Raw genomic sequence first — 56275 nt, 5'->3', positions numbered from 1 at the left:
TAAAAGAAGAGGAAGGTGCTTCATCGCTATTCCTGTTTATTATACGTGAGACATTCAATTGTCATTGTTTTTTGGCGCTCTATTATGCCATAGCAATTGGACAAGGTAATAGCAAGCTGTATAAATTTTGGTTACTTTCAGGTTAGGGTAAAGCGCACAGGTGGGTGAAGGTGTGAAAGGCATATTTTACGATATGCCCCAGAAAACCTGATCGTTTGCTCAGTTTGCGCTAACCAGATCCATGTTGGGGTAAGCAAGTCACTCTGCAGGCACACTCACCCGACACTGATTCGCCTGTTCATAACAACGCTGAATACACCGCGCCTGAAGCGGATCGGCACTGACGTAGTTGTCCTGGCAGCGCTGCACACAGGTGCGCTCGGTATGCTCGCACGTAAGGACGATGCCACCCGCATGTGTACTGAGCTGGCCCTGACAGCCAGCCAGTAACCCCAATATTCCAACTAACACTAGTCCTTTAGTCACCACGACTTACTCCTGCTTAATTTTGCTCAGCGCGTAAAAACACCGGTTCACTGGCTTTTTGCGTGGCTTCTTCGCTGTAGTAATAACCTGCCACATCAAACGCTTTTAAGGCCTCCGGCGACTCTACCTGATTATCCAGAATGTAGCGCGCCATCATGCCGCGGGCTTTTTTGGCATAGAAACTGATGACCTTGAACTGACCATTTTTACAGTCTTTGAATACCGGCGAGATGATCTCGGCCTTCAGTGCCTTTTTGTCTACTGCTTTAAAGTATTCATTTGATGCCAGGTTGATCAGCACCTGACTATCCGCCGCGTCAAGCGCTTCGTTGAGCTTGTCGGCAATGATACGGCCCCAGAATTCATAGAGGTTTTTACCACGCGGGTTATCCAGCTTAGTGCCCATTTCCAGGCGATATGCCTGCATCAGATCAAGTGGTTTCAGTACCCCATAGAGGCCAGATAAAATACGCAAATGCTGCTGTGCATAGTCCAGTGTTGCGTCATCCATACTTGCTGCATCCAGGCCGGTGTAGACATCACCATTAAACGCCAGCACAGCCTGCTTGGCATTATCGGGGGTAAAAGGTTGCGACCAGTCAGCAAAGCGCGCCGCATTCAGACCCGCCAGTTTGTCGCTGATCTTCATCAGCGAGCCTATCTGTTGCGGCGATAAGTCACGACACACGTGGATCAGTTCTTCACTGTGAGTGAGCAGTTCGGGCTGGGTAAAACGCGCGGTGTGCGCCGGGGTGTCATAATCGAGATTTTTTGCCGGGGAAACGAGAGTGATCATGGCCTGCCTATTGACTTAACTATTGATAAATGTCAATTTCAACACTATCCCCCGATGAGCGCAAGCGCAATATTCTTCGGGGGTCCGACACTGCTTGCCCTGTTGCTGGCAGACCAGCCTGTTTGCAGTTCGTCACGCAGACCTCCGACTGACGAAGTGCGCCCGCATCCAGCATTCGGGTTTTCTCGCGATGCGACCTCGCAAATACGGACATATGACCTATTCACACAGGTCACGGTAATGCAACATAGGAAAAGTAGACTTTTTGACACGCTGCTATGAATTGGAATGAGGACAGCATGACTTCAGCATTAGATAGGCTAAAACAGCATTCATCTATCGTCGCCGACACCGGAGATATCGAGGCAATCCGAAAACACCAACCGGAAGATGCCACCACTAACCCCTCACTGCTTCTAAAAGCAGCTGAGATGCCCGCTTATCAGGATTACCTGAAAGCGGCCTGGGATTACGCAAAAAGCCAGCATAACGATGCGGCACAACAACTGGAACTGGCTTGTGATTACTTTGCCGTACTCATTGGTAAAGAGATAGCAAACATTGTACCTGGCTATATTTCAACTGAGGTTGATGCACGTTTATCGTTCGATACCGAAGCAACCATTGCCAAAGCACAGCAGCTGCTGGCGCTGTATGAGCAGCTGGGTGTCAGCAAAGACAAGATTTTAATTAAGATTGCCTCTACCTGGGAAGGCATCAAAGCCGCAGAAGTACTAGAAAAGCAAGGCGTAAAATGTAACCTGACTCTGCTTTTCAGCCAGGCTCAGGCCCGCGCATGTGCCGACGCCAACGTGTTCCTGATCTCGCCATTTGTTGGCCGTATTCTCGACTGGCACGTGGCCAATGGTCTGGAAAAGCCGACTGATCCGCTACAAGATCCAGGCGTACAGTCTGTACGCAACATTTACGAATTCTACAAACGCCATGGTTACAACACGGTTGTGATGGGTGCCAGCTTCCGCAATACGGGCGAAATAGTTGCCCTTACGGGTTGTGACAAGCTGACTATCAGTCCGGCACTGCTAGAGGAGCTGGGTGAGTTACCAGCCACTGAAGATTACCTGCTGGATAACAACTACGACCCAGTCGCTAAACCAGCCCCACTGAGCGAAAGCGAATTCCGCTGGTTACACAACCAGGATGCCATGGCCACTGAAAAGCTGGCAGAAGGGATCCGTGCCTTTGCAGCAGCTCAGGAAACCCTGGAAGCACGCTTCAAAGCGCTATAAGCTCAAAAAGCATATAATGCGAAAAACGCCACCTTGTGTGGCGTTTTTTTATTCCCGACGATTTATTGCTCCGCTTTACGACTCCCTGCCCGCCAGCGCTTTATTTTCCTGACTTTCGCATAACTTGAAGCAAATTTGAGCTTCATCAAACTGTCACCTGCTTTTAACCTGCCAGACACATTTTTATTTTACTTTTCTCTTGTCTGTGGTATACCAGCATTACTTGAAGTGTGTTTTTCATTCAAATTGGGTAATGCGTAAACACAAATCTTTGAGGTTAGTACATCAATAGGAGAAATTCATGGATAGCCTAGACGATTTTATTTCAACACTAGAAAGTCCTGCACCAAAGAGAAGAACCTCAGCAAAAGGCAAAAAAAGAAAGTGGCGTGAAATTGAAGCGCTGAAAGACAAACAACGCCTGCGTAAGGAATTGGAAGAACTGGATATCTTCGCAGACAGCATTGACCTGGACGAACTTGACTTTATTTAACAAAAAAGGCGCATGTTGCGCCTTTTTTGTTGGCTAAGTTTAAGCTCAGACTTGCCAGTTGATGGGCGTTTTGCCCATGCTTTGCAATAGCGTATTAGTTTGCGAGAAGTGCTGACAGCCAAAAAAACCGCGATGCGCTGACAGCGGAGACGGGTGAGGTGCGTGCAACACGTGATGACGTTGCTGGTCAATTGCCTTGCCTTTCTTTTGCGCATGCGCGCCCCACAGCAAGAAGATAACCCCTTCGCTGTGTTGGTTAAGCTGTGCAATCACGGCGTCGGTAAAGCGCTCCCAGCCGAGATGCTTGTGTGAGTGTGCCTGTCCCTGCTCCACCGTCAGTACAGTGTTGAGCAGCAGTACGCCCTGCTCTGCCCAGGGCAGCAAATAACCGTGGTCAGGGATCTGAAAGCCCGCGATGTCTTGTGCCAGTTCTTTGTACATATTGGCCAGTGATGGCGGCGCCTTGACGCCTGGCAACACAGAGAAACACAGTCCGTGAGCCTGATTTGGTCCGTGGTAAGGATCCTGTCCCAGGATCACGACTTTGACTTGATCAAAAGGGGTCGCCTTGAATGCCTCAAACACCTGCTCCTGAGGTGGGTAAACGGTCACGCCCTGTGCCCGACGCTCGGCAACATAGTTTAGGGTGTCCTGAAAATACGCTTGTTGTTTTTCGTGCCCGAGCACGTCACTCCAGGTTGTCATGATTATTTTCCAGCGGTTGTGAGTTTCTGATAGTAAGTTCGCGAAGCATCAAGTTTATCACATAATCCGCTCAGCCCTTCAAGCACCCGACTGGTATATCGGTGTAACAGGTCGGCATTCACTTCAATGTATTGCTGATGCTTGGCAGCCGGGATTTCTGGCCACTTATACCAGTCAATTTTTGGCTGCGCTTTTTTGGATTTTTCATGGGGGATCACGATCACCTGAGGGCCTGTGTGAAGGACATTTTCGATACTGATCTGTGGATACGCCGTGGCAGCATCGGCAAACACGTTACTGGCTCCACACACCTCCAGCGTCTGGTGGATCCAGGTGGTGCCATTAACCGTCATCATAGGCGCAGGCCATAGCTGGTAAAATACAGACACAGGCGCGGCTGAGCGATAACGAGCCTGCAATTTTGCCAGGCCTTGCTCAAAGTGCAGAGCTACCTGCTCCGCGTGCTCTTCCCGCCCGGTCAACCGGCCCAGCCAGCGCAAAGATTGAGGGATCTGTTGCAACTCTTTGGTTTCGCTGTACACCACCTTCAGGCCCAGCTGTTCAAGCTTCTCCAGGTCACCTTGTTGATTGCCGCCCTGCCAGGCGATCACCAGGTCGGGCGACAAAGCCAGCAACTTCTCCAGTGCAATACCATGGAAACCACCAATACGTGGGATCTGATTGGCTTCAGCCGGAAAGTCCGCGTACTCCACGGTGCCGACGATGCGCTCCCCTGCCCCAATGGCATATAAGTTCTCGACTATATGCGGCGCTAAAGCCACAATCCGTTTGACAGGTGGCGCAGGGTTATCATCTGCGCTCGCTGATATCGCAGTCAAAAAGAAAACCAGGCTCAGCCAGATGATGAGGACCTTGTTCATCAGAAATCGAATCCTTTTTGAGCTTTGATCCCGGCTTCGAAAGCATGTTTCACATTGCGCATCTCACTGACGGTGTCGGCCAGTTCAGTCAGGCGACGATGTGCACCACGGCCGGTAATGATCACCGATTGCATTGCCGGGCGATTTTCCAGCGCCGTAATCACGTCATCCAGATCAAGATAATCGTAGCTGACCATATAAGTGAGTTCATCCAGCAGCACCAGATCGATACTGTCATCCTGCAACCACTGTTTTGCCTGTTGCCAGGTGGCCTGCGCGGCTTTGGTATCTGTCTCGCGGTTTTGTGTCTCCCAGGTAAAGCCAGTCTTCATCACAGCAAACGGGACTCCCGCACGCTCCAGCAAGTTACGCTCGCCGCACTCCCACATGCCTTTAATAAACTGCACAACCGCAGCATTCATGCCATGGCCCACACACCTGGCAACGGTGCCAAAGCCTGAGGTTGATTTGCCTTTGCCATTGCCGGTGATCACCTGCAGAATGCCTTTTTCTTCCTGTGCCTGCTCGATTTTGGCATCGACCTGCTCTTTCACTTTTTGCTGTCTTGCCTTATGTTTATCCTGATTGTGTTCGCTCATGTTGTCCTCTGTTCACTGATTGCCAGAATTTTATCTATGTCTAAATGGGTTTCGCACACATCTGCCAGCCGCTCAAGTTGCAGCTCCCGGTGCTCAGCCAGGTTAAATCCGTCGCCACTGTAGCGACCTTCGCTTGCCCAGTGCAGTACACAGGTTAACCCTTCGGGACTATCAAATAACCCGTGCAGATAGGTGCCTGCCAGCTGGTTGTCCTCGCTGATAAAGCCGTCGGTTTGCCACCCCGATGGGTGTGCAACAAACTGTAAAAATGGCTGCGCCAGTGCCGGGCCCTGACTGATCCCGCAATGGATCTCATAGCCATTCAATGGCGTTTGTTGTGCGTTTAAAAGGCAGTTTGCCTGCACCTGAGTCAGGGTTTTATTGCTCGTTAGCTCAGTGTCAAAATTCGCCAGCCCCAGGCCTTTAATAGTGCCGAGCGTCGATTCAACCTGCTCCGGATCGCAAATGCTATTGCCCAGCATTTCAAATCCGCCACAGATCCCCAGCACCTTGCCGCCGTAACGCACATGGCGTTGCAGCTCAAGGTCCCACCCTTCTGTGCGCAAAAAGGCCAGGTCATTAAGGACATTTTTACTGCCGGGAATGATCACCAAGTCGGCAGCGCCTATGGTTTCGGTGTGGCGCACATAACGCAAGTCCACTTTGGGGTCTAATCGCAGGGTATCAAAGTCGGTGTGATTACTAATATGTGGCAGTAGCAATACAGCCACTTTGACCTCCGGGCTGTCGATGCGATTGGCAATAGTCACGGCATCTTCGGCATCCAGTGCCAGATCATGCAGGTAAGGCAGCACGCCTAATACGGGTTTACTGGTATACTGCTCCAGCCAGTCCAGGCCGCCTTGCAGTAAGGCAATATCGCCCCTAAAACGATTGATCACGAACCCCTTCACTAAAGACTGTTCGTATTCACTCAGCAGCGCCAGAGTGCCAACCAGATGGGCAAAGACACCGCCCTTGTCGATGTCCGCAATGATGATCACCGGACAATCAACCTCACAGGCAAACCCCATATTGGCGATGTCATTTTCTCGCAGATTGATTTCCGCCGGGCTCCCGGCCCCTTCTACCACACACAGTGCATACTGTTCACTGAGCCTTTGGTGTGAGGTCAGTACCGCCTGCATCGCAACTTTTTTGTAATCATGATAACCCGCGGCTTCCATGTTGCTCAGTGCTCTGCCATGCACAATGACCTGGGCACCGGTATCTGAATTCGGTTTGAGTAAGATGGGATTGAGGTCGGTACTGAGCGGTACTTTAGCAGCCATGGCCTGCAGTGCCTGAGCCCGGCCAATTTCGCCACCATCTGGCGTAACCGCACTGTTAAGCGCCATATTTTGTGGTTTAAACGGGACTATCTCTATGCCACGGCGCTGTAATGCCCGGCACAAGCCCGCGACCAGCGTACTCTTACCAGCATCTGAGGTGGTGCCCTGCACCATTAACGTATTCATAGATCCCCTCCTTTAAGCGTCAGCGGCAGACCCGCCATTACAAAGTCGACTTTATCCGCCAGTGCGGCAATGTCCTGATGCAGCCAGCCAGCTTCATCGACAAAACGACGACTTAATTCACCAAGCGGCACGATGCCGTGTCCCACTTCATTGCCGATCAGAATAACCCGAGCACCGGTGGCGCGCAGCGCGCCCAGCAACTCAGCACGCTTATGTTGAAATGCCGAATCGCTGTAGTCGCACAGCGCAGTGGTCAGCCATAACGTCAGGCAATCAATCAATACGCCATCATCGGGGCCAAGCGTGCTCAGAACCTGATCCAATGCCCATGGCTCCTCGATTAGCCGCCAGTTCGCTGCGCGTGTTGCCTGATGATGGGCTATCCGCGCGGCCATTTCTTCATCCCCGGGCCGCGCCGTGGCCACATAACTTAGTCGGGCCACTTTGCCGCCTCTAAGCCAGCGCTCGGCCCTTTGCTCACCTAATCTGCTTTTTCCTGAGCGGGCTCCGCCAAGGATCAATTCCACCCGTCCTGTCATAACCAGACGCCCAGACAAAATAGATACACAGCGACCTCACCCAGTTGCTGCGTCGCCCCCAGGCAGTCTCCGGTATACCCACCGAGCTGACGCTTAAACCAGTAAATACAGATAGCGCGGCATAGCCAGAGTACACCAAGCAGCGCGATGCTTTGCCATAACGTAAACAGCCCGGCTAACCAGCTCACTATCAGCAAAGCAAAACCACAAACGTAGAGTAACTGTTTACTTTCATAGGCAAGAGACTGGGCAACCGGTTTCACTTTACTTCGCGTATCCGCCTGCACATAGCCCAGTTTTCCAATCAGGCTGGTGGCCATGACACGGCTCAGGCCATGAGCAAGGATGAGCGCACTGCAGACATAGATGGTCCGCTCACTCAGTACCAGCAAAGCCTGATACTTGGTAAGCAATAAGATGACCAGTGCGGCCGCACCATAAGTGCCAAGACGGCTGTCTTTCATAATGGTCAGCTTGTCGGCCACACTCCAGCCGCCCCCAAAGCCATCCCAGACATCGGCAAAGCCATCTTCATGGAATGCGCCGGTGATCAGCAATCCGCCGCCAAGCGTGAGCAATACCGCAATACCTTCGGGCAAGAAGTAGCTCAGTACACTATAGATAAGTGCCAGCAGGACACCCAGTAAGACCCCCACCCAGGCAAAGTAGCCACTGGCCTGGTTAATATCCTGACTGCTGACCTCACCCGCCACTTTAACGGGAATGCGGGTCAGAAAAATCACCGCCAGCTTAAATTGTCTAAGCGCATTCATGAGGTTTCGACCACCTGAGTGACGGCAGCCGCCTCGAAGCTGGCCATCTGATAATAAAATGCCAGCGCACTTTGACACAAAGGTAAGGCCAGTGCAGCACCCGTGCCCTCTCCGAGTCGCATGTTCAGGTTCAACAGCGGCTCGACATTGAGCCAGTTCAGCATCGCCTGATGTCCCTGCTCGCCCGAACAGTGTGCAAAGACCATATAGTCTTTACATGCCGGGTCAAGGCGGTAAGCCAGCATGGCCGCTGCTGTCGCAATAAAGCCATCAACCAGGATGATCTTCTGAGCGCGGGCAATCTCCAGCATGGCACCGACCATCTGACAGATCTCAAACCCGCCAAGGCGGCGCAATATCTCTCCAGGTTCATGCAATGCCTCACGATGCAATAGTAAAGCCTGATCGATAAGTTGTTGCTTTTTCTCTACCACCTCTTCGCTGACGCCGGTGCCTCGCCCGACCGTTTCGGCACTTGGCAGTTCGCTCAGGGCAGAAAAAATCGCCGCAGCGGCAGTGGTATTACCGATCCCCATTTCGCCCAAGGCAAATAAGTTAGTGCCTGAGCTCAGTGCTGGCTTTACTGCTTCTTGACCCAATGCCAGGCCCTGCTCCAGCTGCGCTTCACTCAGTGCCGGCTCAAGGTGCAAAGGCCGGGTGATATGGCCGAGACGCTGTGACACCACATTCAGCTCAGGCGCTGGTGGCGTCAAAATACCGCAGTCAATCACACTCAGTTGCCAGCCAAGCTGAGCGCACAAGACATTGATGGCCGCACCACCGGTGGCAAAGTTAGCCACCATCTGTGCGGTCACTTCGCTAGGTGCAATGGAAACACCTTCAGCAGCAATGCCATGATCACCGGCAAAGATCAGCATCTGAGGCCGCTCGATGTCTGGCTTCTTGCTTTCAAGCTGGCTGCGATCCATCCCCTGGCTCAAAATCGTGACCAGTTGATGCGCCAGTGTTTCGAGTTTGCCCAAAGCACCCTGAGGCTTAGTCTTCATGTTTATGGTGTGCTGTATATGCGCGTCATGCTGGCGGTCGAGAATTGGGATCATAAAGTCTCCTGTCGGATCAGATGCTGGCAGCGCGCTTTTTAGCGATTAACAGCGATAAGAAAAACACGCTGCCAATCGCGGAGGTGATCACCCCAATTGGCAGCTCCTGATTGTCTATCAGGGTACGGGCGAGTACATCAACCCACAGCATCATGAGCCCGCCTGATAAGGCAGTCGCTAACATACCCACAGTGCGAACCTGAGAGATAAAAAAGCGCACGATATGGGGGATCATCAGACCTACAAAGCCGACGCCACCACAGGCGGCGACAATTACGGCCGTCAACATCGACGCTAAAACCAGCATGCCCAGCCTGAGCCGGTGGACGTTCACTCCCAATGTCACCGCACTCTCGTCTCCAACCAGCAGGGCATTCAGGCTGCGGCGCATCAGTAACATCAAGACACACCCTACCGAGACAACCAAAGCAGGTAACCACAGCCACTGCCAGTCTGCACGGCTGAAACTGCCCAGACTCCAGAATATAATCGCACTGATGGCCTGCGGATCGCTCCAGTACAGCAGCAAGCTGGTAAAGGCAGAGAATAAAAAAGTCAAAGCGACCCCCGACAACAGCATGTTTTCAACCAGTGCGGTGCCTTTGTGAAAGGCAATCAGCAGCAACAGACTCATTGCCACGGCGCTGCCAGCAAAGGCAGCACCGGACAACGCCAGTGCACTCTGCACACCGAAGAGTGCAACCAGCAATACCACACCAAATGAGGCGCCAGAGGAAATACCAAATAAGTAGGGGTCGGCCAGCGGGTTTCGCGTCACGGTTTGCAAAATGAGTCCGGCGATGGCCAGCCCCGCACCAGCAAAAAAAGCCAGTATAGTGCGTGGCAATCGCAGTTCAACGACAATTTTTTGGTTCAGTACGCCGCTGTCATAGCTGCTTAGTGCCTGCCAGACTTCATACCAGCTCAGTGACACGGCCCCGACGGATAACGCACTGAACAGGCTGATCATGCAGGCAAAGATAAGGCCTGATATAAGCAAAACTTTCATCGCTGATACCCATAGTGATAACGAATATGGGGCACACCCGGTGCACCGCTTTCAAGTCCGGGCACCGTCTCAACCTCTGCACAAACCCCAAAAATATCGCTGAGTAAATCAGGGGTGATGATATCCAGAGGCGCGCCCTGAGCAACCAGTTCACCTTGCGCCAGCACCAACAACTCATCACAGAGTGCAGCAGCCAGGTTGAGGTCATGAAATGAGGCGATCACGGTCACCCCCATGGCTTTAGCCAGCTCCATGATCTGGATCTGGTATTTCACATCGAGATGGCTGGTTGGCTCGTCCATTATTAAAAGCTCAGGTTGCTGAACCATAGCCCGCGCTATCATCGCCCGTTGCTTTTCGCCACCGGACAGGGAGTCAAACTGCTGCTGCGCCTTGTGGCTCAGGCCCACACGCTCAATGGCTTCTAAAATACGCTGTTTATCGTCGGTATTGACTGTGCTAAAGAGGGTTTTATGTGGTGTGACGCCCATCGCCACCACCTCAAACAGCGCCAGGTTAAACTGGCTGGGGATCTCCTGTAAAACAACCGCAACCTGACGCGCATAAGCCCGGCGGGGGTAGTCAGACACAGGTTTACCCGCATAGTGAATTTCGCCCTCAGTCTGATCCCAGTAGCGATACAGGCAGCGTAATAAGCTGGATTTTCCCGCCCCGTTTGGCCCAATCAGACCAATAAACTGACCGCGTGCAATGGCAAAATTTAATCCGCTCAGCACAGGCTTATTGCCAAGCTTCAGGCTCAGGTTATGTACGGAGATTTGTGATGAAGTCATACCGCCTCAAATGCAGGCAGCAGCACAGAGCAGGCCTGTCTCGACTGGCCTGCTGTACTGACTTAAGTGCGCCCGCTTAAGTGTAGGTATTGGCCTTGGTATCTGGCTTCAGACTAATACCAATTTAACTTAATACCTGTTCAATTTGACGGAGCAAATATGACGCTAACGGCGTTAAAAATTTTTCATTTAGAACAACTAAATAGCAAAATTTTTGCCTCGCCTATATGGACATAGGTGCCTCAGCGATAGCAGGACGCGTGAGCGGTGTTATCGACCCTATTTTCTCGCCTCAAAATAGAACACTTAATTAAGCAAATTGGTATAAAAGTCCATTACAGTTGCGGGGACAGCTGAGGGTTTGCACCTCATTCCCAATGACTGCCAATACAATACGATTCTAGATTTAGTGCCTATTATGAAGTCCAGACGTCTAAAACACAACTTTCGGCCAGGCACGACCGGTCTCATCAAAAAAGACAGTTACTTTAATCACTTTGGCATAGCCTATCTCCAGACGAGATAAATGCATATCAAAGCCCTCCGGTAAGCCTAACCAGATCGCCAGCAACTGTTTAATCACCCCCGCATGGGTAACAATGGCGATGTTCTGGGATGAGGGCGTTGTTGTGAACTGCTGCCACCAGTCACTTAAGCGTAAGTGAAATGCTGACATCGGCTCACCATTTGGTGGCGTATGCTGCCACGGGCTCTGCCAGAAATCTCCAATACCGGGCGACTGTGTTGACTGCCAAAGTGCCTCATAGCTTTGTCCGTCCCAGTCGCCAAAGTCCATTTCACTGAGCCTGGGGTCAATCTGTAATGGCAAACCGGCTGATTCACAAAACGCGCGCGCCACTGTCTGACACCGCTGCAACGGAGAGCTAATCACCTGAACTATCGGATCACACACTTGAAGACAGGCAAAGACCTGTTCATTACCCGACGCGCTTGCGGGCATATCAGTACTTCCGAGCAAACGACCGGCTTCAAGTGGCTCACCATGGCGAATAAAGTACAGGGTTTGTTGCATTGGGTTAGGGCTCAGTTATTCGGGGCCTGAAACGCAAAAACGCAAGCCTGAGCTTGCGTTTTTAATGATATCAGCGGGTTAAAGAATTTGATTCTCTTTCCACATTTGCTCTTTCGCGAGACGCTTTTTGCGCTTGTCACACGGGTCATCACAGTCACAGATCTTGTCGATACCCATAGAGCCCAGACCGCCACAACTGCTGGCCATTGATTTCTTCTGTACAATGACCCCCACAGCCATCGCAACGGCGATCAATAACAGCAATCCGAAGGTAAGTAAAAATAGTGACATCTCAGGCCCCTTTGCATAGTCATCCACAGGTAGCGGACGTGTGACGGTTAATTGTGCTCATTATATAACTAAACGCGCTTAAGTTAAAACGTTCGCGATGCAGTTCCCACTATAAATAAGGTTTGAATGCACTGCTGGCATAGACTTTCAAGCCTTCATCGCTTTTGCTGATCAAATAGACCGGTAAGTCATGTAACTCGGCATACGCTCTGGCACGTTCCGTCCCCATCACGGTTAGCGCAGTGGCCAGCCCATCAGCCGTCATTGCAGAGGGGTGCAATACCGTGACAGACACCAAATCGTGTTTAACGGGTTTGCCCGTACCTGGGTCGATCAGGTGGGTAAAAGTCTCGCCATCCATTTCATAGAAAATGCGATAGTCGCCTGACGTTGCTACACTGTTTTTCCCCGGCTCGATCACTTTGTGAATTTGTCTTTGTCCAACCGGCGCATCCGGCTTTTCAATGGCAATACGCCAGGGTTCTTCGCCTGGTTTAGTGCCCGACAGTCTCAGCTCACCACCAATTTCCACCATATAGTTGGTGATACCATGGGACTCAATGAGCTCTGCCACTTTATCTATGCCGTAGCCTTTGGCCGTGGCAGAGAAAGACAGCTCCAGATGATCCAGAGTTTTTGCCAGGCCGGCGTCAGTGAGAATGAGCTTATCAAGCCCTATTTCCTCACGCATTTGCGCCAACTGCTGCTCAGAAGGTCGATTAGTCGGACGTTTGTCCGGGCCAAATCCCCATAAATCAATGAGCGGTCCCATGGTCACATCCAGTGTTTCAGTAGACAGGCCCAGGCGGATGGATTCCGCGACAACCTTTCGGAAATCATCACTGATCGGCATTACCTGGTTGGCTGGTAAACGATTAAAATGGCTGATTTCCGAATCTGCAATATATGTCGACATAGACTGATTCACCGCTTTCAGTACGGCTTCTATTTCTGTATGTAACTGCGCTTCGGTCAGTGTGCTGTTGTCTGCAAAAGCTTTGACGTTGTAGGTTGTGCCCATTGTACTACCTTGTAGCACAATGGGCTCTGCTGGTTTATTTGCCTGGCCGCATGCCACAAGCAGCATGCTCAATAAAAAAACTAAACAAAACTGGCTCTGTCTTAGCATCAGTGTGATCCCTTGTATTTCATTTGCCAGTAACCCCCGCTCTGTGCGGAGCATTACCCATAAAAAAAGCCCCTCAGCATTACTGCTAAGGGGCTTCTATTTTATCTTAAAAACCACTTTAAGATCATAAGTCTTTTAGCTTAACCACCAAAGTCATCAAGCAGGATGTTTTCATCTTCAACACCCAGGTCTTTCAGCATGTTGATAACCGCCGCGTTCATCATCGGTGGTCCACACATGTAGAATTCACAGTCTTCTGGTGCTTCATGATCTTTCAGGTAGTTTTCATAAAGTACGTTGTGAATGAAGCCTGTGTAGCCTTCCCAGTTGTCCTCAGGCTGAGGATCAGAAAGTGCAACATGCCACTGGAAGTTATCATTTTCAGCCTGCAGGCCGTCAAAGTCTTCCACGTAGAACATTTCACGCTTAGACCGTGCACCGTACCAGAAAGACATCTTACGATCAGAGTTAAGACGCTTAAGCTGGTCGAAAATATGCGAACGCATTGGCGCCATACCTGCACCACCACCAACGAAGACCATTTCTGCATCGGTATCTTTCGCGAAGAATTCCCCGAATGGGCCAGAAATCGTGACTTTGTCGCCTTCTTTCAGTGACCAGATGTACGATGACATCTTACCACAAGGCAGGCTCAGGTTATTAGGCGGCGGAGTTGCGATACGTACGTTCAGCATGATGATGCCGTACTCTTCCGGATAGTTCGCCATTGAGTATGCACGGATCGTCTCTTCGTCTACTTTTGACTCCAGCTTGAAGAAGCCAAAACGCTCCCAGTCCGGACGATATTCATCAGGAATATCAAAGTCTGCGTATTTAACATGGTGTGCAGGTGCTTCAATCTGGATATAGCCACCCGCGCGGAAAGGTACAACCTCACCGTCAGGAATAGCCAGTTTAAGCTCTTTGATGAAGGTTGCTTTGTTATCGTTAGAGATAACAGTACATTCCCACTTCTTCACACCGAAGATTGAGTCTTCAACTTCAATCTCCATGTCTGTTTTAACAGCAACCTGACACGCCAGACGACAGCCTTCACGAGCTTCACCTTTCGTGATGTGATCAAGTTCAGTTGGCAAGATGTCACCACCACCAGAGTGAACGTGGACGCGACACTGACCGCATGAACCACCACCACCACAGGCAGATGAAATGAAGATGCCAGCATCAGCCAGTGAGCCTAACAGCTTACCGCCTGGTGCAGATTTAATTGCTTTTTCAGGATCGCCATTAATGCCGATCATGATGTCACCGCTAGGTACCAGCTTAGATTTCGCTGCAATGATGATAAGTACCAACACCACAACGATAGCGATGAACATACTTACACCTAATACAATAGTTTCCATCGTATAGTTTCCTCGCTACCTTAAAGTGAAATACCAGAGAATGACAGGAAGCCAAAGCCCATCAGACCTACAGTGATAAAGGTAATACCCAGACCACGTAAACCATCAGGAATATCAGCATACTTCATTTTCTCGCGAAGACCTGCTAGCAATACGATAGCAAGCGCCCAGCCCACACCAGAACCTAAGCCAAAGATCACTGACTCACCAAAGTTCAGGTTACGCTCAACCATGAAAGATACCGCACCGAAGATTGCACAGTTAACTGTGATCAAAGGCAGGAAGATACCCAGAGCGTTGTAAAGTGCCGGGAAGAACTTGTCCAGCGTCATTTCAAGGATCTGTACAAGTGCCGCGATTACACCGATAAATGTCAGGAACTTCAGGAAGCTTAAGTCAGCTTCTGGGAAACCTAACCACTCCAGTGCGCCCGGTGCCAGGATAGCGTGATAAACCACGTTGTTGACTGGTACAGCAACGCCCAGTACGAAGATTACCGCAACACCCAGACCGAATGAGGTAGTTACTTTCTTAGATACCGCCAGGAAAGTACACATCCCCAGGAAGAAAGATAGCGCTAAGTTTTCAACGAAAACCGCTTTTACAAATAAACTAAGATAATGTTCCATCTCTCTCCCCTTATGCCTTAGCTTCTACTTGGTCTTTCTTCCAGGTACGTAGTGCCCAGATGAATGCACCTACCAGGAAGAACGAGCTAAATGGCATAACCAACAGACCCATAGGCTGGTACCAACCGCCGTTAGAGATTAGCGGCAGAATTTCAACACCGAACAGTGCACCGGCACCGAACAGTTCACGTACGAAGCCAATTGCGATCAGTACAACTGAGTAGCCCAGACCGTTACCGATACCATCCAGGAATGACATCAGAGGTGGCGACTTCATTGCGTATGCTTCGGCACGACCCATTACGATACAGTTGGTAATGATCAGACCAACGAATACCGTCAGTTCTTTTGCCGTGGCATACACAAATGCCTGTAGCACCTGGTCAACAACGATAACCAGAGACGCGATGATGGTCATCTGAACGATGATCCGCACACTTGACGGAATGTGGTTACGGATCATAGAGATGAACAAGCTTGAGAACGCAGTTACCACAGTCAATGCAATTGACATGATCAGTGCGTTTTTCAGGCTTGAAGTTACTGCCAGCGCAGAACAGATACCCAGTACTTGCAGTGCAATTGGGTTATTTGCAAAAACAGGTCCAAATAGGACTTGCTTCATTTCTTTTGAGTTAGCCATTAGTTCAATGCCCCTTCACGTACTTTCGCAAGGAATGGACCAAACGCATCGTCGCCTGTCCAGAACGTAAATGTATTTTCAACACCGTTAGACGTCAACGTTGCACCAGACAGACCATCTACTTTATGCACATCACTACCTGCAGTGCCTTTGACTACGTCGATTGGTAGCTTTTTGCCCTGCCAGGTTGCAGTCCATTTAGGGTTCTGGATTTCGCCACCCAGACCCGCAGTTTCAGTGTGCTGGTAGAATTTGATTGCCTGAATGGTTTTACCGTCCAGGTCCAATGCTACGAAGCCGTACATGATACCCCAGAGACCGTAACCCTGAATTGGCAGGATCACAGACTCGAACTTACCGTTGCTGTTCTTAGCAAGGTAAACCGGTGACTCAGTCGTCATACGCTGAACGCCCGCAACGTCTTTTGCTTTTGGAAGCGCAACACTGCGCGCAGCATCGAACTTAGTCATAGTGAAATCGAATGAGTTAGGATCTGTGTCTACAAACTCACCGGTCTTCATATCTACAACGCGTGCGTCAATCACTTGGTTGTAGGTTTCTGACACGTTTTCAACGTTCTCAACGCCAGCAGCTGCCAAAATGTTGCGCTGCACGTCTTCGATTTTGTTTGCCTGTTGCAGTGGGCGAAGCTGTACTGCCGCAAACGATACGACAACCGCACACACTAAACATAAGCCAACAACAACGCCTAGCGTTTTGCCGATAGATTCATTGTTACTAGACACGTGCTAATCTCCTCTTCACATTAGACTGCACAACCATGTGGTCGAAAAGCGGTGCGAACAGGTTTGCGAATAGAATTGCTAACATCATACCTTCTGGGTATGCCGGGTTAACAACACGGATAAGCACAACCATTACACCAATCAATGCACCATATGCCCACTTACCTTTGTCTGTAAAAGACGCAGATACCGGGTCGGTTGCCATGAAGAACATACCGAATGCAAAACCACCCAGTACTAAGTGCCAGTGCCAAGGCATAGCGAATACTGTGTTAGTGTCAGAACCGATCATGTTCAGTAGCATAGACATCACCACCATACCCAGGAAAGTACCTAGTACGATGCGCCACGATGCGATACGAACATAAATCAGGAACAAACCACCAATCATGATAGCCAGTGTTGAGGTTTCACCTACTGAGCCTTGAATAAAGCCGTAGAATGCGTTCCACCACAATACCATGTTGTCATAATCCAGCGCGCCTGTTGCAGCCTGACCCAGGTAAGTTGCACCTGAGAAAGAGTCTACCGCTGTCCACACCGTGTCACCTGAGATGTCACCAGGGTATGCGAAGAACAGGAATGCACGACCAGCCAGTGCCGGGTTCAGGAAGTTACGGCCTGTACCACCGAATACTTCTTTTGCTACCACAACACCAAAGGTGATACCCAGCGCAACTTGCCAAAGCGGGATCGTTGCAGGCAGGATCAGGGCGAACAGTACTGATGTAACAAAGAAACCTTCATTTACTTCGTGCTTACGCACCGAGGCAAATAATACTTCCCAGAAACCACCGACAATAAACACTGTTGCGTAAATCGGCAGGAAGAAACAGGCCCCGTAGAACATCTTCGCACCCCAGCCAGAATCGGCCGTAAGCTCACCGCCAAACAGCTGGAATAGTGCCGCCTGCCAAGTGTTTGCAATTTCAAAACCATTGCCCAGCGCGATAGCTGCCTGGTGACCAATGTTGAACATACCGAAGAACATAGCTGGGAATGTCGCCATCCATACTAAGATCATGATACGTTTCAGGTCGATATTATCACGTACGTGAGTGCCGCCTTTGTTGACATAACCTGGCGTGTAAAAAACAGTTGCAACTGCTTCGTACAGGGCATACCACTTCTCGTGTTTACCACCAGGTTCAAAGTGAGGTTCAATGTCTTCTAAAAATTTCTTTAAGGCCATTTTAACCTTCCTTCTCGATTGTAGTCAGGCAATCACGCAAGATTGATCCATAGTCGTATTTGCCCGGACAAACGAAAGTACACAACGCCAGATCTTCTTCATCCAGCTCTAGCGCACCCAATGAAATCGCGCTGTCCAGATCACCAGAGATCAGGTCACGCAACAACAGAGTTGGCAGGATATCAAGCGGCATTACACGCTCATAGTTACCAATTGGCACCATCGCACGCTTCGAGCCACCCGTAGAGGTGGTCATCTTGAACAGACGACTTGGCGCAAAGTGAGAAATGAAGGTACGGGTTACAGAGAACTTAGTGCTACCTGGTGCGATCCAGCCAAACAGCTCTTTTTCGCGACCTTCAGACAGCACAGAAGCCTGCACATGGTAACGACCCAGGTAAGCGTGAGGACCAGTGGCTGTTTTACCAGCTAACACAGAGCCAGAAATGACCCGGTTTTCACCATCTTCAAGTTCACCTGCAACTAAATCGGTTAACGACGCACCAACTTGAGTTTTAACAAGACGCGGGTTCTTTACGCTCGGACCGGCTAAAGCAATAACACGATCTGAGTAGATTTCACCGCTTAGGAATAGCTTACCGAAAGCAATCACGTCCTGGTAACCCAGGTGCCATACTTGCTTGTTAGCGCCAACAGCATCGAGATTGTGAATGTGTGTACCAACCAGACCTGCAGGGTGAACGCCCGCAAACTCATGTACTTCTACCTGAGAAAGCGAAGAGCTCGGCACCTTGCTGCCAGCTTGCTTACAAACAAACACTTTGCCGTCAGTCAGACGCGACACCACAGCCAGACCTGCTTCAAACGCTTCCACGTTTTCGGCGATCACAACAGCGGGATCCGCAGCTAGAGGGTTAGTGTCAATTGCGGTAACAAAGATCGAGCTTGGCGACGCGCTAGGTACAGCTACACGACTGAAAGGACGTGCACGCAACGCTGGCCATTGACCCGATTCGATCAGCACTTCTTTCACCTTTTCACGATCCAGGTTGCCGAGTTCAGCAGCCGGGAACTTGTCAAAAGTGATTTGCTCATCGCCCTGTACTTCAATCACAACAGACTGAAGAACACGCTTGGCTCCACGGTTAATTTCTTTAACTACACCAGAGGCTGGCGCAGTAAACTTGACGCCAGGATTCTTTTTGTCTTCAAAAAGAACTTGGCCTTTCTTGACTTGGTCATCCACACGGACTCGCATGGTTGGACGCATACCAATAAACTCTTCACCCAACACAGCTACTCGTTTGACGGCAGAGCCATCATGAATAACTTGCTGTGGTGCGCCCTCTATGGGTAAGTCCAGACCTTTTTTTATGTTGATCATACGCACTTGCATTACATTAACGGAAAGAAATTGAAAAATCTTTACTTACCACGGCACTATTCTCTGAGTTGTATTGGAGTCAAAGAGCTGGCACAACATACACAAAGTCGGGCCAACCTGTCCGCAACCGCAAACGAGCACCGTGGTATATAGTCCTTACATATTTCCGCAATTTTAACATTAATCGTACTGACTATGCGAGTGGAAATATGAAAATAATACGACTTAACAATGGATTTAGTTCATTGGGCGTCACTGCAAGAAATTAAATATAGACCAAAGTGGTATTGATGAAAAATAGAGCGGTATTCAGGGGAGAGTTTTGATTGTGGCAGATACACAAATGAACGGACGAAATCAGCGATTTCGCCCGCCTGTTGGCTAGACTAGATGATTAATCTCAACCACCGAATTAACGTCAGCATCATAATCAACAGACTCAATGCCGAAACCAAATAACTTCAGAAATTCATTGTGATAACCGGCGTAATCAGTCAGCTCGTCGATACTGTCAGTGTCAACCTTATCCCAGATCACTTTGACGCGTGCCTGTACACCTTCTTCCAGCTCTTTGTAGTTCTGGAACAAATGCCCACCGTCATCAAAACGTGGCGTCTCGCCGTACAGGTTTTCGCTAAACAGGCCATGGATCTGTTCTATGGTCCCCTCGTAGGTGCCATCTTCTTTGGTCACTTTGAACAGAGTAGAAATATACAAAGGCATAATCGGAATAGCTGAGCTCGCCTGAGTCACTACGGCATTCAATGAGGCTACATAGGCTTCACCATTTAACGCTTGCGTGGATGCCTTGATGGCACTCGCGGCACGGTCCAGGTCTTCTTTGGCTTTACCTATAGTCGCATGACCGTAAATAGGCCAGGTCAGTTCTTTACCAATGTAAGTGTAAGCCGACGTTTTGAAGCCTTCCGCCAGTACATCCGCCTCTTTCAGCGCTTCCAGCCACAGCTCCCAGTCTTCACCGCCCATCACTTTAACTGTGTTGGCGATTTCTTCCTCGTTCGCCGCTTCCACAGTCACTTCATCAATGATCCGCTTGGAGGTATTGAGGTTTTTGGTTGTGACGGTCTGACCAATTGGCTTAAGCACCGAAGAGAATGTTTCACCCGTTTTAGGGTCGGTACGCCGAGGTGACGCCAGGCTGTAGATGATCAAATCCACTTTACCCATCCCAGCTTTGATAGTCTCGATCGCTTTGGCTTTTAACTCATCGGAGAAAGCATCGCCGTTGATGTTCTTTGACCACAAACCGGCCTCATCAGCAGCCTGCTGAAATGCAGCCGTATTATACCAACCGGCAGAAGCAGGCTTTTTCTCAGTACCTTCCTTTTCAAAGAAGATACCCAGCGTTTTAGCACCTGAGCCAAATGCCGCTGTGATACGAGAAGCCAGGCCATAGCCAGTTGATGCCCCGATCACCAAGACATTTTTAGGGCCATTGTTGATTGGGCCCTGAGCCTTAACATAAGCAATTTGTTCTTTTACGTGCTCGGCACAGCCCGCCGGATGGGCGTTAGTACAGATAAAACCACGGATCTTAGGTTTGATGACCATGTCTATTCCTACATATTCTGTATTATGAAAACCGCGTTAGTTTAAATGCAGATCCTGAAAACACAGGTCTGATCACTCGCTGTCGAATTTTGAACCGCCCAGGCAGCTCGGTGAATCAGGGACTTCGCCATGCTGATCAGCATATTCTTCCGGAGTATAAGTGTGGATGGCCAGCGCATGAATGTGGTTTGCCAGCTCCTCCTTTAATACCTCATTGATCAGACGATGGCGCTGTAACAGGCGTTGCCCGGCGAACTTATCGCTGACGACAATCACTTTAAAATGCGACTCGTTACCCCGGCTGTGCATATGACTTTCGTTGATAACGTTGAGATGTTTGCACGCGATGGCGTCGGCAAGTTTGCCGTAGATTTGTTGTTGCATTGACATAACTCACTCCCGATACGGAGAAAATTTAGCGCATACTATACGCACTTATGCGTCATTAACCAACTGTTCTGAAGGTCAGGTTAATTCGCCCCTGGGTGACGCGCGCTTGTTTGGGCAAGGCATGCTGATAGTCTTGCTGGCTACGTCCGGTCATCAGCAAACCACTGCCCGTCGGCAGCGGTAAAGTCAGGGTTTCCTGACTCTGCTTGTGGCGAATTTTAAAATGCCGCGTAGCGCCCAGGGATAAAGAAAAGATTGTCGGACAGGCGCCCAGTTCTGCTTCGTCATCGCTGTGCCAGCCCATGCTGTCCTGGCCATCCCGATACCAGTTGATCAGCAGCGCATTAAAATCCTGACCAAACTGGCGCGTCAGGCGCGCGCGCATTGCGCTGAGAACCGGTGGCCAGGGCGTGTTTTCAAGTTGGGTGCCCGAGTAACCATAAGAAACTGACTTATCGGCCACAAAACTCTGCAATCTGGGGATTGGCGTGGTACGGCCAAACAAGGTGATATCAGGTTGCTGCCAAACCAGGTTGGACGCCAAATGCGCATAAAGCGCCAGGCTTTTTTCAAAGCTCAGACACGCTGGCAGATACTCAAAACCCGGGGGCAAACATTCTTTGTTCAGTCTCGACATGCTATATTACGCGTTCTGTTAGTTTTGCTGTACTTTGCTTTTGCGCAAGGTAATGGCACCAACCATGAGTGAGATTCGCCCCATCATGATCACCGACGCTGTACTGGCCGGCACGGCTCTGACCCTGCATCGTTTTCCTCTCGAACAAAAAAACCGCAGTCTGCAAGCCTGGGATGCGGCCGACGAATACCTGCTGGAACATATTATCACAGCTTACCCGGACGCTCGCGATATTCTGATCCTCAATGATGCCTTTGGTGCTCTGAGCTGTACGTTGGCAGCTAAGCTGCAAGATCACGTCCAGTGGCAAATTACACAAGTGAGCGATTCATTTGTGGCTCAGCAGGCAACCTGTCATAACCTCGCTGAAAACCAACTCGACTGGGTGCTGGACGAGGCGAAGCTTACGCAGCAAGATAGCCTCGCAACCTTGCCAGTGCAGTGCGATCTGATCTTAATTAAGGTGCCTAAAAATGCCGGACTGCTACAGCATCACTTGTCTCAGCTCAGCCATCTGGCTGCGGGGATCCCCATCGTAGCCGCAGGCAAGGCCAAAGAGATCCATACCTCAACCCTAAAAAGTTTTAGTCATTTTTTGCAGGAGCCGACCACCAGCCTGGCGGTGAAGAAATCCCGACTGATCTTTTGTGCGACCACAGGCAAGCCGGTTGCAGACAAGTTCCCGGTCAGCTGGGCACTGGAAAACTCACCTTTTACCATTTATAACCATGCCAATGTATTCTCCCGGGATTCTCTGGATATCGGCGCACGCTTTTTCACGAACTACCTGCCGGCAGGTAAAAAACCACTGCGGGTGATAGATCTGGGTTGTGGCAACGGGGTGATTGGGTTACAAACGCTGGCGCGCATGCCAAATGCGCAGGTGACCTTTGTGGATGAATCTGCCATGGCTGTGGCCAGTGCCAAAGAAAACGTCAATTGCAATCTGCCAGACAGGCTGCACGACTGCCAGTTTGTGCAAAATGATTGCCTCAGCGACTTTGCGCCCAACAGTGCCGATTTGGTGTTGTGCAACCCGCCTTTTCACCAGGCACAGGCCATCACTGACCACATCGCCTGGCAGATGTTTTTGCAGGCCAAGCATACCCTGAGAAATGGCGGGGAGCTGAGGATCATTGGCAATCGTCATCTTGATTACCTGGATAAGTTGCAGCGCCTGTTCGGGAATTGTAAGGTGATAGGCAATAATAAAAAGTTTACGGTACTCAGTTCTATTAAAAGGAGCTAATCATGCGTTTAGCATTTACTGCAACCCTATTTGGTGCAGCAATCACTCTACTGGCTGGATGTAGCAGTGCCCCCAAATCTGTGATCCTCAACCCTAGTTATCAGGGTGGCAATATAAGTCAGCTATCGAACACTATGGCGATTAAAGTTGTCGACAACCGCACCACTAAGTTTACTGTAAAAGTACTCGAACAAGAGCCTGCGGTTTATCTGCCCAATGCCGACTTGCCTGTGACTCTGACCCGGTTACTTGCTCAGGCGCTTGAAGCCAATGGTGCAACCCTGGCACAACACAGTGACACCCAACTGACACTGCGCATTCGCACCTTTATTGCTAAAGTGGATGAATCTTTAAGTCGCCATGAGAGCACCGCACGTGCTGAGTTCATTGTGGAGGTTACGAAAGGACAACGCACCTTTACAAAACCGTTCAATGGTGAAGCGCAATTCAGTAAACCACTGAAACATGATCAGTCTCAGGTTGAGGGACAGCTAAACCGGCTCGCAGAGCAGGTGATCACTCGCATGCTGTCAGACAAAGAATTAATCAACTTTTTGCAACAATAAAAAGGCTAAGCTATGCTTCGTACCCTTATTATGTTCACGCTGATCCTGATCAGCAGTTTCTCTTTTGCGAACAATAAAGAAGGACGCTTTGTCCAAAAAGATAACCTTTTCCCTAAAGTTCAAATCAACACTTCTATGGGCAAAGTCATCGTCGAGCTGGACCGTTCTCGTGCCCCCATCACGGTCAATAACTTTCTCACCTATGTGATCAATGGCGACTACAAAGGCTCGGTGTTTCATCGGGTTGAACGAGATGAAGCCAACGAGCGTGACTTTGTGATCCAGGGCGGTGGCTACGACAAAGACTATGATGGCATGTTTGAGCGCCCGGCTATTTTTAATGAAAGTGGTAATGGCCTGAAAAACAATATGTACACCATCGCCATGGCTTATCAGGACAATAAGCCGCATTCAGGTACTCGTCAGTTCTTCTTTAATATGGATGACAATGATCATCTCAACCCGGGACGGGGATGGGGCTTTGCGGTATTTGGTAGTGTCGCGGATGGCTTCGATACACTCGACAAAATCATGCAAGTCGAGACAGACTACAACAAAAAGCTGGGCTACACCTTTATCCCTAAGACACCTGTGATCATCCACAGCATTGAGATGCTGCCGGAAGAGACCTTCGAATAACTGTTACCAGTAAGACCCCGCGGTTTAGCGGGGTCTTACTGTGTTGGAAAACACTATGGTCATTTCATCCAGCCTGCGCGACTACGTTAGATATTATCGGGATAAACGCCTGCTCACGGTCTTTGCTTTTGGAGTGAGCCAGGGCTTTCCCTGGGTTTTAATTGGTTCAGTGATGTCTGCCTGGCTCAAAGATGAAGGTTTGAGCCGCAGTATGATTGGCCTGTTTGGTATTGTGTTTAGTGCCTACACCATTAACTTTTTATGGTCTCCACTACTGGATCGGGTTCGCTTACCATTACTCACTCAGTGGCTGGGCCAACGACGTAGCTGGATTGCTGCAGGACAACTGATTGTTGCCTTGTCTGCACTAGCCTTAAGTCAGGTCGATCTTAAGACGGACCTTTATCAGGCTGCATTATTGTGCTTCATTATTGCTCTGAGTGCGGCGACCCATGATATTGCAATAGATGCCTATCGGATCGATATTCTGCCACCTGAGGAAAGTGAAAAATCCACCGCCGCCGCCGCGATGGCCACCTCCGGTTGGTGGAGTGGCTATGCCCTGCTGGGTGCCATTCCGTTTTTTGCCGCCGATTTACCCGGCATCAACTGGCCCGAAATCTACGCCCTGCTGGCACTGATCATGCTGATGCTGTTAGGTGTCACTCTGGCTGCCCGTGAACCCGTATCGCATCGTGAGCACACGCAACAACAGCTACAAGCCCAATACCAGTTCAGACTGGGCACGCTGGAGCACAGCAGGCTGCAACGTATGCTGGCCTGGCTTGCCGTGACACTGGTCGAACCGTTTCGCAGTTTCTTCAAACGCAATGGGGTAAAGGCCGCCCTGGCGCTACTGGCCTTTATTTTTTTGTTCAAAATCGGCGAAGCCTTTCTGGCCCGTATGTCCATCGTGTTTTATAAAGAAATCGGCTTTAGCAATAGTCAGATTGCCCAGTATTCTAAACTCGGGACCGGCCTTATCACGATTATTTTCGCATTTTTGGGCAGTATCTTTAATCACAAATATGGCATTGTAAAAGGCTTATTTATCAGTGGGGTAGCCATGGCAGCCTCCAATCTGATGTTTTCCTGGATAGCGATCGCTGGTCCCAAAGAGCATTTGTATGCCCTTGCGATTGTGATTGACGGGTTTACTCAGGCCTGGTCCCTGGTGGCTATGGTGGCATTCATTTCTATGTTGTGTGATCGCGCCTTCAGCGCCACCCATTACGCTTTGCTGGCATCATTAGGCAGTCTGGGCAGAACCGTTTTATCAAGCTACAGCGGTGTGGTGATTGATGACTGGCTAGGCGGCAACTGGGCGGTCTTTTTCGCACTGACAGCACTGATGGTCTTGCCGTCATTGATATTCTTATATGCGATCCGTCATAAGCTCTATGAGATAGAACAGAATTATCACAATCAGGGGGAGTAACAGCAAGAAAAATGATCCGTGTGTGAGGTCCATGCTAGAGGGATAGAGGTGCTGCTCCTTGCACCTACACACATACTGGCGATGCCAGTCGTTTACATCTGCTCTTCTTTGATCAGAGCCAGACCTTCATATGGGTCAACTTCCAACGCTTCACAGTAACGCAGAAATTCAATCACGTCTAAACGACGCTCCTGATTCTCAATTTTGCCAATGAAAGAATGCGGTGTACCTAACACCTGGGCCAGACTGCGCATTGTATGACCTTTCTCGTGACGCTTTGATTTTAGCCACTTAGTCAACTTACTGTTTTCTTCAGAAGAAACCGTTTTCCCCATCATAATAAAACATCTCCTACTCGATGATTAATTAATGCTGCCAAACGAAATTTGCCCGTCTCGAGTGGCGGCGAGTGTTATGACAAGTCAAGCAAACTGAGTAAGGAACACCCGGTTTGCCTGTCCTGTTCCTATGTACCAAATTAGGTATAGACGATCTTTTCTCTAACACCTAATTAAATTTTCAACTTTCTTACCTAAAATAGAGAGGTAAGATTACTGTGACACTTTAACAAAAATTTTATATCTTGTACCAGTATACGAAATAATTTATTTTTTCTTTTAAAAATAGTGGTTTAGCGCTAATCTGTCATAAAGTAACAAATTTTGGGAGAATTTTTGATGATCCGGCTCATATTTTTGCTGCCCATTTTGCTCTGTCTGGGTTGGTATTACTTTTTACGCGTAAATGGCGTACCACTCAAACAAGGCAAACGCGGATTCATCTACATTCTCGCATTTTCCACGCTGGTATTAGGGTTTTTTGTGTTGATGATCCATCTAACCAATCCCGGCTGACAAAACAGCGGCGATATTTTAGCAAAACGACGTTACCAGGGCGGTTGCTGTTTATCTTATTCATATACAGATGCAACAAAGCCATGCGGCTGCATGGCTCTCATATCTAAGAACAAAAATTTAGGGCAGGTTTATACGCTGAAGCTCGCGCCACAACCACAGGTAGTTGTCGCGTTGGGGTTACTGACAAAAAAGCGCGCACCTTCCAGGCCTTCGGTATAATCAACTTCACCGTCAACCAAATATTGGATGCTCATCGGGTCAACCACCATAGACACTCCGTTTTTCTCAATTTCCAGGTCACCCGGATTGGTTTTTTCATCAAAGGTAAACCCGTATTGAAACCCTGAGCATCCGCCGCCGGTCACATACACTCGCAGCTTAAGGTTCGGGTTTTCTTCCTCTGAGATAAGTTCTTTCACGCGATTTGCCGCCGCATCGGAAAATTTAATCGGTATCTGATCAGACATGTGTATTCGACCCCTGTACATTTAGTAGCGGAATTATCTAATACCTGACTATTTTAATCAAGTATAGACTGGTACACATGGAGAGCAGCGCCTGCCTTTCACCCATTTCGTTGCTCAGTCGATTGATTTACTTAATTACAAGGACTTAGATTATTTGATACACTTATCAACCAAGTATACTATGCTACAACTGTTGATATCACGGACACCACGCACCACTAGATACCTTGAGCAACCGAGCAATGCGCTTCGCGTTCGTCGCGGTGGATAAGCGTCACAACGCTGCCTTGACGTCTTTGTGGTCCTAGAATAATCAGGTTAGGGCTAAATTCAGTATATGCAGCAATAAAGTGGGCTAATGCTCGCACCAATTCAGATTCTCAACAGGTCAAGATTGTATGTCGCTCGATAATTTACGCCGTCGCTTAGCGAAACCAAAAACGTCCATTCAGCTGTGTTTGCTGGGCATTGGCGCGGGCTTGATTGCTGCAATATTGATCATTTTATTTCGTCTGACCATCATGCTGGTACAGGGGATGTTTTTGGACAGTCCGGATGACTTTACCACCCTGCCCGAGCACCAGCGTGTCCTGTTACCTGTGGGTGCCGCATTGCTCATCGCCCTGTTTGCCAGCCTGACAGGCTTTAAGCACTACCGCCTCGGCATTCCTTTTGTTATCTATCGTATTAAACAACATTACGGGCAAATGCCAATCTGGAACTCAGTTAACCAGTTCTTTGGCGGCGCCGTTGCCCTTATCAGCGGTTTTTCCGTTGGCCGGGAAGGTCCATCTGTACACATGGGCGCCACCGGTGCCAGCATCTTAGCCGAGCGCCTGCATCTACCTATGAACGCCGCACGGACTCTGGCAGGTTGTGGCGTCGCAGCCGGGATAGCCGCGTCGTTCAATACGCCTCTGGCGGCGGTGATCTTCGTGATGGAGGTAGTGCTACGGGAATACAAAATTCATATCTTCGTGCCAATCATGCTCGCAGCCGTGACCGGTGCACTCGCTACCCAATATGTGTTTGGCCATGATCTGGAGTTATCGCTGATCAGCGTATCTGCCTTATCCTTCTGGCACTATCCGTTTTTGATTTTATGTGGCTTTGTACTTGGCGCCATTGCCTTTGCGTTTAATCAGAATCTGATGATGATCATCAAAACCTTTAAGCCCATCAGTATGTTTCCCCGCCTGATGCTCGCCGGGTTATTGGCCGGCCTGATCGGGTATCTGGTGCCGGAAGCCATGGGCTCAGGCATGAGCGCCATTAAAATCGCCGTTGAGACGCCCGGTGAATTACAATTGCTGACAACCATTCTAATAGCTAAGTTACTGGCCACCATCTTTGCTATCGGACTGGGGATCCCTGGTGGGATCATCGGCCCGGTTATCGGACTGGGCGTATTGATTGGCACACTGATGGCCTATTTTGCTCAGTTTATTTCTCCCGAAATCAGTGTTGCAGGCACCTATGGTGTACTGGGCATGGCAGGCCTGCTGGCAGCCACTTTGCATGCGCCTTTGGCGGCGCTGACCGCGGTGATGGAGCTGACTTCCAGTCCACAGATTGTGGTGCCTGCCATGATAGTGATCTCCTGCGCCTATGTCACCGCACTGCAGGTATTTGGCAACCGCTCGATTTTCTTACAACAGTTGGACTTTCAAGGGCTGCCCTACCAGGTTTCTCCCGCCAAAGAGGCCTTACAAAAAGTGGGGATCATGGAGGAAATGGACGAAGGTTTTAAGCTTCTTTATTCCGATGACAAGGAGCAGATCCGAGCAACTCTGTCGGCCATTGACAGCCAGACTCCGCTGATCGTATACGACGAAGAACATGGTTACCGACTGGCCGAGTATGACCTCAGTTTAATCTCGGAACAAAGCATGACCATTACCTATATCGAATTACAGGGACTGAGTACACAGGCAACACTGGCAGACGCATTTGATATCCTCAAGGACAAGCGCTCCGGTGCCGTCTATGTGTATAATCAAAAGAATAATGAACAAATAATGGGTCTGCTGCGGTGGGATCAGATCCGCCATATTCTCACCATGAGAAACAGTTTGTTGTAATTGCACTAAACGATAACCAAGAGGTTCTATGACGACGATACTTGTGTATAAAGCGCTACACATCTTTTTTATGGTTGCCTGGTTTGCCGGTATTTTCTATCTGCCAAGGCTGTTTGTTTACCATGCCATGACGGACGAGAAGCCCTGCTCAGCCATGCTAAAAATCATGGAGCGACGCCTGCTTTACTTTGTTACCCCCTTTGCTGTACTCACGGCCGTTTTCGGGGTGTTGTTGATCACCAGTTATGGCCGTGAATGGTTCCGTGCTAATCTGTGGCTGCACTACAAGTTGGTGCCGGTCATTATGCTGTATGTGTATCATGCTTACTGTTTTAAACTACTGGCGGACTTTAAGCACGACCGTAACGAGCGTAGTGATCGCTTCTATCGCATCTTCAACGAATTCCCGGTTATACTGCTGCTGATCATCGTTATGCTCGCCATCGTGAAACCAGTTTTCTGATCTCACACTATGGCGGCTATCCGGCCGTCATTTTCCACGCCTAAGCAACAGAATTGTGCTATTATGTCGCTCCAGTTACACAACACAGTGTGCGTCTGATACGCCCTGTTTTGCGAGCTCGGTTAGGAGTGCTCCCCGCCTCCTGTTGTCAATCTGTGATTAGGAATCGCCGCATGTTAAGTTTCCAAGGTGAAAACATCCTCTCCGTCAACGAACTCGACAGAGAAGCCATTGAGCTGATTTTCAATGTTGCAAAGAAAATGGAACCCTACGCTAAAAAGTACAAGCGCACCAACGTATTAGAAGGTGCCGTATTAGCCAACCTGTTTTTTGAGCCCAGTACCCGAACGCGTGTCAGTTTCGGAACCGCTTTTAACCTGCTAGGTGGCACGGTCAGAGAGACCACAGGTATGCAAAGCTCTGCCTTAGCAAAAGGTGAATCCCTGTATGATACGGCCCGGGTGATCTCAGCCTATGCCGATGCCGTCGCTATGCGCCACCCGGATGCCGGATCCGTGGCAGAATTTGCAACGGGATCAGACGTGCCAGTGATCAACGGCGGTGACGGCCCGAATGAACACCCGACCCAGGCGCTGCTGGATCTGCTCACGATAGAGCGTGAGCTGGGCCGTTTTGAGCGCGGCATTGACGGTATGCACATCGCCCTGGTGGGCGATCTCAAGTATGGCCGGACGGTCCACTCTCTGTCTAAGCTGCTCTGTCACTATAAAAACGTACGCTTTTCTATGGTCGCTCCGGACGGTTTGCAGATGCCTGATTATATTCTGGACGCAGTCAGTAACGCCGGCCACCAGATTGAACTGGTGTCAAAGATGGAAGGTAATCTGGCGGCCGATATCGTTTATCAGACCCGCATTCAGGAAGAGCGCTTTCCATCTCAGGAAGAAGCCAATAAGTACCGCGGTGGTTTTCGCATTAGCCAGGCCATTTACGAAGCCCACTGTAAGCCGCAATCAGTATTAATGCACCCACTGCCGCGCGACAGCCGTGGCGATGCCAACGAGCTAGATAACGACCTGAATAATAATGACAACCTGGCCATCTTCCGTCAGGTTCAAAATGGCGTGTTGATCCGCATGGCGTTGTTTGCACTGACACTGGGGGTTGCCGACAAGGTTGAGCAATACGAAGTGGACGTGCCCTGGTTCAGCCGCAAGCGCGACACCTAATCCACTTATTTCGTTTCATGGCCGGGGGTAGCTGAATGACGTTTGAGATACCCCCGGCACAAAACAAAAGGACACATTATGACAATCAGTCAAGATCTCTTCTCTCGTGCCCAGGAGTCTATCCCGGGTGGTGTTAACTCACCCGTTCGTGCATTTAACGGCGTAGGTGGCACGCCACTGTTTATCAATAAGGCAGAAGGCCCGCATACTTATGATGCAGATGGGAAGCGCTATATCGATTATGTGGGTTCATGGGGACCGATGATCCTGGGCCATAACCATCCCCAGATCAAACAAGCCGTACTGGATGCGGTAGAAAATGGCCTGAGCTATGGCGCACCGACTAAAAGCGAAATCCTGATGGCAGAAAAAGTCAAAGCGCTGGTGCCCTCAATCGACAAAGTGCGCATGGTAAGCTCAGGTACTGAAGCAACCATGAGCGCTATTCGTCTGGCACGCGGTTACACTGGCAGAGATAAGATCCTGAAGTTTGAAGGCTGCTACCACGGCCATGCCGACTCTTTGCTGGTAAAAGCAGGTTCTGGAGCACTGACCATGGGCGTGCCTAACTCTCCGGGTATCCCGGCAGACTTTGCAAAACACACCTTAACCGTGTCGTTCAATAACCTGGATGAAGTAAAGGCCATCTTTGCACAATATCCGGACCAAATCGCCTGTATTATCGTTGAGCCGGTGGCGGGCAACATGAACTGTATTCCACCCGTTGAAGGCTTTCTGGAAGGTCTGCGCGACGTGTGTGACACTCACAAATCGGTCCTGATCTTCGATGAGGTCATGACCGGCTTTCGGGTTGCATTGGGCGGTGCCCAGGCCTATTACAATATCGAACCAGACCTGACTTGTCTGGGTAAAGTGATTGGTGGCGGTATGCCAGTAGGAGCTTTCGGTGGTAAGCGCGAAATCATGGACTACATTGCCCCAGTGGGCCCGGTTTATCAGGCAGGTACTTTATCTGGTAACCCAATCGCCATGGCGGCCGGCCTGAAAGCTCTGGAACTGCTCTCAGAGCCGGGCCTGCACGACGATCTTGAAGCCAAGAGCAAACAGCTGTGCGACGGATTTCAGCAAGCCGCAGATGCCGCTGGCATTGCCCTGACCACCAACTATGCCGGTGGCATGTTTGGCTTCTTCTTTACCGAAGCACAACGCGTTGATACTTATCAGCAGGCAACTAAGTGCGACCTGGCACGCTTCAAACGCTTTTTCCACCTGATGCTGGAAGAAGGCGTGTATCTGGCCCCCTCGGCATTCGAAGCCGGGTTTGTCAGCACTATGCACAGTGATGATGACATTGCACAGACAATCAAAGCCGCAGAGCGTGCATTCGCCAAGCTGGCAGCCTGAACACTGACCTTCAGTTAATGCATTCTAAAAAGCCCCACGGGGCTTTTTTTAGTTCTGTCAGTAAAAACTTTCACCGCTTTGAACTATTCTTTGCTTATACCCGGTCTCTTACCAATGACTTATAAACAAAGATAAAATTATGACAGGACTCAGATCAGCTGCCAGCCCCGCCATTGCTTTTATGGCACAGTTAAAATACAAAACCAAAATCAGCCTGGTATTTGGTATTCTTCTGCTACCACTCAGTCTGAGTTTATTTTTTCTCAACTCAACCCTGACCCAGTCCATTCAGATCAGTCAGCAACAGCGCGCCGGCCTGCAATTTTACCCGCCCATTTTAGAAAACCTGCTGAACCAGCAGGCAAAGCGCAACGCCCAGGTACTGGCGCGCAGCCCGTTTGCCAAAGGCCTTAAGCCTGGAGACGAGCTGGAGCATTTATCCATTACCTCCAAACTGGCGATAGACAATGATCTGAGTCGCTCTTACCTGAACCGCTCGCTGGTTGAATCACTGCCCAATGTGATCAGCCAGGTAAATGGCATCGCCGGGCAGGCGAGTGAAATCATCAACAGTGGCCGTTTTACCCCCGACTCTTTCATTGCGCTGTCGAATCTGAATAAAGTACTTCCTCTGGTTAAAACCCAGCTCAATAACAAACTGGCAGTTGCAACGGCGAATAATAAATATGTCAATAAACGCCTTCAGGACAAGATAACCGCATTAAACCGCGCGCTCGATAACTATCATCGCGCCATTAAAGATAAGCTCCTTGAACCGGATGACATCGAACTGACCAGCGGTGCTTTTAACACCTTACATCGTGATGTGCTGACTCAACTCACCGGCCTTATCAACACTGCGACCCCCACTTTGCAAACCCTGCTTGATGACAAACTGACACGGGAGCGTTGGATCCGTAACCTGGTAGCGCTGGCCTCAGTACTCAGCCTGCTGCTGGCTTTATATTTAATGCTGGGCTTTTACTTTGCTGTCGTAGATACCATCGCCGAGTTTTCGACCTCCGCTCAGCGTGCTTCATCGGGCGACCTGAGCACACGGGCACAGCCTCGCGGTAAAGATGAGCTCAGCGAGATCCTCCGTCAATATAATGCAGTGCTGGATGCCTTTGTGCATTTGCTGGGTAATGTCAGGACCACCTCGACCGACTTGTATGGTGCCACTGATAAACTACGCCAGATAAGTCAGGACACCCGTGAAGACGTGGCACAGCAGCAGGCGAAGATCCAGACGGTGCATCAGGCACTCAGTGAAATGGCCAATGCCGCGGATGCTGTTGAGACCTCAGCCCATCATGCTACCGAGCTGGCTGCAACGGCGGCGCAACAAGTTAAGCAAGGCAGTGAGAATACCACCCGGCTGGCAGAGCACATGACCGTGTTGCAACGTGAGTTTGAAGAAAGCCGCATTGCGCTGGACAAGCTGGCACAAGACAGCCAGAACATCAGTAAAGTGAGCCTGGGGATCAGCGAAATCGCCGAACAAACCAACTTACTGGCACTTAATGCAGCCATTGAGGCAGCGCGCGCAGGTGAACAAGGTCGCGGTTTTGCCGTGGTGGCCGATGAAGTACGCACCCTGGCACAAAGAACCCAGCAACAGACCGAAGAGATCCATTCGATTATTCACTCTCTGCAGCAGGCATCAAACGATACCCAAAAGAAAATGCTCAGCAGTGTGGAAAAAATGGAGCAAGGTGTTAGTGCGGCGAATGAGACCAATCAGGTACTCAGTGCAGCAGAGCAGAGCATGGCCGACATCGATCAGCAAGGTCATGTGATCAGCGATCAGGTAAAACGCCAGGCAGTTGCTACCCAGCAAGCGCTGGCGGAATCCAGTGAAATCAGCCATCTGGCTGATCACACTTTGAGCTCTGCAGAAGCCACCCGGGGCGATGCACAAAAGCTCAGCGACATGGCGGCGACGTTAAAGCAACTGATCGCCAAATTCAAAACCTAAGCGGCTCGGCTTGCAGACTAACCACAGCCAGGCCGGGGGTTAAATTCCTCAACCCGAATAGGCAACTGGATGGTCGGCCCGCAATGGGGGGCGGCCTGCTCGCCCGTTTGTTCATTCACAAATGCCCAGCGCACACCAGCTGGCCGCTGGTCGGCAATGGCCTGCGGGTTGAGCGGTTTTAAGTAGCGAATATACAATTCCAGTGCCCCTCGCCCGCCCGTCAACTTGGCTGGCTTGTTATCGTCGCGACCAACCCAGGTGACCGTCACGGTATTGTGATCAAATCCGGCAAACCAGCTGTCTCTTAGCTCGTTACTGGTGCCCGTTTTACCTGCCAGCTGAATGGAAGGGAAATGGCGATTCAGGCGTTTTGCCGTGCCGCTCTTGGTCACGCGTTTGAGTCCGTAACGCGTCATATACATGGCTTCCTGAGAGAATCTGGACTGTTTGGCAACGCGATGCTGATACAAACGCTTACCTGTGGTGTTGGTGATTGCCGAGATACTCGTCAACGGTGCATAGTGGCCATTGGCCGCCAGTGTGGTATACATCTGGGCCACGTCAAAGCTCGATAATTCAATCGCCCCCAGTAACATGGAAGGATACAAAGGAATATCACCGTCGATCCCCAGCTGCGCCATGGTACGGGCAACCGTATCTACGCCAACATCCAGTCCCAGGTTGACAGCCGGAATATTGATACTCTCACTAAACGCCCGATACACAGGCACCGAGCCCCGAAAGGTATGATCAAAGTTTTCCGGCTGCCAGGTTTTACCTGCGGCATTGGTTACCTGTAAGGGCGCGTCTTCCAATAAAGTGCCCAGGTTGTAGCCTGGCTGTTCCAGCGCTGACAGGTAAATTGCGGGTTTAACCAGAGAACCGACATTGCGGCGTGTATCCAGCACCCGATTAAACCCGGAATAGCGCAACTGACGCCCGGCGACCAAGGCAGACACACCACTTTTTTCGGTGTTCACAGAAATCATACCCACTTCGAGCTGGGCGGTTGAGAAACGTCGCTCCAGATAAGGTAAGCCCTCACTGACGGCATCTTCCATAGCGGATTGTTTCTGTAAATCAAAATAGGTGAAAACCCGGATCCCGGCATTGACCACATTTTCATCGGGTAGCAGGCGCTGCAACTCACGATTGACCAGCTCCAGATACCCAGGATAGGTCTGCATCAGGCTTTCTTTTAACGGTTGGATATCGATTGGCCGCTCCAGTGCCTGCCGATATTCATTCGTGGTGATCAGCGCATTTTCGGCCATCAGACGCAGCACCAGATCGCGTCGCTCCATGGTCCGCTCCGGATAGCGTCGCGGGTTGTAGTAAGACGGACCTTTCACCATGGCCACTAACATGGCTATCTGATCAAATTCCAGCTCATCAACCGGTTTTGCAAAGTAGAATTCGGCGGCCAGCCCCATGCCATGGACACCCTGATTATAGGCCTGACCCAGATAGACTTCATTGAGGTAGGCTTCGAGGATCTCGTCTTTACTGTAACGAAAATCCAGGATCAGAGCGATAAAGGCTTCGTTGATTTTACGCAGTAACGAACGTTCCCGGGTCAGGTAAAAGTTTTTTGCCAGCTGTTGGGTCAATGTGCTGCCGCCCTGTACCGTGCGCCCCGCACGAATATTGTGGTACAAGGCGCGCATGATAGACCAGACCGATACCCCGTGATGTTCATAAAAAGCCCGGTCTTCAACCACCAGCAAAGTGTCTTTGAGAATATCCGGTATTTTATCCAGCGGTACAAACTCCCGGTCCTGACGGCTCTCATTGCCTATTCGGGCTATTTGTACCGGCTCAAGCCGGGCAGCCTCGATGCGCCGCCCCTGCTCATTGACGATGCTGGCGAGCTTTTTGCCGGCAAAGTTCAGGGTAAAAATACGCGCCTGTTCAACTCCGTCATAGAATTCAAAAGTACGCCGGTAAACGGTGATAGTACGGCCCTGAACCACGAACTGGCCAGTGTGTTTGATGCGGTTAACCCGGGAGTAGTTGAGTCGTTCCAGCTCCCAGATCACTTCCTGTTCAGCCAGGTATTGATCCGGATAAAATGACATGGCCCGGGCATACACCTGCACAGGTAACTGCCATTTGTTGCCTTCAAACTGACGGCTGATTTTGGCATCGAGATAAACCACGTAGCCGCCAACCGCAAACACCATGGCCAGACCCAACTTCCAGCACAATGACCACAAGGTGCTCAATACCCGGCTGCGAACAGCCCGTATGCGCTGCCGAAACCCAGTGGCTGAAGGGGTAGTGCGTTTTTTGCCTGATTTGGCTGGAGTTTTACGAGTGGACTTGCGAGGTTTACCTGCTGCTTTTTTATTGTCTGCCATCGACCATGAAATGCTTGCTGAGAGTGAATAGATGCTAGATTATCTCAGATTAACGGTCGCTTAAACCAAAAAGCGCGATGAGCCGCGCTTTTTGGTTATTTCTTCCTTACTTATTGCGAATAGACACAAATTCGGGATAGGCATCGATACCACAGTCATGTTGATCCATGCCACTGAGTTCTTCTTCTTCACCGACCCGGATCCCCATCAGCGTTTTAATGATCCCCCAGACGATGTAAGACGCAATAAATACAAAACCCAGTATGGTCACCAGACCAATGGCCTGCGTCATAAAGCTGGCATCGTTATTGGAAAAAGGCACCATCATAATCCCCAGTGCACCACACACCCCATGTACTGAAATGGCACCTACAGGATCATCAATGCGCAGCTTATCAAGCGCGACTATGCTGAATACCACCAAAGAGCCACCCAGCATGCCCAAAATACAGGCCAGTAAAGGCGTGGGTGATGCCGGCTCGGCCGTAATGGTGACCAGACCTGCTAATGCACCATTGAGGATCATGGTCAAGTCGGCTTTTTTCCACATCAGCTTGCATACCACCAGCGCGGCAATGGCACCGGCAGCTGCCGCAGCATTAGTGTTTACCATGATCTGGCTGACGGCGATGGCGTTGCTTTTATCTGCCAGAAATAACTGAGAGCCACCGTTAAAGCCAAACCAGCCCATCCATAAAATAAAGGTGCCCAGTGTGGCAAGGGGTAAATTTGAACCCGGGATTGGGTAGATTTCGCCGTTTCTGCCATATTTTCCTTTCCGCGCACCCAGCAGCAGCACGCCTGCCAATGCCGCTGCTGCGCCAGCCCCATGCACAATTGCGGAACCCGCGAAATCGACAAAACCCAGCTCAGATAAGAACCCGGCCCCCCAGGTCCAGTACCCTTCTATTGGATAAATTAACCCGGTCAGCACGACTGTAAACAGCAAAAAGGCCCACAGCTTCATACGTTCAGCCACTGCCCCGGAGACAATCGACATCGCGGTTGCCACGAACACGACCTGGAAGAAGAAATCAGACTCCAGTGCATGGTCGGCGTCTGCGGCAGCACTGCCAATCAACGCCCCAAAGTTAGGGACCACTCCGCCTTCAATATTATCCACATACATGATGTTATAACCAACCAGCAAAAACATGGTGCAGGCAATGGCATACAGTGCGATGTTTTTGGTCAGAATCTCCGTGGTGTTTTTGGAGCGAACCAGCCCGGCTTCAAGCATGGCGAATCCCGCGGCCATCCACATCACCAGAATGCCGGAGACCAGAAAGTAAAATGTGTTCAGAGAGAATTGTAATTCGATTACCGTGTTTTCCATCGTCTTGCCCCTTAAATCGCTTCTTCGTCTAGTTCACCGGTGCGGATCCGGACTATCTGTTCAAGGTCATAGACAAAGATTTTGCCGTCACCAATTTTGCCAGTGCTGGCAATAGCCGTAATGGCCTCGACAACACGCTGGGTATTTTCACTGCGTGTCGCAATTTCGAGCTTAATTTTTGGAATAAAGTCGACCTGATATTCAGCTCCCCGATATAACTCAGTGTGGCCACGCTGGCGACCAAAGCCTTTGACATCCACCACGGTCATACCTTCAATGCCCAGCTCGGCCAGGGCTTCGCGGACTTCATCCAGCTTAAATGGTTTAATTATTGCGCTTATCATTTTCATTATTCGCCCCCCCAGGGCAGATGATCCTGTCGGGGAAGGTAATCCAACCTTTATGCCAAAAATAAAAGTGACTGTTTTACATTGAGTTAGGTTATTTATAACAGGTAGCAAAAACAACAAACGCACCGTACTGGTGCGCTTATTTATTGCCTGACTTGAAATGGTGCAAGATAGTTCCTGGCTCGTGTCAGCTTAGCTTTCACTCACCATTACACAGTTGCGCTGGGCTTCTTTGGCCCGGTAAAGTGCGTTATCTGCCGCGCGCATAACATCACTGAGAGTGGCTTTATCGCATCGAGCTATCCCGACACTGAGGGTGCAATGGAGTACCTGGTCCTGGATCATAAACTGGGTATTCGCAAAACGCTCTCTGAAATCCTGACAACTGTCTTTGGCCACGTTTAGGTCATTACCCGGCATCAGCACGGCAAACTCTTCCCCACCCACCCGGGCAACCAAACAGTGATTGAATGAACTATTCAGCAATTCGGCCGCCTGAGACAAAACTTTGTCACCACCAAGGTGACCATACTGATCATTGATTGCTTTAAAGTGGTCGAGGTCGAGTAGAGCCAGCGTAAACTGATCCGGCTTATTTTTTAGAATCTTATCCATGTGCTGACAAAAATAGCGACGGTTGTAGAGACCAGTCAGAAAATCCCGGTGGGCATACTCTTTGATGTCTGCGATCAGGTTTAGCTGCTCCATGGTTTGCATCACCCGACAATGGAACTCTTCGTTCATAAACGGTTTAGTCAAAAAATCATTGGCGCCATATTTAATAAACTTGGCAGACAAGCCATGGCTTCCAGCACCCGATAAGCCGATGATGGCGAGATCATCACGACCACGACTATTACGCACGGCTTTCACCAGCTCAAAGCCGTCCATGGTGGGCATTGCATAATCTGTCAGTAATAATTTGATCTCAGGCTTTGCATTAAGCATGTTCAACGCTTGTTCACCATCTTGTGCCTCAAATACAGTAAACAGCTGCTTTTCTAACATTTGCCTCATAACGGCCCGGCTGATCATCGAATCATCAGCGATCAGCGCCTGACACCCTTCATTGCGCAGTAAACGCGATACCAGCTTGATGGCGTACAAGTACGAGTCCCGATTGTCCTTAATCACATAATCAACAACCCCCATTTCAAGCATTTGCTGACGGCTATACTCGTCTATTTTGGAAGTCAGCACCACAGTGGGCACATTGCGGCTCAGGGTGAGTTGCACCACTTCACCATCAGAAGCATCTGGTAAGGTCAGATCAACCAATGCCAGGGTGTAATGATGGCTCTCGAGTAATGCCTGGGTTTCTTTTAGTGACCAGGCATAATCAATTTCCACATCCAGGTGTTGTGACGCAAGGTGGCGAAGGATCTGCTGCACTACCTTACTGTCTTCGACGATTAATACTCTTTGCATTACTATGCTCTACTAAAACTACGAGAAAAGGGAAGAGATACAAGAATTTAACAGCGCTAAATACTTTCATACTACGGACATAAGGATTAAATATACGCGATTTCTGTGACAAAAAAAACTCACCCGCCAATTAATTTGTAAACAAACGGAAACCGACCTGCGTCGAATCTCAGCGCAGCATCAGCATTGCAAACACAAAAAAGAAAACATTTAACCTATAAAAATTAACACCCTGCACGCATGGCTTATTTTTGGCCATTAGTCTCAAGTTCTTTGAATTCTGCGCAGTATACGTCTTAAATAAGCCAATTCTTTTCATCAAAAATTAAAAAACATGTTGTTGAAGCCATTACTCTTCGCACTTTCTGCGACCTTACTTACCGCGCTCCCTCAAAAAGGGCATGCGCAAGCGGATACTCAGGGCCTGTTGACCCAACAAATTGATGCTCAGGTTATCACCGAACACAAGGGGAACTTTAATGGTGAAAGACTGGCCTACACGGCGACCACCGGCACTCAACCCGTATGGAATAAGGAAGGCCACCCGGTAGCGACACTGCACTACACTTACTATAAAAAAAACAAAGTCAAAGATCCTGCCACCCGTCCGCTACTGATCTCATTTAATGGCGGACCAGGCTCAGCCTCGGTATGGATGCACATAGCTTACACCGGCCCCCGGGTGTTGAAAATCGATGATGAAGGCTATCCAATGCAGCCGTATGGTCTGAAAGACAACCCGGATTCGGTGCTGGATGTCGCCGATATTCTGTTTGTCAACCCGGTCAATACGGGCTACTCACGCGTGCTGCCAGAACAAGACGGTTCTATGGCCGATAAACAAACTCTGCAGAAACGCTTTTTTGGCGTGAATGCCGACATAGAGTATCTGGCCGGGTGGTTAAATACCTTCATCAACCGCCACGGTCGCGCGCTGTCTCCAAAATTTTTGATCGGTGAAAGCTATGGCACAACTCGTGTCTCCGGCTTAGCCCATGAACTGCAGAACAAACAGTGGCTATTTCTCAACGGTGTCGTACTGGTTTCTCCGACGGATATCGGCATTAAACGTCAGGGGCCTGTAAAAAGTGCCAACCGGCTGCCGTATTTCGCTGCAACCGCCTGGTATCACAAGGCGCTGCCAGAAGCTTTGCAAAAGCAGGATCTGCTGAGCGTATTAAATCAGGTGGAAGCATATACCTTAGATCATTACCTGCCCGCGTTAGCCAAAGGCGCCATGTTGAGCGAGCAGACACGTCAGGAAGTAGCAAAACAAGTCGCATACTTCAGTGGCCTGTCGCAGCAATTCGTACTACAAAATAACCTCGACATACCCAACCGTGCTTTCTGGAAAGAGCTATTACGCGATCGCGGCTATACGGTCGGCCGACTCGACTCTCGCTACCTCGGCATTGACAAACGGGATGCCGGTGAAGGTCCTGACTATTGGCCTGAGCTCGATGCCTGGTTACACGCCTTTACACCAGCCATTAATCACTATTTTCGCCATGAACTGAACTATAAAACAGACATTAAATACAATATGTTTGGCGATGTACGCCCCTGGGATCGCAGCAACAACGAGGTCGGTGAGCAACTACGCCTGTCGATGGCGAAAAACCCCTACCTGAACGTAATGGTGCAGTCGGGTTACTATGATGGCGCCACCAACTATTTTGATGGCAAGTACAACCTCTGGCACCTCGATCCCAGCGGAAAAATGCAGGACAGATTGCGCTTTAAAGGTTATCGCTCAGGTCACATGATGTACCTGCGTCGTCCGGATCTTACCCAGGCCAACCAGGATCTGCGCGAGTTCATTAACGACTCACTAAAATATAATCAATCCGCAAAATACTGATCCGCCACACCACTTGATAGGGGCGCCGTTCCCGGCGCCCCTGCTCCCTGTGCAACGCCACTGAGATAACTTCATACACTGTTCGGAAAAGTTAGGTATACTCAAAACAACAATTGACAATGTCCATGTTTTTTATTCCGCTTACCCAGCAATAAGTTAACAATAAATCGCCGGGTACTGGCATGAATAATGGACCCGAAGTAACGATATTGAGGGAACCTCATGAGCGAGCAATTTCGCATAGTGTTTTCTGGCTTTAAGCCAGGCACTGACAGCCAGGCAGCCACAGAGCAACTCGCAACTAAACTTAAAGTGCCTGCACAAAAGGTAGCCGACTTCACCACAGGTAAACCCCTGTTTGGCCCAGGTGACAAACAGAAATGCCTCAAGCAGGCGAAGTTGCTGGCAGTGTATGGGATCCAAAGTAAACTGCAATCACAGTCTTCTGCCGTATCCGGCCCAGCTCAAAGTGCAGCCAATGAGCGCGTATTCGATGCGCTGGATTACATCACCAGCAGCCTGATCCGCATTGAAGAAAAGCTGGATGAACTGGAGCAACGCATTGACGGTAAACAAGTACAAGATGAACAGCATGAAGATGATGAGTGGGAGGATGAGTCTCTGTTCAGCGAACTGGAACTCGACAGTGAACCACCCAAACGCTCTAAAAAGCTCCTGTACATCTTGCTATCACTATTAGTGTTGTTGCTGATTGTACTGGGGATCAGTCTTGCTTTTCCTGAGTTGGTACCTGTGTAATGAAAACAAATTCACTTTTAGATGAAAAAAATACAACATCAAGGAAAGAGATTCGAAAGAACATTAGAAAACTGCGTAACAGCCTTACTGAAAAACAACAAATCGAGGCAGAAAATAAATTAACTATTAATTTTATTCAACATGCAAAACTCTCAAAAAACACCCGTATCGGGGTTTATCTGGAAAACGATGGTGAACTCAGAACTAACCTTTTAATTCAAACACTTTGGTCCAAAGGTGTGGACCTTTACCTGCCCGTAATTCACCCCTTTAGTGGCGTCACTTTGCTCTTTCAGAAGTATGAAAAAAACTCACCCATGAGGCAGAATCGCTATGCTATCTTAGAACCAGAATTGAATTGTAGCCACATTTGCCCACTGGCGCAGTTAGACTATCTGCTGCTTCCACTGGTGGCGTTTGACGACGCTGGCAATCGCCTCGGAATGGGAGGTGGCTACTATGATCGCACACTGGCGCGTTATTATCGCGAAAACTGGCAACAACCGAAGTTAATTGGCCTGGCACATGACTGTCAGAAAGTCCCGGCATTGCCAACCGAGGCCTGGGATGTGCCCCTGCCAGCCATAATCACGCCGCAAAAATGCTATCAGTGGTGAACGCATTGGTAATGTATTTTTCCACCTCAGATTCATCACAATAGTGCCAGATCATAAATTCTTCTATTAAAGGTATCCGGCATACTTTTTTTGCACTTTGGGCGTATAATTGCGATCGAATAATCAACTAAAACAGTGATCGCGTTATGACTCAAGATGAAATGAAAAAAGCAGCTGCCTGGGCGGCGTTACAGTATGTAGAAGCCGGCACCGTAGTCGGCGTAGGCACAGGCTCGACCGTCAACCACTTTATAGATGCACTTGGCAGTGTCAAAGACACCATTAAAGGTGCCGTCTCTAGCTCTGAAGTATCGACAGAAAAGCTCAAGGCGCTGGGCATTGAGGTGTTTGAACTCAATGATGTCTCTGAGCTGGACATTTATGTTGATGGTGCGGATGAAATTAACGCACACAATCAGATGATCAAAGGCGGTGGTGCAGCACTAACGCGCGAGAAGATAGTAGCAGCCGTTGCCAGGCAGTTTATCTGTATTGTTGACAACACTAAGCATGTCGATGTGCTGGGACAGTTCCCTCTACCGGTTGAGGTGATCCCAATGGCACGCAGCTATGTTGCCCGTGAGTTACTCAAGCTGGGTGGCGATCCTGTCTATCGTCAGGGCGTTGTCACAGATAACGGCAATGTGATTTTGGATGTACATGGATTATCCATTACACAGGCAGCCGAGCTGGAAGAAAAAATTAATCAAATCGTCGGTGTTGTTACCAATGGCTTGTTCGCTCAGCGCGGCGCCAACATCGTCATCACAGGGACCCCAGAGGGGCCACAAATTAAGTAACAGGAATGAGTCATGAGTAAGGTATCCTTGTCTAAGGACAAAATTCGCATTTTATTGTTGGAAGGCGTACACCAGAGCGCTGTTGAAACGCTCAAACGCAACGGTTATAGCAATATCGAGTACGTAAAGACATCGCTGCCTGAAAATGAACTGATTGAGCGGATCAAGAATGTCCACTTTGTCGGGATCCGCTCGCGTACCCACCTCAGTGAAACGGTACTGGAAGCCGCAGATAAGCTGGTTGCGATTGGCTGCTTTTGTATTGGCACCAATCAGGTTGATCTGAATGCCGCCAAAAAGCGTGGTATTGCCGTCTTTAATGCGCCGTTTTCAAATACACGTTCAGTCGCTGAGCTGGTACTGGGAGAAATCCTGCTGCTGTTACGGGGTATTCCAAAGCGCAATGCGATGGCACATCGTGGCGAGTGGTTTAAGTCCGCGATCGGCTCTTTTGAGGCACGCGGTAAAACTCTGGGGATCATTGGTTATGGCCACATCGGGACTCAGTTGGGGATCATGGCCGAAAACATTGGCATGAAGGTCGAGTTTTACGACATCGAAGACAAGCTCACATTAGGCAATGCACAACAAGTGCAGAGCTTAACTCAGTTGCTGCAGCGCGCGGATGTGGTCAGTTTACATGTTCCGGAAACATCGCAAACGAAGAACCTGATTGGCATGGCAGAGCTGGAAGTGATGAAACAAGGTGCGATCCTGATCAATGCCTCACGCGGTACAGTGGTGGATATCGACGCCCTGGCTGAGGCGCTTAGCGCAGGTAAGCTATCAGGTGCTGCGATTGATGTATTTCCAGTCGAGCCTAAGTCTAATGACGAAGAGTTTGTCTCACCACTGCGCCAGTTCGACAATGTGATCCTGACACCACATGTCGGCGGCTCTACGCAGGAAGCTCAGGAAAACATTGGGATAGAGGTGGCCGGTAAACTGACTAAGTACTCAGACAATGGGTCAACCGTCACAGCGGTGAACTTCCCTGAAGTGTCGCTGCCTGAACTGTCTAACCGCAGTCGTCTGCTGCACGTGCATGAGAACCGCCCTGGTGTGCTGACACAAATTAACCAGGCGTTTGCACAGCATGGGATCAACATCGCAGCGCAGTACCTGCAAACCGATGAAAGCATTGGTTACGTGGTGATTGATGTGGACAGCGATCACTCTGAGGTTGCGTTAAAAGAGCTAAGCGCTGTAGAAGGTACTATCCGCGCCCGTATCCTGCACTAGCGGCTTTGTAACCAGACACAAAAAAGCCTGACTCAGTCAGGCTTTTTTCGTTTCACTTACCGGGCAAGAATATTGCTCAGTAAACTGGCAAATTATGCCATGAAATCAACACCTTCTTTGATGTCTTTTTCAAGAGTCGCCAGCATGTCGTCTTTTGCTTGTTGCTCAAACGCGCTCAGCTCGCCGTAAGGCAGCAGCTCTTCTACGCCGTTTTTGCCAAGACGTACAGGTTGTGCGAAGAAAGTCGCATCGCCCGTGTTGCCTTCAACATAAGCGTACTCAACCACGTTTTCACCTTGCAGGCCTTTAACCAGTGAGAAGCAGAAACGTGCCGCAGCTGCGCCCATAGACAGAGTTGCAGAGCCGCCACCCGCCTTAGCTTCAACGACTTCAGTACCAGCATTCTGGATGCGCTTAGTCAGTGCAGCTATTTCTTCGTCAGAGAACTCAGCGCCCTCAACCTGAGAAAGCAGAGGCAGAATAGTAGTACCTGAGTGACCACCAATCACAGGCACTTTCACGTCGCTTACGTTCAGGCCTTTGCGCTCAGCGATGAAAGTCTCTGCACGGATAACATCCAGTGTAGTTACACCGAATACGCGAGCTGGATCGTAAGTACCGGCTTTTTTGAATACTTCAGCAACGATTGGCACAGTGCCGTTTACTGGGTTAGTGATCACACCAACCAGCGCTTTAGGACAGTTTTTAACAATGCCTTCAGCCAGAGTCTTGATGATGCCCGCATTCACATTGAACAGGTCAGCACGGTCCATACCTGGCTTACGTGGCATACCCGCAGGGATCAATACGATGTCTGCATCAACCAGCGCTGCATCCAGGTCGTCTTTACCAAAACCAGCTACTTTTACCGCTGTTGGGATGTGAGACAGGTCAACCGCTACGCCAGGTACTACTGGCGCTACGTCGTATAGCGCAAGCTCAGAACCAGCAGGTAAACCGTTTTTAAGCAAAAGAGACAATGCTTGACCGATACCGCCAGCGGCACCTAATACAGCAACTTTCATTGGAATTCTCCATAATTTGAAGGTGGAATTAAATGTGCTGTAAAGATAATGAAAAGCGCCGCCAAAAACAAATTTATACGCGCAATTTTCGTCTTTTTTTCGACTATAGTTGTAAAGTTCGCGGCAGATACTGCTACTAATGGTTTACGCTTGGTCCCGCGTTTCTAATCTGGAAAACCACCATCGCTTGAAGAATCTTCTCGTCCTGAAATTTGGGTAACAGGCGCGTTTTGTGTAAAATCCTAACAATTGAGTCATAAAGAAGTATTGAGTATGCAGCCGCAGGAAAAACAAGAAGCCCTAGTCAAAGCCTTTAAGGCCCTGTTAAAAGAAGAAAACTTTGGTTCTCAAGGTGAAATTGTCGATGCCCTTAAAGAGCAGGGATTTGACAACATCAGCCAAAGTAAAGTCTCTCGTATGCTGAGCAAGTTCGGTGCCGTACGCACCCGCAATGCCAAACAGGAAATGGTATATTGTTTACCCGCGGAAATGGGTGTACCCACCGCAAAAAGCCCGCTGCGCCAGCTGGTGATCGACATAGTACATAACGAAATGATGATCATCATACGCACCAGCCCGGGAGCCGCACAACTGATTGCCCGCCTGCTGGACTCGTTGGGATCTGCCGATGGCGTGTTAGGCACGATTGCAGGTGACGACACCATTTTTATCGCCCCCGCCAAAGTCTCTGAAATTGATGCCACTCTGGATCGGGTTAAAACGCTATTTGATAACGTCTGATAACGGTTAAGACTGCGCCATTTGCTGTAAAAACTGCAGCGATGGCGCAAAGAATGCCGCCCCCATATCGCCCTGGGAATAATCCAGCAGCGGATCGTAATCTCCATCCCCCGACAAGCCAAAGCGACTGTGTAACAGCTGCTCAAACGCATCCCCTTTCGCGGCGCAGCTAAGCCATAAACTACCCTGCTCATAGACATCGCCATAGGGCATACTTTGATTCAACAGCAGAGGTTTACCTTCACTGTCTTTAATCTCATTGAGCCGGGCATGGTTGTACGGCGGCGCATCGTCAATCAACAGGTTATCAAGGCGGGTGCGCCCCATCAGCTGTTCCTGATCCGACAGCGGCAACGCCTGCCAGCGGGTCAGGTCAAACTGAGTGCGCTGGACATGAATATAGCTGCCCTGATCGTCAAGCCCTCCCGGATTGCTCACTAAGGCAACCTGGCGTTTAAAGCGGCCATGGGGAATATCGGCACCATAGACAAAGCCATTAAAGTCCCGCCCGTCAAGAAAACGAAAGGCGCGCACCTGGGCCACCAGCTCGACGCCCCCGGATAACATGTGCAGCACACTCTGGGCAAACAGGTGATTGACGTCTTCTCTGTCTGAGCGGATCACATAGAGTAAGTCGAATGGCTGACTATGGCACAAATGCTCACTGCTTTTGATCAGGGGAAAACTTTTCAGCTGCGGCGGAATAAACTCGGGATAGATATGCGGCCAGTACTGGGCACCTATGGCGACAAAGCTGCTGAGCATGGCCTCAGAAAAACGGTCACTGAGTTCATCCTGCAACCTGCCCGCCTGGCTGAGCGCCGAGCGCACTGCCTCATCGTGACCATCCAGTACGTTAAAAAACAAGTGCAAACCGTGTAGATTTGCCTCGGCACATACCCCTGATTGTGCTTGCGCCATCACCCCTTCCTATCATTAAATCAACGCGCCATACTAAACCCGAATGGTGCGGTTGAGCTCGTTTCTTTTGGGCGTATCTATACACGCCCGGCCACCGCACTTATCTAAATTGCTATTAGCTAATGTAACGAATTGTTATGCCTTAAGAAAAGAAGTTTATCGCATGGGGCTTAATTTTCAAACTCACCGGCCTGCTGAGATCCAGTGGTTTATCAGAGGGCATGGCCACTTCTAACATCTGACCTTCCAGCTCGATGGCATACAGATACTCGGTCCCGACAAAGCGATGTTGCGCTACTTCGACCTGCCCCTGTTCAGCATTAAACAGCTCGATGTGGCTGGGTCTGAGGTAAATCTGCCCGGCCCGGGCCGAGCTCTGGATATCAATCAGAGACTCCACTGAGCCAAACGCGGTTTCAACCTGAGCCCCATTGTGGCGCTGTGCAGCCACGTAAGCACCCTGCCCCAGAAATTCTGCCACCTGGCGACTACTTGGATGCTGGAACAGCTCTTTGGGCGTGCCTAACTGGGCAATTTGCCCCTGATGCATGATGGCGAGCCGGTCGGCAAAGGCAAACGCTTCATCTTTGGAATGGCTGACAAAAATCGCCGATACCTGCTGATCTTTAATAATATCGCGAATATCTTTGATCAGCTGAAAGCGCACCTGCGCATCAATATTAGAAAAAGGTTCATCCAGCAGTAACAAGTTAGGGTGGTAGGCAAGCGCCCTGGCAATGGCCACACGCTGCTGCTGACCACCGGACAATTCATGCGGGAAGCGCTCGGCATAGCCTTCCAGATGCACCAGCCCCAGCATGTGCGCCACGCGATTTTGTTTTTCCGACTTACTGAGCTTGGTCAGGCCAAAGGCAATGTTCTGCGCCACAGTCAGATGCGGAAACAATGCATAATCCTGAAACATCATACCAATGTTGCGATGCTGAGGTGCCACAAAATGCCGCTCGCTGCTGACACTTTTGCCATTAATACGGATCTCCCCCTGCTGGGGATGCAACAGGCCTGCGATTGCTTTCAGAGTTGTGGTTTTGCCACAGCCACTGGCACCGAGTAGGCAGACAATTTCGTTCTCAGCTACCGTCAAATCAAGCTGCTGGATCACCGGGTGACCATCATAATGATAGTTTAACGATTGAATTTCTAAACTTGGCATTAGTTATGTTGTTCCATTGAGCGATTAACCCAGTATAAGGGGACAAGTCCTACCAGCACGATAAACAAAGCGGATATCGAGGCCAGCTCCAGTTGCTCATCGCTGACATACTGATAAACATGGGTGGCCAGGGTTTCAAAATTAAACGGGCGCAGTAACAGCGCTGCGGGCAATTCTTTCATACATTCGATAAAGACCAGCAGGCCAGCTGTCAGCAAACCTCGCTTAAGCAGCGGCATATGCACCTGAGTCAACGTCTGAAAGCGCCCTTTCCCGAGTGACAGGCTGGCCATATCAATGCTTGGGCTGATCCGCACAAAGCTGGACTCCACTGCCCCATGCGCAATGGCATAAAAGCGCACCACGTAAGCAAAAATCATGGCAAACAAGGTGCCACTGAGTAACAAACCTGGCTCAAAACCACTGCCATCCAGCCAGTCATTGAGCTTGGTATCAAACAAGGTCAGTGGCAGCAACACGGCAATCGCCAGCACAGTACCCGGTAAGGCATAGCCGGTACTGGCAAAACGCCCCGGTAGATTAGTCAGCTTGCCCGGCTCAATGCGCTGATAGTAGACCACCAGTAAACTGACCAGCATCGCAATTACGCTCACATACAGACTGATCTGTAAGCTTTGCAGCGCATAATTGAAAAACTCGGCATTCCAGGCTTGCTCGAAATAATGCCAGGCATAGTTGAGCAATATACCAACGGGCACAAAAAACGCCACACTGAGGATCAGCATACAAAATCCCCAGGCCAGCCACCCCTGATAACCGGTTAAATCATAAAGGTGGGTGTCATTCACCCCGGACTGGCGCTCGTGCACCACCTGGGTTTTGCGACTCATACGTTCAAGTAACAGTGCGACAAATAAAAACAGCAGCATAATGCCTGAAATCTTGGCGGCGGCAGTCAGCGAGTAATAACCCAGCCAGGTGTCATACACGGCCGTTGTCAGGGTGCTTACGGCAAAATAGTGTACGGTGGCGAAGTCGGCCATGGTTTCCATGCTGATCAGCGCCAGTGCCGCAACTATCGCGCCACGAGATAACGGCAGGCTCACTTTAAAGAAACTTTGCGCAGGGCTCATACCCATCAGCTGACTGGCCTGCACCAGTTTAAAAGACTGCTCGCGCAAAGCGGTTTTGAAGATCAAATACAGATAGGGATACAGCACCAGGGCTATCATCACAATGGCGCCGGGCAAAGTACGCAGGTCAAAAAACCAGTAATCATCCGGCCCCTGCCAGCCAAACTGCTGACGTAACCAGATCTGGACCGGACCTGCATAATCCAGTAGATCGGTATAGACATAGGCGATAATGTAAGCGGGCAGCGCCAGGGGGAGCATCAATGCCCACTCAAATACCCGTTTGCCGGGGAAACGACAGTAGGCCGTTAACCACCCCAGCGGCAGGGCAATTAACGCACTAAGCACCACGACACCGGCGATCAGCGCAATTGTATTACGGGTATAGTCCCACAATACACTCTGCCATAAATGGCTGAATACTTCCGACTCACCTTGCAGCGCTTCGAAAATCAGAAATGCCAGCGGGATTGACAGGCCAATACCTATCAACCACGCCATACACTGCCACGGGGACAGACTTTGTTTTAATTGCATTTACAGGTCAAATTTTACCTCATCGATGAGCTTAAGCGCCATCGGACGGTATTTACTGATCTCGGACAAAGGTAAGCTGTCTTCCTTAAAGGTGCCCCAGGATGCCACTAGTTTCGACAATTCGACGCCCGGTTTAACCGGATATTCCATATTCATCGAGGCGTACATGTTCTGGGCTTTATTGTCGGTCATAAACTCGATCAGTTTCAAGGCATTTTCTTTGTTTTTCGAGTACTTGGTCATTACCACACCCGAAACGTTAAGGTGTGAGCCACGGTCGCTCTGATTTGGGAAGTTAATGTAAACCGCATCAGCCCAGGCTTTTTGTTTGCTGTCTTCAAGCATTTTGCCAAAGTAGTAGCTGTTACCCAGTGCCAGGTCACACAGTCCTTCTTTAACAGCTTTTACCTGTGCGCGGTCATTTCCCTGTGGCTTACGCGCCAGATTAGCTTTCACGCCTTGCAGCCAGGTTTTGGTTTCAGCTTCGCCGTGGTGGGCAATCATAGACGCCACCAGACCCAGGTTATAGGGGTGTTTACCAGAGCGTGTACAGATTTTACCTTTGTATTTAGGGCTAGCCAGTTCTTCATAGCTCAGACTGGTCAACTTACCCGCTCTGTCTTTCGACGAATAGACGTTACGTACACGTTTGGTCAGGGCAACCCAGTGGCCATCCGGATCACGAAAGCTAGCCGGGATATTTTTATCCACCGTGCCGCTCTCAATCGGGTTGGTCAGCCCCAGCTCTTCTAACTGGATCATGGCGCTGAAGTTTGACGTCAGTACCAAATCGGCCCGGCCGTGTTTGCCTTCACGCTTTACCCGCTCAATCAGGCCTTTTTTCGCGAACACCACGTTAGTTTTAATGCCTGTTTGTTTGGTAAAATCATCCAGGATAGGCTGAATTAAAAAAGGTTGGCGATAGGAATAGATGTTCACTTCGTCCGCGGCGACAGCAGACAAGCTGGTTACAGCAGCAAGCAGAGTTGCAATTGCACTTTTCATATAAGCTCCAAATAATAACAATAACTATTCTCAGGCTATGGTAACCCGGATCCCGGCAAAATACAGCCGATAGTTCAACATATTGCAATTTTATTAAATAGCGACATACGGACATTTGGTTGTGAGAGATCTCTCACTAGGCATGTCGCTATCTATGAAGATAACGCTGACTTTATCAACAAAATATAAAAAGGTCTTTGTTAGATAACAAGTTTTTTTACAACTAACTTTTTTATCTGAATTTCAAAGCGTTTTTTCGTGCTGTTATCTCACCCAGACTCTCATATACTTTAGTCATCTCAAGGGGAGAGCACAAAGCAACAGGGAAACGGATTGAGTTGCTGGTCAGGGAGTTTGTGCGGTAGGACTGTCAGGAACTAGGACTAGGCTTCGGACAACAGGACATGCCGATTAAGTAAGGACGTTGATGCACAGGTGGATGGTGCATTGGAACACAGGGAGACTGGAACGAGTCAGGATGACGACACAATGGATGGTTAGCATGGATTTAGTCAGCAAATAGGAGCGCTGATTGCTTTATGGACAGTACAGGATGTACATCTCGCAGAATGACAACGCAAGGCGAGACATGGACGAGCATGTAAGGAGTTGATCTCATCAACATAGCAGGATGCTATTTAGAAGATTCCGTCAAGCGCGGCCCGTAAGGGTCGCGCTCTTCTTATTCCGACGAGCGTTAACACTCAAGTCAATTTACTTTTCTTTCCTTTCAGATAAGCATCACGAAAATCCACAAAATGCCGGGTCAGATAGTCAGCAGCCTGCGTCTCGCCGTTTTCTGCCAACACCACACAGGCGACTTCTGCCGTCCCAAGCTGATGGGCATGCGGCGCTACCCGGAGTTTGTAGTCGGATAAACTTTCAGGCGTGACGGATAAAACCGGAAACTTATCCAGATAAGGGCTTTTGCGAAACATCTTTTTCGCTTCACGCCAGGTCCCATCGAGAAAAATGTACAGCGGCACTTTACCGCTTTGTCGTGTGACCCGATTGACCACGCGCTGCGGCTCGACATTATCAGCCGGGAACACCACCACAGGCTGATACCTGGGATCGGCCAACAAAGCCAGTAAACGCGGCTCAGGATCGGTGCGGTCCCAGCGAAACGCATGGTTATCTGGGACAATATCGGCTATCAGGCGACCGGTATTAGAAGGTTTAAAACTCTCATTATGATACATGAGCAAACACACCGCACTGTCGCATTTCGCTACCTGAACACCTGTACAAATACAAAGAGGTTCAGCCAGTAAACACCGCTCACAGCGAGGTAATTTTGATCCCCGGGCCTTGAATTCCCGCCGCGCGGATGCGATTTGTTGAGCTCGTAATGCCAGTACCGAGTTTTCCACTGTGCTCTCTTTTGCGTCAAAATGGCAATTTTAACAAAAAGCAGTGCTCAAATGAACTATTCATAACCCAAGGCTACTTTTCAAATACAAACTTCCCTATAATGGCTTGTTGAATAATTACTATCGAAATGGAGTCGAATTTTATGAAAAAAATAATTGCAGCCGCACTTTTATTCTCACCTTTATTTGCCAATGCAACCGCTTACACACAAGTTGCAACAATTAAAGATATGACCGTTAGCCACAATGCTGCGCGTATTAAGTTATCTACAATGAACGAACTTACGGAGTGTACATCATCGCCAACCAGTGCCAAATGGTACCATTTGGATTTGCGCACCGACGGTGCCCAACATATTTACTCCTCTTTGCTCGCAGCTAAATTTTCTGGCCAAAAAATGTTTCTGGAATTGCGCGGTTGCTACAGTCACGATGCAAACAGCAAGTATCCGAAAGTTACGCAAGTATACATGTGCGATACTATGTGGTGTAAATAAGTGACAATTGCTCCTTCAGCTCGTTTACAATACCGTTTAATGACTCAGCAAGACGCTGACTTGCTGACAGAACTCGACAGCGACCCCGCAGTGATGCGCTACATCACCAACGGGCAGCCGACTTCTCGCGAGCAAATTGAGCAATTTTACCTGCCGCGCCTGGCCAAATTTACCAACCCACAGCAGGGCTGGGGCCTGTGGCATTGCAGCCTGATTGACGACGACACTTTCCTGGGCTGGATTTTGATCCGGCCCATGTATTTCTTTAACGGTGAAATGGACGAGCGAGATCTCGAAATAGGCTGGCGCTTCAAACAAATTGCCTGGGGGAAAGGCTATGCAACCGAAGCTGCCAGACACATCGCCAAGCACCTTGCTGAACAGGATAAAATGGATTATCTGAGCGCAGAGGCACTCAAAGGGAACCTGGGTTCAATTAACATCATGAAAAAACTATCCATGACCTTCTTACGAGAAGGTATTCATGAAGGCCCTGAAGGACCTATGGATGTGGTGTATTATCGAAAATCGGTATAACGATAAAGCGGGTAAATATACCCGCTTTATATCCGATTAAACCATCAGGAAAATCACCAGGAACAGGCCCAGCAACAACCGATAGATCACAAACGGCAACATACCCATCCGCTCAATCACTTTCAGGAAGAAATGAATACACGCATAGGCGGCGACAAACGACAACACCGCCCCTGTAATAATGGCGTTCCAGTCGATTAGCTCATCACCAGTGGCCAGTTTCAGCGTGTAATAGCCACCTGCCGCAGCAATAATCGGGATTGACATCAAAAATGAAAAACGGGCTGCGCTTTGCTTGTTCAGGCCCAGCATCATGCCTGCCGTCATGGTGATCCCCGAGCGAGACGTTCCCGGCAATAAAGCGGCTATCACCTGAGCGAAGCCAATGATCAGGGCACTGCGCCAGTTAAGCTGATAGATGGTTTTCGTTTGTTTTGCAGTGACGTCAGCGTACCACAGCAACAAGCCAAAAATGACCGTCGTTGCTGCAATCACCCAGGCACTGCGGGAAAAGTCTTCAACCAGATCTTTGGCCAAAAACCCGATGACCAGACCCGGAATGGTGGCCACTATGATCCACCAACCCAGCCGACTGTCATCCGTCGTGCCTTGCTTACCGAACGATTTAAACCAGGCGCTCAGTATATCTGCCACTTCTTTACGAAAGTAAATCAGTACCGCAGCCAATGATCCGACGTGAACGGCGACATCAAATGCCAGGCCCTGATCCTGCCAGCCTAATATCTGCGATGGCAAAATCAGATGCGCCGAGCTGGAAATAGGCAAAAACTCCGTTAATCCCTGGATCAACGCCAGTACAATTATTTCAATGATACTCATGGTAAGGAAAACTCCACTTTCCATAACTTTTGTGTGTGGTTGTCATACGCCTGCCAGATCTCAGCAATACTGCGGCCTAACACGGGATGAACAAACTCAGGCGCTATTTCGGCCAGCGGTCTTAAGACAAATGCATTCTTGGTGATCTCATCTCGCGGCAGTTGCGCCGGCGCATCACAGATCTTATCGTCGTAAAACAGAATATCCAGATCCAGTGTTCTGGGACTGAACTTCTTATCCTGAGGCGTCCTGCCATTATCGCGTTCTATCTGTTTTAGCAAAGCACACAGAGCCGGCAGTGGCATCTCTGTGTGGGTAGCAAACACGGAATTATAAAAATTCTTACCGTTAAATCCTACAGGCTCACTCTCATAGACATCTGAATGAACGAAGTTCGGAAAATAGCGAATAAGTGCCGTCAACCCCTGACGGAAGTGACGGTCACGATCAACATTTGAACCAATACTGATAAAAACATGCGCCATACTATCTGTTCCGCGTAATTTCCAGGCCAACAGTTTGTGCCTGAGGAACCGCTGCGGGTTTACTCACCCGAATTGTCACTGCCTCAATGGCAAACTCTTGTAAGATCAAAGTAGCAAGTTGCTCAACCAGGGTTTCTAATAACTCAACCCGGCTTGCCTCAGTATGCGCAATTACGCGCTCGCTGACCTTGGCATAATCCACAGCCAGGGTAATGTCGTCCTGCTGTGCAGCAGTCGAGATATCGGTCTTCATCGCTATATCAAAGAAAAGGCTTTGTTTACTTTCTTTTTCAAAGTCGTAAACTCCTATTATGGTCTCGACGTGTAATTGCGAGATATAGACCGTGTCCATGTAAACTCCTGACATGACTGATTCGGATCGGCTTTTTCACGTACCCAGCCGCCTTAAAATAAAGCGACGATGATAGCCCAAATAGCGGCAAGAAAAAATAAGGAAGCTTGTGATAGTCAGTTTAATATGTATTTGTGCTTATTTATTTGGTTCAATCTCTTCCGCGATCTTGATCTCCAGGCTGTTTTCTCTGCCTGATCCCCGCTTTGCTGGCTCAAATAACCCCGGGGCAACCAATGTGTTACGACTTGGCGGTAAACTCCCAGCCGCCTTAGTCCTGGTGTTTGATATCCTCAAAGGCACCATTCCGGTGTGGGGTGCGTACTTTCTTGGTATTGAGCCTATCTGGCTGGGCGTTGTTGCGGTGTGCGCCTGTCTGGGCCATATATATCCGATATTTTTCCACTTTAACGGTGGCAAAGCGGTCGCAACAGCTTTTGGTGCACTGCTGCCGATAGGACTGTCACTGGGAGGAATGCTGATCAGTACCTGGCTACTGGTACTGGCACTGACCCGTTATTCGTCACTCGCCGCTATCGTCACTGTATTAGCCGCTCCTGCCTACACCTGGTTGATCAAACCCTTATACACCCTGCCAGTATGTTTTCTGACTGTGGTCATTATATTCCGCCACAGAGCCAACATACGTCGGCTCCTGAACGGTACCGAGCCTAAGCTCGGCAAGAAAAACGTCGACTAAAGCCAAAGTGTTACAATGATGGCAAACTGTCTAGCGGCCAGCGAGGCTGTGTTTTCATGCTTAACTCTGCCGTCTGACCCGCTTTAAGACGCTGCATACCAGCGTAGGCG

61 protein-coding genes and 1 riboswitch (2 of these 62 cut by a window edge) are annotated in these 56275 nt (G+C 49.6%); of the genes, 21 read left to right on the top strand and 40 right to left on the bottom strand.

What is annotated here, in order from left to right:
• The 3 genes from MHN33_RS10120 to yaaA all read right to left on the bottom strand — a co-directional run.
• Nucleotides 1-24, bottom strand: the 5' portion of a protein-coding gene (locus MHN33_RS10120; RefSeq protein WP_239397841.1) for a hypothetical protein. Its footprint begins 1755 nt before the window's first position; only the first 24 of its 1779 coding nucleotides appear in the window; the start codon lies at nucleotides 22-24; its stop codon lies beyond the left edge, outside the window.
• A 234-nt stretch (nucleotides 25-258) separates the two neighbouring features.
• On the bottom strand, nucleotides 259-486 hold the full coding sequence (locus tag MHN33_RS10115; protein WP_239397840.1) for a hypothetical protein: 228 nt from the start codon (nucleotides 484-486) through the stop codon (nucleotides 259-261).
• 16 nt (nucleotides 487-502) lie between these two features.
• Nucleotides 503-1282 (bottom strand): peroxide stress protein YaaA, encoded by a 780-nt coding sequence (gene yaaA / locus MHN33_RS10110; protein ID WP_239397839.1) that lies wholly within the window; start codon nucleotides 1280-1282, stop codon nucleotides 503-505.
• A gap of 299 nt (nucleotides 1283-1581) precedes the next feature.
• Between yaaA and tal the strand changes: the two genes are divergently transcribed.
• Nucleotides 1582-2532: a transaldolase gene (gene tal / locus MHN33_RS10105; protein WP_239397838.1), complete on the top strand. Its 951-nt coding sequence runs from the start codon at nucleotides 1582-1584 to the stop codon at nucleotides 2530-2532.
• A 301-nt stretch (nucleotides 2533-2833) separates the two neighbouring features.
• Entirely contained in the window at nucleotides 2834-3025 is a 192-nt protein-coding gene (locus MHN33_RS10100; RefSeq protein WP_046002958.1) for a DUF3545 family protein, read from the top strand.
• A 45-nt stretch (nucleotides 3026-3070) separates the two neighbouring features.
• Here MHN33_RS10100 and ung read toward each other — a convergent pair whose 3' ends face one another.
• The 21 genes from ung to MHN33_RS09995 form a co-directional block, all read right to left on the bottom strand.
• Nucleotides 3071-3730, bottom strand: a complete 660-nt coding sequence (gene ung / locus MHN33_RS10095; protein WP_239397837.1) for a uracil-DNA glycosylase — start codon at nucleotides 3728-3730, stop codon at nucleotides 3071-3073.
• A gap of 2 nt (nucleotides 3731-3732) precedes the next feature.
• Nucleotides 3733-4611, bottom strand: a complete 879-nt coding sequence (locus tag MHN33_RS10090) for a cobalamin-binding protein (protein ID WP_239397836.1) — start codon at nucleotides 4609-4611, stop codon at nucleotides 3733-3735.
• Complete coding sequence (cobO, locus tag MHN33_RS10085) at nucleotides 4611-5210, bottom strand: cob(I)yrinic acid a,c-diamide adenosyltransferase (RefSeq protein ID WP_239397835.1); 600 nt, start codon at nucleotides 5208-5210, stop codon at nucleotides 4611-4613. The genes MHN33_RS10090 and cobO overlap by 1 nt, the downstream gene beginning before the upstream one ends.
• Nucleotides 5207-6688, bottom strand: coding sequence for a cobyric acid synthase (locus MHN33_RS10080; RefSeq protein WP_239397834.1), 1482 nt, complete (start codon nucleotides 6686-6688; stop codon nucleotides 5207-5209). Before MHN33_RS10080 ends, cobO begins: the two co-directional genes overlap by 4 nt.
• Complete coding sequence (cobU, locus tag MHN33_RS10075; RefSeq protein WP_239397833.1) at nucleotides 6685-7227, bottom strand: bifunctional adenosylcobinamide kinase/adenosylcobinamide-phosphate guanylyltransferase; 543 nt, start codon at nucleotides 7225-7227, stop codon at nucleotides 6685-6687. Before cobU ends, MHN33_RS10080 begins: the two co-directional genes overlap by 4 nt.
• Nucleotides 7224-8000: an adenosylcobinamide-GDP ribazoletransferase gene (locus MHN33_RS10070; RefSeq protein WP_239397832.1), complete on the bottom strand. Its 777-nt coding sequence runs from the start codon at nucleotides 7998-8000 to the stop codon at nucleotides 7224-7226. Before MHN33_RS10070 ends, cobU begins: the two co-directional genes overlap by 4 nt.
• Entirely contained in the window at nucleotides 7997-9061 is a 1065-nt protein-coding gene (gene cobT / locus MHN33_RS10065) for a nicotinate-nucleotide--dimethylbenzimidazole phosphoribosyltransferase (RefSeq protein WP_239397831.1), read from the bottom strand. Before cobT ends, MHN33_RS10070 begins: the two co-directional genes overlap by 4 nt.
• Before the next feature lie 16 nt (nucleotides 9062-9077).
• Nucleotides 9078-10070 (bottom strand): iron ABC transporter permease, encoded by a 993-nt coding sequence (locus MHN33_RS10060; RefSeq protein ID WP_239397830.1) that lies wholly within the window; start codon nucleotides 10068-10070, stop codon nucleotides 9078-9080.
• Nucleotides 10067-10864, bottom strand: coding sequence for an ABC transporter ATP-binding protein (locus MHN33_RS10055; protein ID WP_239397829.1), 798 nt, complete (start codon nucleotides 10862-10864; stop codon nucleotides 10067-10069). Before MHN33_RS10055 ends, MHN33_RS10060 begins: the two co-directional genes overlap by 4 nt.
• A gap of 299 nt (nucleotides 10865-11163) precedes the next feature.
• A riboswitch (cobalamin riboswitch) is annotated at nucleotides 11164-11289 on the bottom strand.
• An 8-nt stretch (nucleotides 11290-11297) separates the two neighbouring features.
• Nucleotides 11298-11897 carry a histidine phosphatase family protein gene (locus MHN33_RS10050; protein ID WP_239397828.1) on the bottom strand — a complete coding sequence of 200 codons (600 nt, stop codon included), beginning with the start codon at nucleotides 11895-11897 and terminating at the stop codon, nucleotides 11298-11300.
• A gap of 78 nt (nucleotides 11898-11975) precedes the next feature.
• Nucleotides 11976-12188, bottom strand: coding sequence for a (Na+)-NQR maturation NqrM (nqrM, locus tag MHN33_RS10045; RefSeq protein ID WP_010382924.1), 213 nt, complete (start codon nucleotides 12186-12188; stop codon nucleotides 11976-11978).
• A gap of 109 nt (nucleotides 12189-12297) precedes the next feature.
• Nucleotides 12298-13275, bottom strand: coding sequence for an FAD:protein FMN transferase (locus MHN33_RS10040; RefSeq protein ID WP_239397908.1), 978 nt, complete (start codon nucleotides 13273-13275; stop codon nucleotides 12298-12300).
• A gap of 182 nt (nucleotides 13276-13457) precedes the next feature.
• Nucleotides 13458-14684 (bottom strand): NADH:ubiquinone reductase (Na(+)-transporting) subunit F, encoded by a 1227-nt coding sequence (gene nqrF / locus MHN33_RS10035; RefSeq protein WP_125778848.1) that lies wholly within the window; start codon nucleotides 14682-14684, stop codon nucleotides 13458-13460.
• 20 nt (nucleotides 14685-14704) lie between these two features.
• The gene (gene nqrE, locus MHN33_RS10030; protein WP_010382927.1) at nucleotides 14705-15313 is read right to left on the bottom strand and encodes an NADH:ubiquinone reductase (Na(+)-transporting) subunit E; all 609 of its coding nucleotides are present in this window, start codon (nucleotides 15311-15313) and stop codon (nucleotides 14705-14707) included.
• A 10-nt stretch (nucleotides 15314-15323) separates the two neighbouring features.
• A complete protein-coding gene (locus tag MHN33_RS10025) occupies nucleotides 15324-15956 on the bottom strand; it encodes an NADH:ubiquinone reductase (Na(+)-transporting) subunit D (protein WP_054014604.1) in 633 nt (210 codons plus the stop codon).
• A complete protein-coding gene (locus tag MHN33_RS10020) occupies nucleotides 15956-16702 on the bottom strand; it encodes a Na(+)-translocating NADH-quinone reductase subunit C (protein ID WP_239397827.1) in 747 nt (248 codons plus the stop codon). The genes MHN33_RS10025 and MHN33_RS10020 overlap by 1 nt, the downstream gene beginning before the upstream one ends.
• Nucleotides 16695-17894 (bottom strand): NADH:ubiquinone reductase (Na(+)-transporting) subunit B, encoded by a 1200-nt coding sequence (locus tag MHN33_RS10015; RefSeq protein ID WP_046002970.1) that lies wholly within the window; start codon nucleotides 17892-17894, stop codon nucleotides 16695-16697. The genes MHN33_RS10020 and MHN33_RS10015 overlap by 8 nt, the downstream gene beginning before the upstream one ends.
• Before the next feature lies 1 nt (nucleotide 17895).
• Nucleotides 17896-19239, bottom strand: coding sequence for a Na(+)-translocating NADH-quinone reductase subunit A (locus MHN33_RS10010; protein WP_239397826.1), 1344 nt, complete (start codon nucleotides 19237-19239; stop codon nucleotides 17896-17898).
• A gap of 381 nt (nucleotides 19240-19620) precedes the next feature.
• A complete protein-coding gene (gene fabV / locus MHN33_RS10005; protein WP_239397825.1) occupies nucleotides 19621-20811 on the bottom strand; it encodes an enoyl-ACP reductase FabV in 1191 nt (396 codons plus the stop codon).
• A gap of 72 nt (nucleotides 20812-20883) precedes the next feature.
• Complete coding sequence (locus MHN33_RS10000; protein WP_239397824.1) at nucleotides 20884-21201, bottom strand: BolA family protein; 318 nt, start codon at nucleotides 21199-21201, stop codon at nucleotides 20884-20886.
• A gap of 55 nt (nucleotides 21202-21256) precedes the next feature.
• The gene (locus tag MHN33_RS09995; RefSeq protein ID WP_239397823.1) at nucleotides 21257-21838 is read right to left on the bottom strand and encodes an alpha-ketoglutarate-dependent dioxygenase AlkB; all 582 of its coding nucleotides are present in this window, start codon (nucleotides 21836-21838) and stop codon (nucleotides 21257-21259) included.
• An 85-nt stretch (nucleotides 21839-21923) separates the two neighbouring features.
• Between MHN33_RS09995 and MHN33_RS09990 the strand changes: the two genes are divergently transcribed.
• From MHN33_RS09990 to MHN33_RS09975, 4 genes are read left to right on the top strand one after another with little or no spacing between them, the layout of a single operon-like run.
• Complete coding sequence (locus tag MHN33_RS09990) at nucleotides 21924-23087, top strand: methyltransferase (RefSeq protein WP_239397907.1); 1164 nt, start codon at nucleotides 21924-21926, stop codon at nucleotides 23085-23087.
• 2 nt (nucleotides 23088-23089) lie between these two features.
• On the top strand, nucleotides 23090-23653 hold the full coding sequence (locus MHN33_RS09985; RefSeq protein WP_239397822.1) for a YajG family lipoprotein: 564 nt from the start codon (nucleotides 23090-23092) through the stop codon (nucleotides 23651-23653).
• 30 nt (nucleotides 23654-23683) lie between these two features.
• Nucleotides 23684-24292 carry a peptidylprolyl isomerase gene (locus tag MHN33_RS09980; RefSeq protein ID WP_239397906.1) on the top strand — a complete coding sequence of 203 codons (609 nt, stop codon included), beginning with the start codon at nucleotides 23684-23686 and terminating at the stop codon, nucleotides 24290-24292.
• Nucleotides 24293-24347: 55 nt separating this feature from the next.
• Nucleotides 24348-25730 carry an MFS transporter gene (locus MHN33_RS09975; protein ID WP_239397821.1) on the top strand — a complete coding sequence of 461 codons (1383 nt, stop codon included), beginning with the start codon at nucleotides 24348-24350 and terminating at the stop codon, nucleotides 25728-25730.
• Between the two features lie 92 nt (nucleotides 25731-25822).
• On the opposite strand, the gene MHN33_RS09970 is transcribed toward MHN33_RS09975, so the two are convergent.
• Entirely contained in the window at nucleotides 25823-26068 is a 246-nt protein-coding gene (locus MHN33_RS09970) for a helix-turn-helix transcriptional regulator (protein WP_010382949.1), read from the bottom strand.
• Between the two features lie 339 nt (nucleotides 26069-26407).
• Here MHN33_RS09970 and MHN33_RS09965 point away from each other — a divergent pair, with 339 nt between their 5' ends.
• Nucleotides 26408-26584, top strand: coding sequence for a hypothetical protein (locus MHN33_RS09965; protein WP_010382951.1), 177 nt, complete (start codon nucleotides 26408-26410; stop codon nucleotides 26582-26584).
• A gap of 131 nt (nucleotides 26585-26715) precedes the next feature.
• Here MHN33_RS09965 and erpA read toward each other — a convergent pair whose 3' ends face one another.
• Complete coding sequence (gene erpA, locus MHN33_RS09960; protein WP_054014597.1) at nucleotides 26716-27054, bottom strand: iron-sulfur cluster insertion protein ErpA; 339 nt, start codon at nucleotides 27052-27054, stop codon at nucleotides 26716-26718.
• Nucleotides 27055-27452: 398 nt separating this feature from the next.
• On the opposite strand from erpA, the gene MHN33_RS09955 reads away from it, so the two are divergent.
• From MHN33_RS09955 to MHN33_RS09935, 5 genes are all read left to right on the top strand, one after another.
• Nucleotides 27453-29135 (top strand): chloride channel protein, encoded by a 1683-nt coding sequence (locus tag MHN33_RS09955; RefSeq protein ID WP_239397820.1) that lies wholly within the window; start codon nucleotides 27453-27455, stop codon nucleotides 29133-29135.
• Between the two features lie 28 nt (nucleotides 29136-29163).
• Nucleotides 29164-29598, top strand: coding sequence for a CopD family protein (locus MHN33_RS09950; protein WP_239397819.1), 435 nt, complete (start codon nucleotides 29164-29166; stop codon nucleotides 29596-29598).
• Between the two features lie 173 nt (nucleotides 29599-29771).
• Nucleotides 29772-30788, top strand: coding sequence for an aspartate carbamoyltransferase (locus MHN33_RS09945; RefSeq protein WP_046002980.1), 1017 nt, complete (start codon nucleotides 29772-29774; stop codon nucleotides 30786-30788).
• A 78-nt stretch (nucleotides 30789-30866) separates the two neighbouring features.
• Entirely contained in the window at nucleotides 30867-32153 is a 1287-nt protein-coding gene (hemL, locus tag MHN33_RS09940) for a glutamate-1-semialdehyde 2,1-aminomutase (RefSeq protein ID WP_239397818.1), read from the top strand.
• 139 nt (nucleotides 32154-32292) lie between these two features.
• Nucleotides 32293-34131: a methyl-accepting chemotaxis protein gene (locus MHN33_RS09935; protein WP_239397817.1), complete on the top strand. Its 1839-nt coding sequence runs from the start codon at nucleotides 32293-32295 to the stop codon at nucleotides 34129-34131.
• A 17-nt stretch (nucleotides 34132-34148) separates the two neighbouring features.
• Here the strand turns inward: MHN33_RS09935 and mrcB are convergent, their stop codons facing one another.
• From mrcB to MHN33_RS09915, 4 genes are all read right to left on the bottom strand, one after another.
• A complete protein-coding gene (gene mrcB / locus MHN33_RS09930) occupies nucleotides 34149-36491 on the bottom strand; it encodes a penicillin-binding protein 1B (protein ID WP_239397816.1) in 2343 nt (780 codons plus the stop codon).
• 106 nt (nucleotides 36492-36597) lie between these two features.
• Nucleotides 36598-37827: an ammonium transporter gene (locus MHN33_RS09925; RefSeq protein WP_239397815.1), complete on the bottom strand. Its 1230-nt coding sequence runs from the start codon at nucleotides 37825-37827 to the stop codon at nucleotides 36598-36600.
• Between the two features lie 11 nt (nucleotides 37828-37838).
• Entirely contained in the window at nucleotides 37839-38177 is a 339-nt protein-coding gene (locus MHN33_RS09920) for a P-II family nitrogen regulator (RefSeq protein ID WP_046002985.1), read from the bottom strand.
• 192 nt (nucleotides 38178-38369) lie between these two features.
• Nucleotides 38370-39605, bottom strand: a complete 1236-nt coding sequence (locus MHN33_RS09915) for a diguanylate cyclase (RefSeq protein ID WP_239397814.1) — start codon at nucleotides 39603-39605, stop codon at nucleotides 38370-38372.
• A gap of 334 nt (nucleotides 39606-39939) precedes the next feature.
• Here MHN33_RS09915 and MHN33_RS09910 point away from each other — a divergent pair, with 334 nt between their 5' ends.
• From MHN33_RS09910 to serA, 5 genes are all read left to right on the top strand, one after another.
• A complete protein-coding gene (locus tag MHN33_RS09910; RefSeq protein ID WP_239397813.1) occupies nucleotides 39940-41466 on the top strand; it encodes a carboxypeptidase in 1527 nt (508 codons plus the stop codon).
• Between the two features lie 222 nt (nucleotides 41467-41688).
• Nucleotides 41689-42225, top strand: a complete 537-nt coding sequence (locus MHN33_RS09905) for a hypothetical protein (RefSeq protein ID WP_239397812.1) — start codon at nucleotides 41689-41691, stop codon at nucleotides 42223-42225.
• Nucleotides 42225-42842, top strand: a complete 618-nt coding sequence (locus tag MHN33_RS09900) for a 5-formyltetrahydrofolate cyclo-ligase (protein WP_239397811.1) — start codon at nucleotides 42225-42227, stop codon at nucleotides 42840-42842. The genes MHN33_RS09905 and MHN33_RS09900 overlap by 1 nt, the downstream gene beginning before the upstream one ends.
• Before the next feature lie 146 nt (nucleotides 42843-42988).
• Nucleotides 42989-43642, top strand: a complete 654-nt coding sequence (rpiA, locus tag MHN33_RS09895) for a ribose-5-phosphate isomerase RpiA (RefSeq protein WP_239397810.1) — start codon at nucleotides 42989-42991, stop codon at nucleotides 43640-43642.
• A 12-nt stretch (nucleotides 43643-43654) separates the two neighbouring features.
• Complete coding sequence (gene serA, locus MHN33_RS09890) at nucleotides 43655-44884, top strand: phosphoglycerate dehydrogenase (RefSeq protein WP_239397809.1); 1230 nt, start codon at nucleotides 43655-43657, stop codon at nucleotides 44882-44884.
• A 92-nt stretch (nucleotides 44885-44976) separates the two neighbouring features.
• On the opposite strand, the gene mdh is transcribed toward serA, so the two are convergent.
• Nucleotides 44977-45909 (bottom strand): malate dehydrogenase, encoded by a 933-nt coding sequence (mdh, locus tag MHN33_RS09885; RefSeq protein WP_239397808.1) that lies wholly within the window; start codon nucleotides 45907-45909, stop codon nucleotides 44977-44979.
• Between the two features lie 273 nt (nucleotides 45910-46182).
• Here mdh and argR point away from each other — a divergent pair, with 273 nt between their 5' ends.
• Complete coding sequence (argR, locus tag MHN33_RS09880; RefSeq protein ID WP_046002993.1) at nucleotides 46183-46650, top strand: transcriptional regulator ArgR; 468 nt, start codon at nucleotides 46183-46185, stop codon at nucleotides 46648-46650.
• A gap of 6 nt (nucleotides 46651-46656) precedes the next feature.
• Here argR and MHN33_RS09875 read toward each other — a convergent pair whose 3' ends face one another.
• From MHN33_RS09875 to MHN33_RS09855, 5 genes are all read right to left on the bottom strand, one after another.
• A complete protein-coding gene (locus tag MHN33_RS09875) occupies nucleotides 46657-47571 on the bottom strand; it encodes a Dyp-type peroxidase (protein ID WP_130244107.1) in 915 nt (304 codons plus the stop codon).
• 142 nt (nucleotides 47572-47713) lie between these two features.
• Nucleotides 47714-48745 (bottom strand): ABC transporter ATP-binding protein, encoded by a 1032-nt coding sequence (locus tag MHN33_RS09870; RefSeq protein WP_239397807.1) that lies wholly within the window; start codon nucleotides 48743-48745, stop codon nucleotides 47714-47716.
• Nucleotides 48745-50376 (bottom strand): iron ABC transporter permease, encoded by a 1632-nt coding sequence (locus MHN33_RS09865; protein WP_239397806.1) that lies wholly within the window; start codon nucleotides 50374-50376, stop codon nucleotides 48745-48747. Before MHN33_RS09865 ends, MHN33_RS09870 begins: the two co-directional genes overlap by 1 nt.
• Complete coding sequence (locus tag MHN33_RS09860; protein ID WP_239397805.1) at nucleotides 50377-51381, bottom strand: Fe(3+) ABC transporter substrate-binding protein; 1005 nt, start codon at nucleotides 51379-51381, stop codon at nucleotides 50377-50379.
• A 704-nt stretch (nucleotides 51382-52085) separates the two neighbouring features.
• The gene (locus MHN33_RS09855) at nucleotides 52086-52754 is read right to left on the bottom strand and encodes a tRNA-uridine aminocarboxypropyltransferase (protein ID WP_239397804.1); all 669 of its coding nucleotides are present in this window, start codon (nucleotides 52752-52754) and stop codon (nucleotides 52086-52088) included.
• A gap of 143 nt (nucleotides 52755-52897) precedes the next feature.
• Between MHN33_RS09855 and MHN33_RS09850 the strand changes: the two genes are divergently transcribed.
• Together MHN33_RS09850 and MHN33_RS09845 are read left to right on the top strand one after the other, a co-directional pair.
• Nucleotides 52898-53251, top strand: a complete 354-nt coding sequence (locus MHN33_RS09850) for a hypothetical protein (RefSeq protein ID WP_239397803.1) — start codon at nucleotides 52898-52900, stop codon at nucleotides 53249-53251.
• On the top strand, nucleotides 53252-53788 hold the full coding sequence (locus MHN33_RS09845; protein ID WP_239397802.1) for a GNAT family N-acetyltransferase: 537 nt from the start codon (nucleotides 53252-53254) through the stop codon (nucleotides 53786-53788).
• Nucleotides 53789-53824: 36 nt separating this feature from the next.
• On the opposite strand, the gene MHN33_RS09840 is transcribed toward MHN33_RS09845, so the two are convergent.
• The 3 genes from MHN33_RS09840 to folB are packed head-to-tail and all read right to left on the bottom strand — an operon-like array spanning nucleotide 53825 to nucleotide 55465.
• Nucleotides 53825-54628, bottom strand: coding sequence for an undecaprenyl-diphosphate phosphatase (locus MHN33_RS09840; RefSeq protein WP_239397801.1), 804 nt, complete (start codon nucleotides 54626-54628; stop codon nucleotides 53825-53827).
• Nucleotides 54625-55113, bottom strand: a complete 489-nt coding sequence (gene folK / locus MHN33_RS09835) for a 2-amino-4-hydroxy-6-hydroxymethyldihydropteridine diphosphokinase (RefSeq protein ID WP_239397800.1) — start codon at nucleotides 55111-55113, stop codon at nucleotides 54625-54627. Before folK ends, MHN33_RS09840 begins: the two co-directional genes overlap by 4 nt.
• 1 nt (nucleotide 55114) lies before the next feature.
• Nucleotides 55115-55465 (bottom strand): dihydroneopterin aldolase, encoded by a 351-nt coding sequence (folB, locus tag MHN33_RS09830; protein ID WP_239397799.1) that lies wholly within the window; start codon nucleotides 55463-55465, stop codon nucleotides 55115-55117.
• Between the two features lie 109 nt (nucleotides 55466-55574).
• Here folB and plsY point away from each other — a divergent pair, with 109 nt between their 5' ends.
• Nucleotides 55575-56165, top strand: a complete 591-nt coding sequence (gene plsY / locus MHN33_RS09825; protein WP_239397798.1) for a glycerol-3-phosphate 1-O-acyltransferase PlsY — start codon at nucleotides 55575-55577, stop codon at nucleotides 56163-56165.
• Between the two features lie 10 nt (nucleotides 56166-56175).
• Here plsY and tsaD read toward each other — a convergent pair whose 3' ends face one another.
• Nucleotides 56176-56275, bottom strand: partial view of a tRNA (adenosine(37)-N6)-threonylcarbamoyltransferase complex transferase subunit TsaD gene (tsaD, locus tag MHN33_RS09820; RefSeq protein ID WP_239397797.1) — the 3' portion only. It continues 914 nt past the right edge of the window; 100 of the gene's 1014 nt are visible here — the last part of the coding sequence; its start codon lies off the right edge, out of view; it ends in the stop codon at nucleotides 56176-56178.

Origin of the sequence: Pseudoalteromonas sp. OOF1S-7 (genome assembly GCF_022347765.1) — a bacterium.
Taxonomy (GTDB): Bacteria; Pseudomonadota; Gammaproteobacteria; order Enterobacterales; family Alteromonadaceae; genus Pseudoalteromonas.
The sequence above is the reverse complement of the archived record's forward strand: the minus strand, read 5'-3'. Positions and strand labels throughout refer to the sequence as shown.

What these genes read in the sequence shown, in the direction of transcription:
- argR (WP_046002993.1), top strand. Translation starts at nt 46,183, where the DNA reads ATGCAGCCGCAGGAAAAACAAGAAGCCCTAGTCAAAGCCTTTAAGGCC.
- MHN33_RS09920 (WP_046002985.1), bottom strand. Translation starts at nt 38,177, where the DNA reads ATGAAAATGATAAGCGCAATAATTAAACCATTTAAGCTGGATGAAGTC.
- MHN33_RS09980 (WP_239397906.1), top strand. Translation starts at nt 23,684, where the DNA reads ATGTTCACGCTGATCCTGATCAGCAGTTTCTCTTTTGCGAACAATAAA.
- MHN33_RS09900 (WP_239397811.1), top strand. Translation starts at nt 42,225, where the DNA reads ATGAAAACAAATTCACTTTTAGATGAAAAAAATACAACATCAAGGAAA.
- nqrF (WP_125778848.1), bottom strand. Translation starts at nt 14,684, where the DNA reads ATGGAAACTATTGTATTAGGTGTAAGTATGTTCATCGCTATCGTTGTG.
- MHN33_RS10050 (WP_239397828.1), bottom strand. Translation starts at nt 11,897, where the DNA reads ATGCAACAAACCCTGTACTTTATTCGCCATGGTGAGCCACTTGAAGCC.
- MHN33_RS09990 (WP_239397907.1), top strand. Translation starts at nt 21,924, where the DNA reads ATGATCACCGACGCTGTACTGGCCGGCACGGCTCTGACCCTGCATCGT.
- MHN33_RS09975 (WP_239397821.1), top strand. Translation starts at nt 24,348, where the DNA reads ATGGTCATTTCATCCAGCCTGCGCGACTACGTTAGATATTATCGGGAT.
- MHN33_RS09965 (WP_010382951.1), top strand. Translation starts at nt 26,408, where the DNA reads ATGATCCGGCTCATATTTTTGCTGCCCATTTTGCTCTGTCTGGGTTGG.
- serA (WP_239397809.1), top strand. Translation starts at nt 43,655, where the DNA reads ATGAGTAAGGTATCCTTGTCTAAGGACAAAATTCGCATTTTATTGTTG.
- MHN33_RS09910 (WP_239397813.1), top strand. Translation starts at nt 39,940, where the DNA reads ATGTTGTTGAAGCCATTACTCTTCGCACTTTCTGCGACCTTACTTACC.
- MHN33_RS09985 (WP_239397822.1), top strand. Translation starts at nt 23,090, where the DNA reads ATGCGTTTAGCATTTACTGCAACCCTATTTGGTGCAGCAATCACTCTA.
- MHN33_RS10000 (WP_239397824.1), bottom strand. Translation starts at nt 21,201, where the DNA reads ATGTCAATGCAACAACAAATCTACGGCAAACTTGCCGACGCCATCGCG.
- tal (WP_239397838.1), top strand. Translation starts at nt 1,582, where the DNA reads ATGACTTCAGCATTAGATAGGCTAAAACAGCATTCATCTATCGTCGCC.
- MHN33_RS10070 (WP_239397832.1), bottom strand. Translation starts at nt 8,000, where the DNA reads ATGAATGCGCTTAGACAATTTAAGCTGGCGGTGATTTTTCTGACCCGC.
- nqrM (WP_010382924.1), bottom strand. Translation starts at nt 12,188, where the DNA reads ATGTCACTATTTTTACTTACCTTCGGATTGCTGTTATTGATCGCCGTT.
- yaaA (WP_239397839.1), bottom strand. Translation starts at nt 1,282, where the DNA reads ATGATCACTCTCGTTTCCCCGGCAAAAAATCTCGATTATGACACCCCG.
- MHN33_RS10040 (WP_239397908.1), bottom strand. Translation starts at nt 13,275, where the DNA reads ATGCTGCTTGTGGCATGCGGCCAGGCAAATAAACCAGCAGAGCCCATT.
- MHN33_RS09860 (WP_239397805.1), bottom strand. Translation starts at nt 51,381, where the DNA reads ATGAAAAGTGCAATTGCAACTCTGCTTGCTGCTGTAACCAGCTTGTCT.
- MHN33_RS10010 (WP_239397826.1), bottom strand. Translation starts at nt 19,239, where the DNA reads ATGATCAACATAAAAAAAGGTCTGGACTTACCCATAGAGGGCGCACCA.
- fabV (WP_239397825.1), bottom strand. Translation starts at nt 20,811, where the DNA reads ATGGTCATCAAACCTAAGATCCGTGGTTTTATCTGTACTAACGCCCAT.
- MHN33_RS10055 (WP_239397829.1), bottom strand. Translation starts at nt 10,864, where the DNA reads ATGACTTCATCACAAATCTCCGTACATAACCTGAGCCTGAAGCTTGGC.
- cobO (WP_239397835.1), bottom strand. Translation starts at nt 5,210, where the DNA reads ATGAGCGAACACAATCAGGATAAACATAAGGCAAGACAGCAAAAAGTG.
- erpA (WP_054014597.1), bottom strand. Translation starts at nt 27,054, where the DNA reads ATGTCTGATCAGATACCGATTAAATTTTCCGATGCGGCGGCAAATCGC.
- MHN33_RS10100 (WP_046002958.1), top strand. Translation starts at nt 2,834, where the DNA reads ATGGATAGCCTAGACGATTTTATTTCAACACTAGAAAGTCCTGCACCA.
- nqrE (WP_010382927.1), bottom strand. Translation starts at nt 15,313, where the DNA reads ATGGAACATTATCTTAGTTTATTTGTAAAAGCGGTTTTCGTTGAAAAC.
- rpiA (WP_239397810.1), top strand. Translation starts at nt 42,989, where the DNA reads ATGACTCAAGATGAAATGAAAAAAGCAGCTGCCTGGGCGGCGTTACAG.
- MHN33_RS09840 (WP_239397801.1), bottom strand. Translation starts at nt 54,628, where the DNA reads ATGAGTATCATTGAAATAATTGTACTGGCGTTGATCCAGGGATTAACG.
- MHN33_RS09870 (WP_239397807.1), bottom strand. Translation starts at nt 48,745, where the DNA reads ATGCCAAGTTTAGAAATTCAATCGTTAAACTATCATTATGATGGTCAC.
- MHN33_RS10090 (WP_239397836.1), bottom strand. Translation starts at nt 4,611, where the DNA reads ATGAACAAGGTCCTCATCATCTGGCTGAGCCTGGTTTTCTTTTTGACT.
- MHN33_RS09850 (WP_239397803.1), top strand. Translation starts at nt 52,898, where the DNA reads ATGAAAAAAATAATTGCAGCCGCACTTTTATTCTCACCTTTATTTGCC.
- cobT (WP_239397831.1), bottom strand. Translation starts at nt 9,061, where the DNA reads ATGATCCCAATTCTCGACCGCCAGCATGACGCGCATATACAGCACACC.
- MHN33_RS09915 (WP_239397814.1), bottom strand. Translation starts at nt 39,605, where the DNA reads ATGCAAAGAGTATTAATCGTCGAAGACAGTAAGGTAGTGCAGCAGATC.
- MHN33_RS10080 (WP_239397834.1), bottom strand. Translation starts at nt 6,688, where the DNA reads ATGAATACGTTAATGGTGCAGGGCACCACCTCAGATGCTGGTAAGAGT.
- folK (WP_239397800.1), bottom strand. Translation starts at nt 55,113, where the DNA reads ATGGCGCATGTTTTTATCAGTATTGGTTCAAATGTTGATCGTGACCGT.
- MHN33_RS09950 (WP_239397819.1), top strand. Translation starts at nt 29,164, where the DNA reads ATGACGACGATACTTGTGTATAAAGCGCTACACATCTTTTTTATGGTT.
- MHN33_RS10025 (WP_054014604.1), bottom strand. Translation starts at nt 15,956, where the DNA reads ATGGCTAACTCAAAAGAAATGAAGCAAGTCCTATTTGGACCTGTTTTT.
- MHN33_RS09865 (WP_239397806.1), bottom strand. Translation starts at nt 50,376, where the DNA reads ATGCAATTAAAACAAAGTCTGTCCCCGTGGCAGTGTATGGCGTGGTTG.
- MHN33_RS09905 (WP_239397812.1), top strand. Translation starts at nt 41,689, where the DNA reads ATGAGCGAGCAATTTCGCATAGTGTTTTCTGGCTTTAAGCCAGGCACT.
- MHN33_RS09875 (WP_130244107.1), bottom strand. Translation starts at nt 47,571, where the DNA reads ATGGCGCAAGCACAATCAGGGGTATGTGCCGAGGCAAATCTACACGGT.
- MHN33_RS09945 (WP_046002980.1), top strand. Translation starts at nt 29,772, where the DNA reads ATGTTAAGTTTCCAAGGTGAAAACATCCTCTCCGTCAACGAACTCGAC.
- MHN33_RS09935 (WP_239397817.1), top strand. Translation starts at nt 32,293, where the DNA reads ATGACAGGACTCAGATCAGCTGCCAGCCCCGCCATTGCTTTTATGGCA.
- ung (WP_239397837.1), bottom strand. Translation starts at nt 3,730, where the DNA reads ATGACAACCTGGAGTGACGTGCTCGGGCACGAAAAACAACAAGCGTAT.
- MHN33_RS09995 (WP_239397823.1), bottom strand. Translation starts at nt 21,838, where the DNA reads ATGTCGAGACTGAACAAAGAATGTTTGCCCCCGGGTTTTGAGTATCTG.
- MHN33_RS10060 (WP_239397830.1), bottom strand. Translation starts at nt 10,070, where the DNA reads ATGAAAGTTTTGCTTATATCAGGCCTTATCTTTGCCTGCATGATCAGC.
- mrcB (WP_239397816.1), bottom strand. Translation starts at nt 36,491, where the DNA reads ATGGCAGACAATAAAAAAGCAGCAGGTAAACCTCGCAAGTCCACTCGT.
- cobU (WP_239397833.1), bottom strand. Translation starts at nt 7,227, where the DNA reads ATGACAGGACGGGTGGAATTGATCCTTGGCGGAGCCCGCTCAGGAAAA.
- MHN33_RS09955 (WP_239397820.1), top strand. Translation starts at nt 27,453, where the DNA reads ATGTCGCTCGATAATTTACGCCGTCGCTTAGCGAAACCAAAAACGTCC.
- hemL (WP_239397818.1), top strand. Translation starts at nt 30,867, where the DNA reads ATGACAATCAGTCAAGATCTCTTCTCTCGTGCCCAGGAGTCTATCCCG.
- MHN33_RS09970 (WP_010382949.1), bottom strand. Translation starts at nt 26,068, where the DNA reads ATGATGGGGAAAACGGTTTCTTCTGAAGAAAACAGTAAGTTGACTAAG.
- MHN33_RS09925 (WP_239397815.1), bottom strand. Translation starts at nt 37,827, where the DNA reads ATGGAAAACACGGTAATCGAATTACAATTCTCTCTGAACACATTTTAC.
- folB (WP_239397799.1), bottom strand. Translation starts at nt 55,465, where the DNA reads ATGGACACGGTCTATATCTCGCAATTACACGTCGAGACCATAATAGGA.
- MHN33_RS10015 (WP_046002970.1), bottom strand. Translation starts at nt 17,894, where the DNA reads ATGGCCTTAAAGAAATTTTTAGAAGACATTGAACCTCACTTTGAACCT.
- mdh (WP_239397808.1), bottom strand. Translation starts at nt 45,909, where the DNA reads ATGAAAGTTGCTGTATTAGGTGCCGCTGGCGGTATCGGTCAAGCATTG.